This window comes from Sphingomonas melonis, from assembly GCF_013409985.1.
GTDB classification, from domain to species: Bacteria; Pseudomonadota; Alphaproteobacteria; order Sphingomonadales; family Sphingomonadaceae; genus Sphingomonas; species Sphingomonas melonis_A.
The window spans coordinates 167185-220635 of the sequence record NZ_JACCBY010000001.1; the positions used below are offsets into that span (position 1 = coordinate 167185).

The 53451-nt window shown below is 68.4% G+C and carries 61 protein-coding genes and 1 tRNA gene (2 of these 62 cut by a window edge); 31 read left to right on the top strand and 31 right to left on the bottom strand.

The genetic code is table 11. The features are described 5' to 3' along the window. Together crtY and HD841_RS00850 are read left to right on the top strand one after the other, a co-directional pair. Positions 1–985 carry the 3' portion of a lycopene beta-cyclase CrtY gene (gene crtY, locus HD841_RS00845; protein ID WP_179507005.1) on the top strand. It extends 182 nt beyond the left edge of the window, so the window shows 985 of its 1167 coding nt (coding positions 183–1167); its start codon lies off the left edge, out of view; its stop codon occupies positions 983–985. A gap of 25 nt (positions 986–1010) precedes the next feature. Continuing rightward, positions 1011–2486, top strand: a complete 1476-nt coding sequence (locus HD841_RS00850) for a phytoene desaturase (protein ID WP_179507006.1) — start codon at positions 1011–1013, stop codon at positions 2484–2486. 146 nt (positions 2487–2632) lie between these two features. On the opposite strand, the gene HD841_RS00855 is transcribed toward HD841_RS00850, so the two are convergent. The 6 genes from HD841_RS00855 to ftsE are packed head-to-tail and all read right to left on the bottom strand — an operon-like array spanning position 2633 to position 7159. Beyond that, entirely contained in the window at positions 2633–3091 is a 459-nt protein-coding gene (locus tag HD841_RS00855; RefSeq protein WP_179507007.1) for an acyl-CoA thioesterase, read from the bottom strand. After that, positions 3091–4299 (bottom strand): LL-diaminopimelate aminotransferase, encoded by a 1209-nt coding sequence (locus HD841_RS00860; RefSeq protein WP_179507008.1) that lies wholly within the window; start codon positions 4297–4299, stop codon positions 3091–3093. The genes HD841_RS00855 and HD841_RS00860 overlap by 1 nt, the downstream gene beginning before the upstream one ends. Positions 4300–4327: 28 nt before the next feature. Then, positions 4328–5053, bottom strand: coding sequence for a lysophospholipid acyltransferase family protein (locus tag HD841_RS00865; protein WP_179507009.1), 726 nt, complete (start codon positions 5051–5053; stop codon positions 4328–4330). Further along, positions 5050–5586, bottom strand: coding sequence for a YdcF family protein (locus tag HD841_RS00870; RefSeq protein WP_179507010.1), 537 nt, complete (start codon positions 5584–5586; stop codon positions 5050–5052). The genes HD841_RS00865 and HD841_RS00870 overlap by 4 nt, the downstream gene beginning before the upstream one ends. Further along, complete coding sequence (locus HD841_RS00875; RefSeq protein ID WP_179507011.1) at positions 5583–6452, bottom strand: cell division protein FtsX; 870 nt, start codon at positions 6450–6452, stop codon at positions 5583–5585. The genes HD841_RS00870 and HD841_RS00875 overlap by 4 nt, the downstream gene beginning before the upstream one ends. Continuing rightward, positions 6449–7159 carry a cell division ATP-binding protein FtsE gene (ftsE, locus tag HD841_RS00880; protein ID WP_179507012.1) on the bottom strand — a complete coding sequence of 237 codons (711 nt, stop codon included), beginning with the start codon at positions 7157–7159 and terminating at the stop codon, positions 6449–6451. Before ftsE ends, HD841_RS00875 begins: the two co-directional genes overlap by 4 nt. A gap of 172 nt (positions 7160–7331) precedes the next feature. On the opposite strand from ftsE, the gene HD841_RS00885 reads away from it, so the two are divergent. Next, complete coding sequence (locus HD841_RS00885; RefSeq protein ID WP_179507013.1) at positions 7332–8096, top strand: MJ0042-type zinc finger domain-containing protein; 765 nt, start codon at positions 7332–7334, stop codon at positions 8094–8096. Here HD841_RS00885 and HD841_RS00890 read toward each other — a convergent pair. Continuing rightward, positions 8068–9435: an MATE family efflux transporter gene (locus HD841_RS00890; protein WP_179507014.1), complete on the bottom strand. Its 1368-nt coding sequence runs from the start codon at positions 9433–9435 to the stop codon at positions 8068–8070. The two genes, HD841_RS00885 and HD841_RS00890, sit on opposite strands and share 29 nt — an antisense overlap. Before the next feature lie 130 nt (positions 9436–9565). On the opposite strand from HD841_RS00890, the gene HD841_RS00895 reads away from it, so the two are divergent. From HD841_RS00895 to HD841_RS00905, 3 genes are all read left to right on the top strand, one after another. Beyond that, positions 9566–9652: transfer RNA gene (locus HD841_RS00895), tRNA-Leu, on the top strand. A 145-nt stretch (positions 9653–9797) separates the two neighbouring features. Further along, positions 9798–10685 (top strand): hypothetical protein, encoded by an 888-nt coding sequence (locus HD841_RS00900; protein ID WP_179507015.1) that lies wholly within the window; start codon positions 9798–9800, stop codon positions 10683–10685. Further along, on the top strand, positions 10682–10963 hold the full coding sequence (locus HD841_RS00905; protein ID WP_179507016.1) for a hypothetical protein: 282 nt from the start codon (positions 10682–10684) through the stop codon (positions 10961–10963). The genes HD841_RS00900 and HD841_RS00905 overlap by 4 nt, the downstream gene beginning before the upstream one ends. 94 nt (positions 10964–11057) lie before the next feature. Here HD841_RS00905 and HD841_RS00910 read toward each other — a convergent pair whose 3' ends face one another. After that, entirely contained in the window at positions 11058–11534 is a 477-nt protein-coding gene (locus HD841_RS00910; protein WP_179507017.1) for a hypothetical protein, read from the bottom strand. A 205-nt stretch (positions 11535–11739) separates the two neighbouring features. Between HD841_RS00910 and HD841_RS00915 the strand changes: the two genes are divergently transcribed. The 5 genes from HD841_RS00915 to HD841_RS00935 all read left to right on the top strand — a co-directional run bounded on the left by HD841_RS00915 (position 11740) and on the right by HD841_RS00935 (position 17396). Then, on the top strand, positions 11740–12801 hold the full coding sequence (locus HD841_RS00915) for a type III polyketide synthase (protein ID WP_373562907.1): 1062 nt from the start codon (positions 11740–11742) through the stop codon (positions 12799–12801). Further along, the gene (locus HD841_RS00920; RefSeq protein WP_179507018.1) at positions 12798–13487 is read left to right on the top strand and encodes a methyltransferase domain-containing protein; all 690 of its coding nucleotides are present in this window, start codon (positions 12798–12800) and stop codon (positions 13485–13487) included. Before HD841_RS00915 ends, HD841_RS00920 begins: the two co-directional genes overlap by 4 nt. Next, on the top strand, positions 13466–14548 hold the full coding sequence (locus tag HD841_RS00925) for an NAD(P)/FAD-dependent oxidoreductase (RefSeq protein ID WP_179507019.1): 1083 nt from the start codon (positions 13466–13468) through the stop codon (positions 14546–14548). Before HD841_RS00920 ends, HD841_RS00925 begins: the two co-directional genes overlap by 22 nt. A 39-nt stretch (positions 14549–14587) precedes the next feature. Next, a complete protein-coding gene (gene msrB / locus HD841_RS00930) occupies positions 14588–14989 on the top strand; it encodes a peptide-methionine (R)-S-oxide reductase MsrB (protein WP_179507020.1) in 402 nt (133 codons plus the stop codon). Between the two features lie 247 nt (positions 14990–15236). Beyond that, positions 15237–17396, top strand: coding sequence for a transglycosylase domain-containing protein (locus HD841_RS00935; protein WP_179507021.1), 2160 nt, complete (start codon positions 15237–15239; stop codon positions 17394–17396). Here HD841_RS00935 and HD841_RS00940 read toward each other — a convergent pair. Genes HD841_RS00940 through HD841_RS00950 form a run of 3 tightly spaced genes read right to left on the bottom strand, consistent with a single transcriptional unit; the run spans position 17372 to position 19049 of the window. Next, a complete protein-coding gene (locus HD841_RS00940) occupies positions 17372–18046 on the bottom strand; it encodes a M48 family metallopeptidase (protein ID WP_179507022.1) in 675 nt (224 codons plus the stop codon). The two genes, HD841_RS00935 and HD841_RS00940, sit on opposite strands and share 25 nt — an antisense overlap. After that, on the bottom strand, positions 18043–18471 hold the full coding sequence (locus HD841_RS00945) for a YcgN family cysteine cluster protein (protein ID WP_179507023.1): 429 nt from the start codon (positions 18469–18471) through the stop codon (positions 18043–18045). Before HD841_RS00945 ends, HD841_RS00940 begins: the two co-directional genes overlap by 4 nt. Further along, positions 18468–19049 (bottom strand): SCO family protein, encoded by a 582-nt coding sequence (locus HD841_RS00950; protein ID WP_179507024.1) that lies wholly within the window; start codon positions 19047–19049, stop codon positions 18468–18470. The genes HD841_RS00945 and HD841_RS00950 overlap by 4 nt, the downstream gene beginning before the upstream one ends. A 62-nt stretch (positions 19050–19111) precedes the next feature. On the opposite strand from HD841_RS00950, the gene HD841_RS00955 reads away from it, so the two are divergent. Next, positions 19112–19708 carry an ankyrin repeat domain-containing protein gene (locus HD841_RS00955; protein WP_179507025.1) on the top strand — a complete coding sequence of 199 codons (597 nt, stop codon included), beginning with the start codon at positions 19112–19114 and terminating at the stop codon, positions 19706–19708. Between the two features lie 132 nt (positions 19709–19840). On the opposite strand, the gene HD841_RS00960 is transcribed toward HD841_RS00955, so the two are convergent. Both HD841_RS00960 and HD841_RS00965 read right to left on the bottom strand, forming a co-directional pair. Further along, positions 19841–20521, bottom strand: coding sequence for an HAD family hydrolase (locus tag HD841_RS00960; protein WP_179507026.1), 681 nt, complete (start codon positions 20519–20521; stop codon positions 19841–19843). Then, on the bottom strand, positions 20518–21189 hold the full coding sequence (locus HD841_RS00965) for a YggS family pyridoxal phosphate-dependent enzyme (RefSeq protein WP_179507027.1): 672 nt from the start codon (positions 21187–21189) through the stop codon (positions 20518–20520). The genes HD841_RS00960 and HD841_RS00965 overlap by 4 nt, the downstream gene beginning before the upstream one ends. Before the next feature lie 20 nt (positions 21190–21209). On the opposite strand from HD841_RS00965, the gene HD841_RS00970 reads away from it, so the two are divergent. Next, positions 21210–21728 carry a thiamine phosphate synthase gene (locus HD841_RS00970; protein WP_373562908.1) on the top strand — a complete coding sequence of 173 codons (519 nt, stop codon included), beginning with the start codon at positions 21210–21212 and terminating at the stop codon, positions 21726–21728. A 146-nt stretch (positions 21729–21874) separates the two neighbouring features. On the opposite strand, the gene HD841_RS00975 is transcribed toward HD841_RS00970, so the two are convergent. After that, positions 21875–22555 (bottom strand): hypothetical protein, encoded by a 681-nt coding sequence (locus HD841_RS00975; protein WP_257015168.1) that lies wholly within the window; start codon positions 22553–22555, stop codon positions 21875–21877. A gap of 253 nt (positions 22556–22808) precedes the next feature. Here HD841_RS00975 and HD841_RS00980 point away from each other — a divergent pair, with 253 nt between their 5' ends. Genes HD841_RS00980 through holA form a run of 4 tightly spaced genes read left to right on the top strand, consistent with a single transcriptional unit; the run spans position 22809 to position 27275 of the window. Then, complete coding sequence (locus HD841_RS00980) at positions 22809–23252, top strand: DUF3576 domain-containing protein (RefSeq protein WP_179507029.1); 444 nt, start codon at positions 22809–22811, stop codon at positions 23250–23252. Between the two features lie 8 nt (positions 23253–23260). Next, positions 23261–25771, top strand: a complete 2511-nt coding sequence (leuS, locus tag HD841_RS00985; RefSeq protein WP_179507030.1) for a leucine--tRNA ligase — start codon at positions 23261–23263, stop codon at positions 25769–25771. Continuing rightward, entirely contained in the window at positions 25768–26259 is a 492-nt protein-coding gene (lptE, locus tag HD841_RS00990) for an LPS assembly lipoprotein LptE (RefSeq protein ID WP_179507031.1), read from the top strand. The genes leuS and lptE overlap by 4 nt, the downstream gene beginning before the upstream one ends. Next, the gene (gene holA / locus HD841_RS00995) at positions 26256–27275 is read left to right on the top strand and encodes a DNA polymerase III subunit delta (protein WP_179507032.1); all 1020 of its coding nucleotides are present in this window, start codon (positions 26256–26258) and stop codon (positions 27273–27275) included. Before lptE ends, holA begins: the two co-directional genes overlap by 4 nt. Positions 27276–27290: 15 nt before the next feature. Here the strand turns inward: holA and HD841_RS01000 are convergent, their stop codons facing one another. The 7 genes from HD841_RS01000 to HD841_RS01030 form a co-directional block, all read right to left on the bottom strand. Then, positions 27291–28034, bottom strand: coding sequence for a dienelactone hydrolase family protein (locus HD841_RS01000; RefSeq protein WP_179507033.1), 744 nt, complete (start codon positions 28032–28034; stop codon positions 27291–27293). Then, on the bottom strand, positions 28034–28936 hold the full coding sequence (locus HD841_RS01005; protein ID WP_179507034.1) for a ParB/RepB/Spo0J family partition protein: 903 nt from the start codon (positions 28934–28936) through the stop codon (positions 28034–28036). Before HD841_RS01005 ends, HD841_RS01000 begins: the two co-directional genes overlap by 1 nt. Beyond that, positions 28933–29721: a ParA family protein gene (locus tag HD841_RS01010; protein WP_179507035.1), complete on the bottom strand. Its 789-nt coding sequence runs from the start codon at positions 29719–29721 to the stop codon at positions 28933–28935. Before HD841_RS01010 ends, HD841_RS01005 begins: the two co-directional genes overlap by 4 nt. Then, the gene (rsmG, locus tag HD841_RS01015) at positions 29718–30335 is read right to left on the bottom strand and encodes a 16S rRNA (guanine(527)-N(7))-methyltransferase RsmG (RefSeq protein ID WP_179507036.1); all 618 of its coding nucleotides are present in this window, start codon (positions 30333–30335) and stop codon (positions 29718–29720) included. Before rsmG ends, HD841_RS01010 begins: the two co-directional genes overlap by 4 nt. Beyond that, on the bottom strand, positions 30332–32167 hold the full coding sequence (mnmG, locus tag HD841_RS01020; RefSeq protein WP_179507037.1) for a tRNA uridine-5-carboxymethylaminomethyl(34) synthesis enzyme MnmG: 1836 nt from the start codon (positions 32165–32167) through the stop codon (positions 30332–30334). The genes rsmG and mnmG overlap by 4 nt, the downstream gene beginning before the upstream one ends. A gap of 93 nt (positions 32168–32260) precedes the next feature. Next, a complete protein-coding gene (mnmE, locus tag HD841_RS01025) occupies positions 32261–33532 on the bottom strand; it encodes a tRNA uridine-5-carboxymethylaminomethyl(34) synthesis GTPase MnmE (RefSeq protein ID WP_179507038.1) in 1272 nt (423 codons plus the stop codon). After that, positions 33529–33774: a DUF6489 family protein gene (locus tag HD841_RS01030; protein WP_179507039.1), complete on the bottom strand. Its 246-nt coding sequence runs from the start codon at positions 33772–33774 to the stop codon at positions 33529–33531. The genes mnmE and HD841_RS01030 overlap by 4 nt, the downstream gene beginning before the upstream one ends. Before the next feature lie 72 nt (positions 33775–33846). On the opposite strand from HD841_RS01030, the gene HD841_RS01035 reads away from it, so the two are divergent. Further along, positions 33847–34569, top strand: a complete 723-nt coding sequence (locus HD841_RS01035) for a dienelactone hydrolase family protein (protein ID WP_179507040.1) — start codon at positions 33847–33849, stop codon at positions 34567–34569. 33 nt (positions 34570–34602) lie between these two features. Here the strand turns inward: HD841_RS01035 and HD841_RS01040 are convergent, their stop codons facing one another. From HD841_RS01040 to hemE, 6 genes are all read right to left on the bottom strand, one after another. Further along, complete coding sequence (locus tag HD841_RS01040) at positions 34603–35307, bottom strand: TerC family protein (RefSeq protein ID WP_179508042.1); 705 nt, start codon at positions 35305–35307, stop codon at positions 34603–34605. 202 nt (positions 35308–35509) lie between these two features. Beyond that, on the bottom strand, positions 35510–36766 hold the full coding sequence (gene rho, locus HD841_RS01045) for a transcription termination factor Rho (protein ID WP_037535927.1): 1257 nt from the start codon (positions 36764–36766) through the stop codon (positions 35510–35512). A gap of 149 nt (positions 36767–36915) precedes the next feature. After that, a complete protein-coding gene (locus tag HD841_RS01050; protein ID WP_179507041.1) occupies positions 36916–37203 on the bottom strand; it encodes a type II toxin-antitoxin system RelE/ParE family toxin in 288 nt (95 codons plus the stop codon). Further along, entirely contained in the window at positions 37200–37475 is a 276-nt protein-coding gene (locus tag HD841_RS01055) for a type II toxin-antitoxin system ParD family antitoxin (protein WP_373562909.1), read from the bottom strand. The genes HD841_RS01050 and HD841_RS01055 overlap by 4 nt, the downstream gene beginning before the upstream one ends. A 21-nt stretch (positions 37476–37496) precedes the next feature. Beyond that, entirely contained in the window at positions 37497–37943 is a 447-nt protein-coding gene (locus tag HD841_RS01060; protein ID WP_179507042.1) for a CopD family protein, read from the bottom strand. Then, entirely contained in the window at positions 37943–38962 is a 1020-nt protein-coding gene (gene hemE, locus HD841_RS01065; RefSeq protein WP_179507043.1) for a uroporphyrinogen decarboxylase, read from the bottom strand. Before hemE ends, HD841_RS01060 begins: the two co-directional genes overlap by 1 nt. Before the next feature lie 313 nt (positions 38963–39275). On the opposite strand from hemE, the gene HD841_RS01070 reads away from it, so the two are divergent. The 11 genes from HD841_RS01070 to HD841_RS01120 all read left to right on the top strand — a co-directional run bounded on the left by HD841_RS01070 (position 39276) and on the right by HD841_RS01120 (position 46318). Next, the gene (locus HD841_RS01070) at positions 39276–40094 is read left to right on the top strand and encodes a pyruvate, water dikinase regulatory protein (RefSeq protein ID WP_179507044.1); all 819 of its coding nucleotides are present in this window, start codon (positions 39276–39278) and stop codon (positions 40092–40094) included. A 189-nt stretch (positions 40095–40283) separates the two neighbouring features. Then, positions 40284–40874 carry a Maf family protein gene (locus HD841_RS01075; protein ID WP_179507045.1) on the top strand — a complete coding sequence of 197 codons (591 nt, stop codon included), beginning with the start codon at positions 40284–40286 and terminating at the stop codon, positions 40872–40874. Continuing rightward, the gene (gene aroE / locus HD841_RS01080; RefSeq protein WP_179507046.1) at positions 40871–41713 is read left to right on the top strand and encodes a shikimate dehydrogenase; all 843 of its coding nucleotides are present in this window, start codon (positions 40871–40873) and stop codon (positions 41711–41713) included. Before HD841_RS01075 ends, aroE begins: the two co-directional genes overlap by 4 nt. Beyond that, complete coding sequence (coaE, locus tag HD841_RS01085; RefSeq protein WP_179507047.1) at positions 41710–42300, top strand: dephospho-CoA kinase; 591 nt, start codon at positions 41710–41712, stop codon at positions 42298–42300. Before aroE ends, coaE begins: the two co-directional genes overlap by 4 nt. Positions 42301–42310: 10 nt before the next feature. Next, on the top strand, positions 42311–43003 hold the full coding sequence (gene dnaQ, locus HD841_RS01090; RefSeq protein WP_179507048.1) for a DNA polymerase III subunit epsilon: 693 nt from the start codon (positions 42311–42313) through the stop codon (positions 43001–43003). A gap of 50 nt (positions 43004–43053) precedes the next feature. Next, positions 43054–43662, top strand: coding sequence for a ribosome hibernation-promoting factor, HPF/YfiA family (hpf, locus tag HD841_RS01095; protein ID WP_179507049.1), 609 nt, complete (start codon positions 43054–43056; stop codon positions 43660–43662). A gap of 67 nt (positions 43663–43729) precedes the next feature. After that, positions 43730–44194, top strand: coding sequence for a PTS sugar transporter subunit IIA (locus HD841_RS01100; RefSeq protein WP_179507050.1), 465 nt, complete (start codon positions 43730–43732; stop codon positions 44192–44194). Beyond that, entirely contained in the window at positions 44184–44639 is a 456-nt protein-coding gene (locus tag HD841_RS01105) for a PaaI family thioesterase (RefSeq protein WP_179507051.1), read from the top strand. The genes HD841_RS01100 and HD841_RS01105 overlap by 11 nt, the downstream gene beginning before the upstream one ends. Further along, on the top strand, positions 44636–44962 hold the full coding sequence (locus HD841_RS01110) for a DUF1491 family protein (protein ID WP_179507052.1): 327 nt from the start codon (positions 44636–44638) through the stop codon (positions 44960–44962). The genes HD841_RS01105 and HD841_RS01110 overlap by 4 nt, the downstream gene beginning before the upstream one ends. Before the next feature lie 154 nt (positions 44963–45116). Further along, complete coding sequence (locus HD841_RS01115; RefSeq protein WP_179507053.1) at positions 45117–45776, top strand: cell wall hydrolase; 660 nt, start codon at positions 45117–45119, stop codon at positions 45774–45776. 50 nt (positions 45777–45826) lie between these two features. Further along, positions 45827–46318 (top strand): MmcB family DNA repair protein, encoded by a 492-nt coding sequence (locus HD841_RS01120; protein ID WP_179507054.1) that lies wholly within the window; start codon positions 45827–45829, stop codon positions 46316–46318. Positions 46319–46349: 31 nt separating this feature from the next. On the opposite strand, the gene ribA is transcribed toward HD841_RS01120, so the two are convergent. The 4 genes from ribA to HD841_RS01140 form a co-directional block, all read right to left on the bottom strand. Further along, positions 46350–47411, bottom strand: a complete 1062-nt coding sequence (ribA, locus tag HD841_RS01125; RefSeq protein ID WP_179507055.1) for a GTP cyclohydrolase II — start codon at positions 47409–47411, stop codon at positions 46350–46352. After that, positions 47408–48199 carry an exodeoxyribonuclease III gene (locus HD841_RS01130; RefSeq protein ID WP_179508044.1) on the bottom strand — a complete coding sequence of 264 codons (792 nt, stop codon included), beginning with the start codon at positions 48197–48199 and terminating at the stop codon, positions 47408–47410. The genes ribA and HD841_RS01130 overlap by 4 nt, the downstream gene beginning before the upstream one ends. Before the next feature lie 257 nt (positions 48200–48456). Next, positions 48457–49062, bottom strand: a complete 606-nt coding sequence (locus HD841_RS01135; RefSeq protein ID WP_179507056.1) for a LolA family protein — start codon at positions 49060–49062, stop codon at positions 48457–48459. A gap of 118 nt (positions 49063–49180) precedes the next feature. Next, a complete protein-coding gene (locus tag HD841_RS01140) occupies positions 49181–51502 on the bottom strand; it encodes a DNA translocase FtsK (RefSeq protein WP_179507057.1) in 2322 nt (773 codons plus the stop codon). Between the two features lie 257 nt (positions 51503–51759). Between HD841_RS01140 and HD841_RS01145 the strand changes: the two genes are divergently transcribed. Both HD841_RS01145 and HD841_RS01150 read left to right on the top strand, forming a co-directional pair. Next, a complete protein-coding gene (locus HD841_RS01145) occupies positions 51760–52974 on the top strand; it encodes a UbiH/UbiF/VisC/COQ6 family ubiquinone biosynthesis hydroxylase (RefSeq protein WP_179507058.1) in 1215 nt (404 codons plus the stop codon). Next, positions 52971–53451, top strand: the 5' portion of a protein-coding gene (locus HD841_RS01150) for an MAPEG family protein (RefSeq protein WP_179507059.1). It continues 41 nt past the right edge of the window; only the first 481 of its 522 coding nucleotides appear in the window; it begins with the start codon at positions 52971–52973; the stop codon falls past the right edge of the window. The genes HD841_RS01145 and HD841_RS01150 overlap by 4 nt, the downstream gene beginning before the upstream one ends.

Sequence of the window (53451 nt, forward strand, 5' to 3'; positions counted from 1 at the left end):
CTGGCTGGTCGCGCCGCTGACCGTGCATGACTGGCAGGGCTATGACGTCGCCTTTCCCAATCTGACGCGCCAGATCGACGCGACCTATCATTCGGTGACGAGCGAGCGGCTGCATGCGGTGATCCGCGCGACGCTGCCGCCGCAGACGGCGATGCTCGGCCGCAAGGTGCTCGCCGCCTCGGCGACCGCGGTGGTGCTCGCCGATGGCGACCGGATCGAAGCCAAAGGCGTGATCGACTGTCGCGGGCCGGGCGACCTGTCGCTGCTCGACCTCGGCTGGCAGAAGTTCGTCGGGCAGGAGCTGCTGCTGCACGCGCCGCACGGCGCCGCCGGACCGCGGGTGATGGACGCGACCGTCGCGCAGATCGACGGCTATCGCTTCGTCTATTGCCTGCCCTTCGCCGCAAACCGGATGTTCGTCGAGGACACCTATTACAGCGACACGCCGGACGTCGACCGCGCCGCGCTGGGGCTGCGCATCGCAGCCTATGCCGCGGGCCGTGGCTGGCACGTCGACAGCGTGCTGCGCACCGAGGCGGGGGTGCTGCCGATCACCCTGGGCGGCGATTTCGAAGCCTATTGGCGGTCGAGCGGCGTGCATGTCGCCAAGGCGGGGATGCGCGCGGGGCTGTTCCAGCCGACCACCGGCTATTCGCTCCCCGATGCGGTGCGGCTGGCGGTGCGGCTGGCCGAGCAGAGCGACCTGTCGGGCAAGGCGCTGGCGGCGTTCACCCATGATTACGCCCGCGCCACCTGGCGGCACGGCGCCTTCTATCGCATGCTGAGCGCGATGATGTTCCGTGCGGGCGATCCGGCGGAACGTTGGCGCATCATCGAGCGCTTCTACCGTCTCGACCCGACGCTGATCACCCGCTTCTATGCGGGGCGATCCAGTCTCAAGGACAAGATACGGATTTTGACGGGCAAACCACCGGTGCCGGTGGGCAGTGCGATCAGGGTCCTGCGAACGACGGCATGGCGGTAACCCGCACAGAGGAATGGAAACGAACATGAAGTCGGCGATCGTCATCGGAGCGGGATTCGGCGGGCTGGCGCTCGCGATCCGCCTGCAATCGGCCGGAATCGCGACGACCATCGTCGAGTCGCGCGACAAGCCCGGCGGCCGGGCCTATTATTGGGAGCGCGACGGCTTCACCTTCGACGCCGGCCCGACCGTCATCACCGATCCCGCCTGCCTGCAGGAATTGTGGGCGCTGACGGGGCGCGACATGGCCGAGGACGTGACGCTGGAGCCGGTGACGCCCTTCTACCGGCTCAACTGGGTCGACGGCACCAATTTCGATTACACCAACGACGAGGCGCTGCTGCAGCGCGAGATCGGCAAGCTCAACCCGGCCGACATCGCCGGCTATCACAAGTTCCTCGAATATGCCGAGGGCGTCTATCGCGAGGGCTATGAGAAGCTCGGCCATGTCGCGTTCCTCGACTTCGCGTCGATGATCAAGGCGGCGCCGGCGCTCGCCAAATATCAGGCGTGGCGCTCGGTCTATTCGATCGTGTCGAAATACGTGCAGAACGAGAAGCTGCGCGAGGCGCTGAGCTTCCATACGCTGCTGGTCGGCGGCAATCCGATGACGACGAGCGCGATCTATGCGCTGATCCACAAATTGGAGCGCGATGGCGGCGTGTGGTTCGCACGCGGCGGCACCAACCGGCTGATCGCCGGGCTGGTCGCGCATTTCCAGCGGATCGGCGGCACGCTGCGGCTGGGCGACCCCGTCGCCTCGATCGAGACATTGGGCGACCGCGCCACCGGCGTGCGCTGCGCCAGCGGCTGGGAGGCGCAGGCCGACGCGATCGCGGCGAACAGCGACATCATGCACACCTATCGCGACCTGCTGAGCGGCTCACGCAGTGCGCAGCGCACCAAGGCGCGGCTGGAGCGCAAGAGTTATTCGCCGTCGCTGTTCGTCGTGCATTTCGGGATCAAGGGCACCTGGCCCGGCATCCCGCACCACATGATCCTGTTCGGGCCGCGCTATAAGGAGCTGCTCGCCGACATCTACGATCACGGCGTGCTGGCGCAGGATTTCTCGCTGTATCTGCACCACCCGACCGTGACGGACCCGAGCCTCGCGCCGGAGGGGCATTCGACCTTCTATGCCCTCGCGCCGGTGCCGCACATGGGCAAGTTCCCGGTCGACTGGAACGAGGTCGGCCCGATCCTGGAGAAGCGCATCCTCGACGAGGTCGGCCGGCGGCTGATCCCCGACATCCACGAGCGGATCGTCACCAAGTTCAGCTATGCGCCGAACGATTTCGCCACCGACCTGAAGGCGCATCTCGGCAGCGCCTTCAGCCTTGAGCCGGTGCTGACGCAAAGCGCTTATTTCCGCGTCCACAATCGCGACGACCATATCCCCAATCTGTATTTCGTCGGGGCGGGCACGCATCCGGGCGCCGGTATTCCGGGCGTGGTCGGGAGCGCCAAGGCGACCGCGGCGCTGATGATGGCGGCGCGATAAGGCCATTCCTCCCCGGCACGGGGAGGGGGACCGCGCCGCGCAGCGGCGTGGTGGAGGGGGCCCTCCTCAAGAGAGGGCGGCTGTGGAAGCCCCCCTCCACCAGCTTCGCTGGTCCCCCTCCCCATTCGGGGGAGGAATGGGGTTTCCTACACCGCCTCCAGAAACGCCCGCACCGGCTCTGGAATCGCGGCAGGCCGCCCGGTCGGCAGATGGACGTTGACCATGACCAGCGACACCGTCGCATGCAGGTCGCCGGTCGTACCGTGCGCCAGATCCATCGCGATCGTCATGCTGGTGCCGCCGAGCCGCGCGATCCGGACATAAGCGGCGACGGTGTCGCCCCAGACGAACGGGCGGAGATAATCGACCTCCGCCTTGCGGACGTGGAATTCGAGCTGCTGCCACACCGGGCCGAGCGCCGCGCCGATGCCGGTCCAGTCCCAGAATTCGGTCGCAGCGACATCGGCATATTCGAGGTAGCGCGAGTTGAAGACGACCTTCTGCCCGTCGATCTCGGCATAGCGGACGCGGAAGCGCGTCGCGAAGGCGAAGCCCTCACGCGCGCCGCCGGTCGCCGTGCCGGCGGCGCGGTCGTGCAGCAGCATCAGCCCGCGGTCCGGCTCGGCGTGTTGACGCCCATCGACTGGAGGTAGCGCTTCACGTTGCGCGCCGCCTGACGCAGCCGCTGCTCGTTCTCGACCAGCGCGATGCGGACGAAGCCCTCGCCGTTCTCGCCATAGCCGACGCCCGGCGCCACCGCGACCTGCGCATGGGTGAGCAATTGCTTGGAGAATTCGAGACTGCCGAGATGCGCGACCGCGGGCGGCAGCGGCGCCCAGGCGAACATCGACGCGCGCGGCGGCGGGATGTCCCACCCTGCCCGGCCGAAGCTCTCGACCAGCACGTCGCGGCGCTTGTGGTAGAGCTGACGGTTCTTCTCGACGATGTCCTGCGGGCCGTTGAGCGCGGCGCAGGCCGCCGCCTGGATCGGGGTGAACGCGCCGTAATCGAGATACGATTTCACCCGCGTCATCGCGGCGATCAGCCGGGCATTGCCGACCGCGAAGCCGATCCGCCAGCCGGCCATGCTGTAGGTCTTGGACAGCGAGGTGAATTCGACCGCGACGTCCTTGGCGCCCTTGACCTGGAGGATCGAGGGGGTCGGATTGCCGTCGTAATACAGTTCCGAATAGGCGAGGTCGGAGATGATCCAGACCTGGTTCTCCTTCGCCCAGGCCACCAGCCGCTCGTAGAAGGCGAGGTCGACCGCCTCGGCGGTGGGGTTGGACGGATAGTTCACCACCAGCACCGACGGCCGCGGCACGGTGAACGCCATCGCGCGCTCCAGGCTCTCGAAATAGGCTTCGTCGGGCGTCGTCGGCACCGCGCGGATCGTCGCCCCGGCGATGATGAAGCCGAAGGTATGGATCGGATAGGACGGATTGGGCGCGAGCACGACGTCACCCGGCGCGGTGATCGCGGTGGCGAGGCTGGCCAGCCCCTCCTTCGACCCCATCGTCACCACCACCTCGGTCTCGGGATCGAGGTCGACGCCGAAGCGGCGGCCGTAATAATTGGCCTGGGCGCGGCGCAGGCCGGGAATGCCCTTGGACTGCGAATAGCCATGCGCGTCGGGCTTGCGCGTCACCTCGATCAGCTTGTCGAGGACGTGGGCGGGCGGCGGCAGATCGGGATTGCCCATGCCGAGATCGATGATGTCCTCGCCCGCCGCGCGCGCCGCGGCCCGCATGCCGTTGACTTCGGCGATGACATAGGGCGGCAGGCGCTTGATGCGGTAGAAATCGTCGGACATGGGTCACCTTATAGTTGACCCGGCTATCCTACGCCGCGGGCGGCACTTTCACCACTTCCAATTCCGCGCGCCCGCGGTCGAGCACGTTGATCGCGGCATGGACCCGCGCCTCGATCTCCTCGCGCGGCAGGCCGGGCGGGATCACCTCGCCGATCCGGATGGTGACGATGCCGGGGCGCTTGGCGCCGTGTCTGGGCCAGACCAGACCGGTGTCGAGCGCGATCGGCACCACCGGCAGGCCGAGCGCGCGATAGAGGCCGGCGAAGCCCGATTGCAGCGGCGGCTGCTCGCCGGGCGCGACCCGCGTGCCCTCCGGATAGATCAGGATCGACCGCCCCTCCGCCTTGAGCGCCTTGGCGGCGCGCATCATCGAGCGCAGCGCGCTGGCCGACGCCTCGCGATCGGCGATGATCCCGCCATATCGCATCGCCGCCCAGCCCCAGAACGGGATGCGGCTGAGTTCACGCTTGATCACCATCGCCGGCCCGCCGAGCAGCAATTGCAGCTCCAGCGTCTCGAACATCGCCTGATGCTTGGCGGCAAAGAAATAGGTGCCGGGCGGCACCTGCCCCTCGACGCGGACGCGGATGCCCATGATCGTGCGGTAGAGCAGCCGGTGCATCGCCGCCCAGACATGCGCATGGCGGATCACCGCGCGCCGGCCGAACAGCGCGGACACCGGCACGCTCAGCACGATCGGCACCGACAGCGCGTAGAAGACCATCTCGAACAGGATCGTACGCAGCCGGTTCATGCCCCTACCCCCAGCCACAGCGCCACGCGCCGCAGGATCAGTTTGTTGTATTCGTTCACCAGGGTGCCGAGCCGCGGCGTGCTGGGCACGCCGTCGCCGAGCACCTGCACCTGCCGCCCCATCGCCGCCGCCAGCTCCATGCGCGCACGCGGCACGTGCCAGTCGGAGGTGACGAGGCGGACGGTGCGATAGCCATGCGTCTTGACCCAGGCGGCGGTCTCCTCGGCGTTCGAGCGGGTGTCGACCGCATCGGCGCCGAGATCGATGCAGCAGTCGAACAGCGCGACCGGCACCTTGTATTCGCGGGCGAGATCGATCGGCCGCACGCCCGGCGCCACGCCGGTGACGAGCATCCGCCGCGCCTGCCGTGCCTGGAGCAAGGCAATACCGCGGTCGATCCGCCCCGCGCCGCCGGTCGGCACGACGATCGCATCGGTGGTGTTGGGGGCGAGCGGCTTGGGCAGCAGCAGCATGAATGCCGCGAAGCCGAGGCACCAGGCGAGCGCCGCCAGACCGAACAGCCGCACGATCACAGCGACCGCCTCAGCGCCGCGACGACGGTGATCCGCGCCGCCAGCGTGGCCAATGCGACGAAGCCGACCGGCACCAGCACCAGCAGCCCCCAGTCGCCCGCATCGAGGGTGATGCCGCCGAGCAGCTCCGACCCCAGCGCCGCCAGCCGCGTGCCGAGGAACAGGAGCACCGCGAGCGCCGCCGCACCGCCGGCGACCCCGCCGAGCGCCGCGTCGAGCGCGATCCGCCGCTGGAACAGCCGCGCGACCTGGACATCGGTCGAGCCGAGCATGTGCATCACCTCGATCGTCGCGCGATGCGTCTCCAGTCCCGCGCGCGCGGCGAGCACGACGACCGCGCCGGTCGCGGCGAGCATCAGCAGCACGAGCCCAAAGGCCAGCCAGGTCAGCGTATCGAGGAAGCCGCTGACCGGCGACATCCAGCGCTGATGCCGGTCGACGCGGCTCGCCGCGCTGATCCGCTTGGCCGCCGCGATCACCGCGTCCGGCGCGGCGCCGGGAGTGAGATCGACGTCGATCATCGCCGGCACCGGCAGGTCGGCGTCGTCGCCGACGTCGCCCAGCCAGGGGGCGAGCGTGCGGGTCAGTTCGGCGCGGTCGACCAGCGTCGCGCGGCGCACCTGCGGCAGCGTGCGCAGCGCGGCGAGCGTGCGCCGGGCCAGCGCGTCGCGGGTGGCGGGGCTGCCCTCGACCACCTGCACGGTGAGACGGCCGGCGAGCTGGCGTTCGAGCGCCTGCGCCGACTGGCGGGTGCCGAGCCCGAGCGCGGCGGCGAGCAGCGTGAGGAACAGCATGATCGCCATCACCCAGGTCATCGCGCGCAGCCCGCCCGCCTCGTCGAACACGCGCCGGTCCGCGCCGCTCATTCCAGCCTCCGCCGGGGCGGGGGGTAGCGGAGCATGCCGGTCGGATCGAGCAGTCGGCCCTTGTCGAGCCGCATCATCTGCGCGCTCGGCACGCGGCCGAGCAGCTGGACGTCGTGGGTCGCGACGACCACCGTCGTGCCGAGCGTGTTGAGCGATTCGAACAGGTGGATCAGCCGGTCGGCCATTTCCGCGTCGACGTTGCCGGTCGGCTCGTCGGCGACCAGCACCTCGGGCCGGCCGATCACCGCGCGCGCGATGGCGACGCGCTGCTGCTCGCCGCCCGACAGCGTCGCCGGCCGCGCCTCGGCACGCGCGCCGAGCCCGACCCAGCCGAGCATCTCGCGCACCGGCTGCTCGATATCGTCCTCGGACACGCCGGCGACGCGCAGCGGCAGCGCGATATTGTCCCATGCCGACAGATGCGGGACGAGGCGGAAATCCTGGAACACGACGCCGATCCGGCGGCGGAATCCGGGCAGGCGGTCGCGCGGCATCGTCACCGCATCCTCGCCGAACAGGCGGATGATGCCGCGGCTCGGCCGCTGCGCCAGATAGAGCAGGCGCAACAGCGAGGTCTTGCCCGCGCCGCTGGCGCCGGTGAGAAAGTAGAAGGCGCCGCTGCCCAGCGTGAAGCTGATGTCGGACAGGGTTTCCTCCCCGGCCCCATATCGCAGCCCAACATTTTCGAACTGCACGATATTTGCCATGCGCCTGGCCGCAACCGCTCCGTCTGAGGTGTCTCGGGCCGTCGGTGGGCCGCGTGCGCAGCCTTCGCATGGGCGGCGCGCGGCTTCAAGCTTGCCACGCGGGCGGCTCACGTGCTTAGAATCGCACGCAGTCCCGGTCATGGTTCCGGCACCCGTCCGTAAAGCGTTGCGCATGATCCTCGAATGTCCCGAATGCAGCACCCGCTATCTGGTGCCCGACAGCGCGATCGGCACCGAAGGCCGGACCGTGCGCTGCGCCAATTGCCGGCACAGCTGGTTCCAGGATCCGCCACCGCCCGAGCCTGAACCGGCCCCGCCCCCGGCCCCGCCGGTGGCAGAGCCAGCCGTCGAATCGGCGCCACCGACGACGATCGACGACGAGACGGACCGGCCCGCCTTCCTCGAACCGGCGGCGATTCCGTCGCCGCGCGCCGCCGCCATGCCCGAATCGGTGCTGCCCGCGCCCGATTACGACGCCTTCGCGCATCGCCCGCCGCACCGCCCGCGACGCAATACGTCGAAACGCTGGACGGTGATCGCGGTGCTCGCCGGGCTGCTTATGATCGTCGGCGTCGCCGCGATCGTCTTCCTCGGTGCGCCGGGGCTGCTCGCCAAGATCGGGCTGCCGATCGGCGCGCAGGAATCGCCGCTGCGGCTCAAGGACAATCCGATCGAGCGGCGCGAGCTGGACAATGGCTCGGAACTGTTCGCGGTGAGCGGCCAGGTGAGCAATCCGTCGAGCGAGCGCCAGCGCGTCCCCGATATCCGCGCCGAACTGCGCGATGCGCAGGGTCGCATCGTCTACAGCTGGACGATCACGCCGCAGCAGCGCACGCTCAACCCCGGCGGCACGATCGACTTCAACTCGGCCAAGCTCGACGTGCCGAAGAATTCGAAGCGGCTCGAACTCAGCTTTGCCGGCGAAGCCGCGAACTGACCTGCGCGAACCGGCCGCCGTGCAGCAGCGCGGCGGCGAGCATCCCGATCCCCGATGCCCAGGCGAGCGCCAGCGCGCCGCCGTCATGGTGGACCAGCCACCAGCCGACGCCGCCGGTGACGACGAAATAGGCGAGGATGCTGTTGACGCCCGCGACGACCTGATCGCCGAGGCTGCGCAGCGCATAGACCAGCACGACCTGGATGCCGTCGAAGACGATGAACGGCGCCCAGCGCGGCAGCATCGCCGCGGCGATGCGATGCACCTCCACCGCCGCCGGGAACAGCGCGACCAGCGCCGGTGCCGCCGCCGCGAGGATCACGGCGCCGATCCCGAGCGCGAGCACCGACAGGCCGACCGCGATCAATGTACGCCGGATCGCCGCCGCCGGCTGCCCCTCGCCCACCGCATTGCCGGCGCGCACCCCCGCCGCCGATCCGAGGCCGAGCGCCACCGCAAAGGTCGCATTGTGCATCGCGAACACGATCTGGAAGGCATGCGCCGCGGCATCGCCCAGTTGTGTCGACAGCGCGATCAGGATCGAAAAGCCGGCGAGTTCGAGACCCGAGGCGACGGCCGGGACGATGCCGAACACCGCCAGCGCCCACGCCCCGCGCGGCACCGCGCGCCATGCGGCGCCATCGACGCGCAGCACGCCGCGTTCGCGGGCCCGCGGCAGGGTGAGCACGCTCGCCACCATGCCGATCGCGCCGAGCAGCGAGGCGACCGTCGTCGCCAGCGCCGCGCCGACCGCGCCCAGCGCCGGCAGGCCGAAATGCCCCGCCGACAGCGCCCAGGCGAGCAGCGCGTTGACCGGCAGCACCGACAGATTGACCACGGTGACGCGACGCGGCCGGCTGACCCCTTCGAGGAAGAAGGCGGCGGCGACGTTCACCAGCTGGAACGGATAGGCGATGGCGAAGGCGCGGACGACGCGCGCACTTTCGTCGACCCGGTCGGCGGCGACGCCGATCAGCGCGAGCAGCGGCTCGGCCGCGACGAGGAACAGGCCGCCGATCACCAGGCCGAGCAACAGCCCGAGCGCCAGCCCCTCGCGCAGCACCGCGCCGGTGCGCGGCAGGTCGCCGGCGCCGTCGGCCCGCGCCGCCATCACCAGCACGCCCGACAGCCAGGCGAGGGCGGTGACGATACCGACGAAGCCGAGCGCGCGGCTCGCCCCCAAGGCCGCCACCTCCTCGGTCGAGACGAGGCCGACGACCATCACGTCGGTGACCTGCAGCAGCGTCCAGTTGAGGCTGGTCAGCACCACCGGCCAGGCGAGCGCGAGCAGCATGCGCGTCTCGGCGCGGGTCGTCAGACGGGGCAAGGTACTGGCCATGGCGGGGCGCTACCGCGTCCGTGTGACAGCGAAAAGCGCACAATCTGAAAAAGGGGCGTTGCGGAGCCGACAAGCCTTTGCTAGGGGCCTGCGCCTGCCAGATGCCGGCTCAGCCCGGTGTTCTTCACGTGCGGCCGTGGCGGAATTGGTAGACGCGCAACGTTGAGGTCGTTGTGGGCGAAAGCCCGTGGAAGTTCGAGTCTTCTCGGCCGCACCACTCTTTAGCAGACAGAGATATGGCCCGCGCCCCATGGGGTTGCGGGTTTTCTCTTGTCTCGTTGGAAAATGTTGCTGATCTGTTCCCGTCGCAGCGGAACGGAGCGGCGATATGGATGTGTCGATCGAGGCGAAACGGCGGGCGTATGTCGGTTGGTTACGGACCGGGCGATGGCTCGTACCACGGGGTGCGGACGGACACGTCTCGACACTCAACAAGACGGAACACCCCCTCGCGATCACGCAACCAGCCGTCCAATCCGATAACCGATATTGTTGCGGGTCAACGGTCGGCCGCGAAGGCGCTACATACTGTCGCTAAAGCAGAATTCGATTTTGCCAGCGGCGTTAGCGACGGCGCCTATGACACGGCAAAAGGTTCGGCAAAGGCAGCTCTCGCTTTCGTTAAAAATCCAGTATCCGCCACTCAAAATAATAATTTCGCTCTGGCCGGCCTAATAGATCGCGCCATTGCCGCCGAAGATACGCCAGCCAGCATTCAACTAGCTCGTGCCGCAAATCGCATCAGGCATACCAACCCCCACGAGATTGGCTATGTCACCGGTAGCGTTACTGCCGGTGTTGCGATTGGCCGCGTCACCGGGATGGCGGCAAGTAAGATATCGGCTCTCCGGCAAGCCAGATTGCCGCAGCGGCTGCGGCCTGATTGTGCTCCCGTCAAATACAAATGGGTCAAAGAGAATCTTAAAGCGGGCCCGGCCAAAGACTACAACGATGCAGCGCCCAATGCGCGGCCTGGATACGCACCAGCGCCGCCAAGAACAATGCCGGTCGGCAAGCAACGACTGGTGAAATTCGATGGCTTCCAAGCGGATTGGCCAGTCGATCGGACGTTCGGCGTCACGTCGAAACCGCGCTCAGTGGCCCAAGTCCTGCGGCAATCGCAAGCCCTGCGGGAACATAAGCTTATCGGTTTGTGGGATTTTCCAAATGCCCGTCAGAAAAGTTTGGCCTTAAAGCTGCTAAAGAAAGCCGACGTTCACAACATCAAAGTTAGGAGCGTAAAATCATGATTTCACATCAAATAGCGCGCCTTATCGCAAACGTCATCTTGAATATCGACCCGTTAGGCGACCACCCCGACCTGGAAGATCGTATAGTCGAGATATTCGAACATATCTCGCACGATCTGCATGAAATAGACCCTTCGTTCCTGTCGGAACTGTCAAAGGCGTTCCGGGACATAGCTCCTGAATATCCGGAACATTTTCAGCAGGCCGTACGCGATATACCCGATGACTTTTACCTGAACATTCCCGATGACGCCGAAGAAGCAGAGCAACGCGAATAAGGCGTAAAGGCATCTACCAATGGAGAAACGCTTAGGCGTTGTAAGGCCATTCTGCGGTTTTGAAACGTCTCGTCAGCAAATACGCACTTGTCTCTTACCCCGCGCCCATCCGCCGCAGATAGGCGGTGATCGCGGCATAGCCGCCGTCGCTCAGTGAAATTTCCATCCTCCGCCGGTCGACCGGGTCGATCACCCGGTCGATCAGCTTGAGCTTGTGGAGATGATCGATCCAGCGTTGCGAGGTCGTCACCGGCGCGTGCGCACTGCCGACCAGCGTCTTGACGTTCATCGTCCGACGCTCCTCATGCGCCACGAACAGCGCGAGCAGCATGTCCCAGGCCGGCTCGTGGAACAGTTCGGCGGGGAAATGGTCGAACCGCGCCCGACGCTGCGCCAGCAGCTGCTTGGCCAGCTCGCGCGGGTCCAGCGTCGCGGTGCCGGCCTGCGCCTCGCTGGCGGCGGCGCTCGTCGCGTCGGCCAGGCGATCGGCACGCGTCCCGAACTCGACCGCGATCGCGGAGAGCTGCGTCGTCAGGTCCTTGACCAGTCCGGCGATGGACTCATGTGGCACGTCGCGTTCCCCGAACGATCGTTGGCGGATCGTCTGCCTAACATTCGTGAACAAAAAAACACAACTATTTACGGGAGATGACTGATGTCGCCGCGAGGTATTGCGGTTTGCGGCAGGCGCGGCGCCGTTCTGCGCCGCTGCATCCTTGTCGCGGAACCGTGCGTTGCTGCTGTCCCGACGCCGGGCGCGGGTGTAAAGGAATTCGGTGGCCGCTTACCTCAACGCCGTCGGCACCGCCGTGCCGCCCCATGACATCCATCATGCCTTCATCGACTGGGCCGGCGCACGGGTCGAGCCCCGCGCCCGCCCGCTGTTCGCGCGAATGGCGGCGCGCGCGGGGATCACGCATCGCTGGTCGGTGCTGCCCGGGGTGGACGGCGGCAGCGCGGTCGATGCCGGCGGCTTCTATGGCGCCGCCATGCCCGGCACTGCCGCGCGCATGGCGCTCTATGCCGGGGAGGCGCCGGCGCTGGCGCTCGCCGCGATCGCCGCGCTGACCGGCGACGCGGCGCCGCCGCCCGGCATCACCCATCTCGTCGTGGCGAGCTGTACCGGCTTCGTCGCGCCGGGGATCGACCAGATCATCGCGCGGCGTTTGGGCCTTGCGCCCTCGGTCGAGCGGCTGCTGATCGGCTTCATGGGCTGTTACGCGGCGATCGTCGCATTGCGCACCGCGCGCCATATCGTCCGCTCGCAGCCCGAGGCGCGGGTGCTGGTGGTGACGGTGGAGCTGTCGTCGCTGCATCTGCAGGACGAGACCGCGATCGAGCCGCTGCTCGCGATGCTGCAATTCGGCGATGGCGCCGCCGCCGGGATCGTCAGCGCCGATCCGCACGGCATCGAGCTCGGGCGGCCCTTCGCCGCGACGCTGGGCGACAGCGCCGAGCTGATCCGCTGGACGATCACCGACACCGGCTTTGCGATGCACCTCGACGGCGCGGTGCCGGGGCGGATCGGCGAGGCGCTCGGCGAGGCGGCGTTCGTCGCGACGGTGACCGGCGACGCGCCGCCCGCCGCGCTGTTCTGGGCGGTCCATGCCGGCGGCCGCTCGATCCTCGACGCGGTGCAGACCGCGCTCGCCCTGCCCGAACCGGCGCTGGCAGCCTCGCGCGGCGTGCTCGCAGATTTTGGCAACATGTCGTCGGCGACGCTGATGTTCGTGCTCGCGCGGCTGCTCGCGGCGCCGCCGGCGCAGGCGGAGGGGGTCGCGCTCGCCTTCGGCCCCGGTCTCGCCGCCGAGGGGCTGGCGCTGCGGTCGGTGGCATGAGCCTCGCCGTCCGCGCGCAGGCCGAGGAGCTGATGGACGCGGACGACCTGCCGGCAGAGACCTATGCCGCGGTCGTCGCCGATCTGGCGCGGGTCAACACGGTGACGCTGGCGGCGCGACCGACGCTCGCCTTCCTTGATCGTGCATTGTCTGGCGCCAGCACGCTGAAGCTGCTCGACGTCGGCTTCGGCGACGGCGACATGCTGCGTCGCATCGCGCGCTGGGCGGGCAAGCGCGGCATCGTCGCCGAGCTGGTCGGCGTCGATCTCAATCCACGCAGCGAGGCCGCGGCGCGCGCGCATACGCCCGCCGGCCTGCCGATCGCCTGGCGCACCGGCGATTACGCCGAGTGTGCCGGCGAAGGCTGGGACGTCGTCATCTCCAGCCTCGTCGCGCATCACATGACGCGCGACCAGCTCGTCGGCTTCCTGCGCTTCATGGAGGCCGAGGCGCGGCGTGGCTGGCTGGTCAACGACCTTCATCGCCATCGCTTCGCGCATGCCGGGTTTCCGCTGCTCGCCGCGCTGGCGCGCTGGCACCCGATCGTCCGCCATGACGGCACGCTGTCGATCGCGCGCTCCTATCGGCCGGGCGAATGGCCGCCGCTGCTCGATGCGGCGGGTGTCGCCGATGCGCGCGTGTTCCGCGCCTTCCCCTTCCGGTTATGCGTCGAACGGCTGCGCTGATCGTCGGCGGCGGCCCGGCGGGCGCGGCGGCGGCGATCCGCCTTGCCCGCGGCGGCACGCGCGCGCTGCTCGTCGAGCGCCATGCCGCGGCGGATGCGCTGTGCGGCGGCTTCGTCAGCTGGCGGACGATCGACCGGATCGCGGCGCTGGGCGTCGATCCCGATACGCTGAACCGCGACCGGCTGACGCGGGTGACGCTCTTCGCCGGCGACCGGTGTCGCGAGGCGGCGCTGCCGCGGCCGGCGATCGGCGTATCGCGGCGGCGGCTCGACACGGTGCTGCGCGAGGCCGCGCTGCGCGCCGGTGCGGCGGTCGAGACCGGCGTCACCATCCGCGCCATCGACGGGTGCATCGCGCATGTCGCGGACGGCGCGGACATCACCGCCGAGGCGCTGTTTCTCGCCACCGGCAAGCACGACCTGCGCGGTCTGGCGCGCCCGGCCGCGGCGCGCGGGCAGGACCCGACGCTGGGCATCCGCGTCCGCCTCGCCGCCGATCCGGCGCTGACCCGCGCGCTCGCCGGCCGGATCGAGCTGCACCTGTTCGATCGCGGCTATGCCGGCATCGCCTTGCAGGAAGATGGCAGCGCCAACGTCTGCATGGCGGTGCACCGGTCGCGGCTCCAGGCGGCGGGCAGCCCCGCGGCGCTGCTCGTGCAGCTGGGCGATGAGCTGCCGCGACTCGGCGAGCGGCTGGCGCGACTCGCGCCCGGTCAACTGATCGATGCGATCGCCAACGTCCCCTATGGCTGGCGCCAGCGCAGCGGCACCGCGGGCCTGTTCCGCCTCGGCGACCAGGCGGGCGTGATCCCCAGCCTTGCCGGCGAGGGCATGGGCATCGCGCTCGCCAGCGGGGTCGCCGCTGCCGAGGCCTATCTGCGCGGCGGACCGGCGGCGGCGGCAGCATGGCAGCGCGGCTTCGCCCGCCGGCTGGCGCGGCCGATGGCGGTCGCCGGAATGGTCCGCCGGCTCGCCGAGAGCCGCTGGTCGGGCGGCGCGCTGCGCTGGTTGCCGCCGGGACTGATTCAGGCCGTGGCGCATGCGACCAGAATGACCCCATGATGGTTGACGCCACGCCCCACCGCTACGAGATTGGATCGCATGGATCACCTGAACCTTTCGGAAGCCGAATGGCGTAAGCGCCTGACCCCGGCGCAATATCACGTCCTGCGCGAGGCAGGCACCGAACGCGCCTATGCCGGCGCGCTCACCGACAACAAGGCGGACGGCCTGTATCATTGCGCCGCCTGCCACCAGGCGTTGTTCGACAGCGCCGACAAATATGACAGCGGCTCGGGCTGGCCGAGCTTCACCCAGCCGATCGGCCCCGATTGCGTGTCCGATCACAGCGACACCAGCCACGGCATGACTCGGACCGAGACACGCTGCGCGCGCTGCGACAGCCATCTGGGGCATGTGTTCCCCGACGGCCCGCCGCCGACGGGCCTGCGCTATTGCATGAACTCGATCGCCTTGGAGTTTCGCGCCCGCAAGGCGGCGTGACGCTCTCGTCCCCGCAGGGCGGGGCTATGGCATGACGATGCGCGCGGCTTGATCGGTTTTCCCAACGGAAGCGACAGCCGCGCGTTTTCTTTCCTATGCGATGGCCCTGCCCTGAAGAGGCGAAATTGGCGTAGCGGGTAACCGACGGGACTCACTGGCTCTCCACGGCTCACCCCCGCGCGTTCGCGAATCATCGCCCGGTGGCGCTTGTCGGCACCGCGGTTAACCGGTAATCGCGCAAGTCTTCATGGCCCGTGCGCGTACCCCCCGCTCCGCTCCTGCCCGCCGCTCGCCATGGCGTCGGCGGCTCGTCCTGTCCGCCCAGATCGCGGTGGCGCTCGTCGTCCTTGCCTTCGGCGCGCTGGCGATCGCGGTCTATGTCGCGCGCTCGCAGCTGCCGAGCTTCGAGGAGCTGAAATCCTCGCCCAACGGCCAGATGATCCGTGTCCATGCCGCCGACGGCAGCGTCATCGTGTCGATGGGGCCGAGCTACGGCGAATGGCTGTCCTACGAGAGCATCCCGCGGGTGATGCGCGAGGCAACGATCGCGGTCGAGGATCGCCGCTTCTACAGCCATCCCGGCGTCGATCCGCTCGGCATCGCCCGTTCGGTGCTGATCCGCTACGAGCGTGGCCGCTGGATCCAGGGCGGCTCGACGATCACCCAGCAGCTCGCGCGAAACGTCTTCCTCAACAACCAGAAGAAGTTCGGCCGCAAGTTCCGCGAGGCGATCCTGGCGCTCGCACTGGAGCGCAAGTTCAGCAAGGAGCAGGTGCTCGAGCTGTACCTCAACAAGGTCTATTACGGCGGCGGCGCCTATGGCATCGACGCGGCGGCGCGCAAATTCTTCGGCCATGGTGCCAACACGCTCAACCTTGCCGAGGCGGCGGTGATCGCCGGGCTGGTCAAGGCGCCATCCAATTACTCGCCGACCGCCGACGCCCAGGCCGCGGTCGGCCGCGCCGGCGTGGTGCTCGACGCGATGGTCCGCGCCGGCGCGATCACCCGCGAACAGGCGAGCGAGGCCGATCCGCATGCGCTGCGCCTCGCCCCCGAACCCAAGCAGAACAGCGCGCGCTACTTCACCGACTGGGCGCTGCCGCAGCTCGACACGCTGATCGACGAGACGCAGGCGCCGCTCGACGTATGGACGACGCTCGACCTCGGCATGCAGCGCGAGGCGGATGCCGCGATCCGCGCCAACGCCCCCGACGGTGCGCAGGGCGCGCTGGTCAGCCTCGACCGCGATGGTGCGGTGAAGGCGATGGTCGGTGGCAAGGATTACGTGTCGTCGATCTACAATCGCGCGACGCAGGCGCAGCGCCAGCCGGGTTCGGCGTTCAAGCTGTTCGTCTATCTCGCCGCGCTCGAGGCGGGGCACAAGCCCGAGGATACCGTCGTCGACGAACCCGTGACGATCAACGGCTGGAGCCCGCGCAACGATTCGCGCCGCAATTCCGGGCCGGTGACGCTGCGCACCGCCTTCGCCTTCTCGCTCAACACCGTCGCGGCGAAGCTGGGTCAGGAGGTCGGCTTCACCACGATCGCCGACATGGCGCGCCGCTTCGGCATCACCACGCCGATCAACACCCATCCCTCGATGGTGCTCGGCACGTCCGACGTGCGGCTGATCGACATGACCCGCGCCTTCGCCAGCGTCGCCGCCAAGGGCGTTGCGGTGACCCCCTATGGCATCACCCGCGTCACCGCCAACGGCCAGACGATCTACACGCACGAGGTCGATCGCAGCCATGTGCTGGTCGCCCCCTATGTCGCGGCGGAGATGACCGACCTGTTGCAGACCGCGGTCAACACCGGCACCGGCCGCGCCGCGCAGATCGGCCGTCCGGTCGCGGGCAAGACCGGCACGACCAGCTCATCGAAGGACGGCTGGTTCCTCGGCTTCTCCAGCGGCCTCACCACCGGCGTGTGGATGGGCCGCGACGATGCACGGCCGATCGCCGGCCTGCACGGCGGCACCGCACCGGCGCGTGCCTTCGCCGCCTTCATGAAGCCGGCCACTGCCAATCGGCCGATCGAACAGTTCGAGACGCAGGTGACGCTGCCCGAATGGCAGCTGGAGCCCGACGAAGAGACCTATTTTGGCCAGCCGGACAATGGCGGCGCGATGGTCGACGAGAATGGCAACCCGCTGCCGACGGCGCCGCGCGAGGAGCAGCCGCTGCCGCAGGACGACGACAGTCCGCGCGGGACGCAGGAGAGCGCGCCGCAGCAGCTCGACGATCTGATCGACCGCGTCACGGGGCGCGACGCACCGCAACCGCGCGACGATCGGCCCGCCGCGCCGCAGCGCCAGCCGTTATCGCGCGACGATCGCCGCGACGGCGGCCCGGCGGGTCGCCAGCCGCTGCAACGCCCGCTTCAGGACGACCGCCCGACCCAGTGAAGCGCGGCGCCATGCTCACGCAGCCAGGCGCGGGCGGGCGTGGGATCCTCCCCGTACAGGCGCTCGACCAGCGCGTGGAACACCGGCGCATGGTTCATATGGACCCGATGCGCCACCTCATGCGCCACCGTGGCCCGGCGCACCCAGCCGGGCGCGAGGATCAACCGCCAGCTGTAGCGGATCGCGCCGTCGTGCGCGCAACTGCCCCAACGGCCGCGGGCGTCGCCGATCGCGACGCGGGTGACGGTGACACCGGCCTTGGCGGCATAGTCCGCCGTCTCGCGGGTGAGCAGGTCGAGCGCCTGCCGCTTGAGCCACGTCTCCACACGGCGCGGCAGCGTGTCCAGCGGCCCCGACAGCGACAGCGTATCGCCGGCCAGTTCGACGCGGCGGCGGCTGCCCGGCTCCCAGGCGATCGTCAGCACCTGGTCGGCCACGGTGAGCACCATGCCGGGTTCGAACGGGCGCGGCTGCGGCAGGCGCGCGCGCTGTTCGGCGATCCAGTCGGCCTTGCCCTGCGCCCAGGCGAGCGCCGGTTTCAGCGCCGCACGCTTGGGCAGAACCAGCCGCGCCCGCCCGCTCGCCGGATCGAGCGACAGGCGGATGCGCCGCGCGGTCGGATGCCGCACGACCTCGAACGGTTCGCTCACAGCTCGCGTTCGACGATATGGTTCTCCATATCGCCGACATCGTCCTCGCTCACCGTCCAGCCGCGCACCGAGATGCCGGCGGCATGGACCGACTCGCGGTCGCCGCTGATCAGATAATGCCATTCGCGCAGCGGCTCGCCCGCGGCGCGCAGGCGATAGGCGCAGGTCGACGGCAGCCAGTCGATATTGCGGACGTTGCCCGCGGTCAGCCGCACGCATTCGGGGACATAGGCGTGGCGATGCTTATAGTCCGAACAGAAGCCGCTGCGCCGGTCGAGCAGGCGGCAGGCGACGTTGGTCGGCACGATCTCGCCCGTCTCCTCGTCCTCCAGCTTGTGGATGCAGCATTTGCCGCAGCCGTCGCACAGGGCCTCCCATTGGCCGCGGTCGAGCTGCTCGATCGGCAGCTCCCAGAATTTGCTCATTTGGCCCAGCGCTTGATCTCGGCGGCCACGGCATGCGGCCCCTGCTCGGTCGGCAGCAGCGCAAGCGGCTTGCCGTCCGGGTCCATCAGATAGGTGGTGCGGCTGTGGTTCACCAGATAGCCGCCGCCGGGCTGCGTCGCGCCCTTGCCGGCGAACACGCCGAACGCCTTCGATACCGCGGCGATCTGCGCCGGCGTGCCGGTAAGCCCAACCATGCGCGGATGGAAGGCGGCGGTGAAGCCCTTGAGCACCCTGGGCGTGTCGCGCGCGGGATCGACGGTGACGAAGATCGGCACGATGCGGCGGGCGAGATCGGGATCGTCGCGGTCGAGCTCGGCGACCGCCTTGCCGATCGCCGCCGCATCGGTCGGGCAGACGTCGGGGCAGAAGGTGTAGCCGAAATACATGATCCGGTACCGGCCGGCGAAGTCGCGGTCGCCAACGGTGCGCCCGTCCTGATCGACCATCGTGAACGGCCCGCCGATCCTCGCCCCGGCGAGCGGCGGCGCCTCCTGCGGCGCGGCGTGACAGGCGACCAGCGCGACGGCGGCGAGCGGGGCGGAACGCAGAATGTTCATGACCTCGCCAGCTCTGATCTGTTACCGGCAGAGCCGCAAGCTTTCCTCGTCAGGATCCCGCCATGAACCGTTCGCGCCTTCTCCTCGCGCTCGCCCTCGCCGCCGCCGCCGCGCCCGTCGCGGCGCAGCAACAGTCGGAGAGCTACAAGTTCCTCTCGGCGATCGAGAAGGAGGACGGCAAGGAGGTCACGACGATGATCGAGACGCCGGGCAGCACGATCATCAACACCAAGGCGGTGACCACCGGCAAGGGCGCGCTGCATATCCTCGTCGGCCATTCGGGCAGCCTCTACATGCAGTATCTGCTGCAGCATAAGGCCGACCCCAATATCCGCGACGCCAAGGGCAATACGCCGCTGATGCTGGCGGCGCAGGCGGGGCGCGAGGATCTGATCGACCTGCTGCTCACCTACAACGCCAATATCAACCTCGCCAACAGCTCGGGGCAGACGCCGCTGATCCTCGCGGTCAACGCGCGCAACGAGCCGATCGCGCGCAAGCTGCTCGCCAAGGGCGCCGACCCCGACCAGACCGACAATCTCGCCGGCATGTCGGCGCGCGCCTATGCGCTGCGCGACTCGCGCAACCCGACGATGATCGCGCTGTTCAAGGATGCGCCCAAGAAGAGCCGGGCGCAGGTGGCTGGGCCGAAGTTCTGATCGGCCAGCGCCGTTTGCTCCGGGACCCGCGCTCGGCGTCGGGTGCCAGAGCCTTCGACGGGCTCAGGCAGAACGGGTGGGTGCGGATACGATCTTACCGTTCGTGCTGAGCTTGTCGAAGCACGGTGGGTCTTACCGCCCCAGGGCGTGCAGCCCGAGCAACCGCGCCACCTCGCCGAAATCGGACGCCACATCGTGCACCCCGAGCGCACGCAGCCGCGCATCGTGGCCGGGGGCGCAATGCGTGCCGGCGCACAGGCCGATGACATGGCCGCCCGACGCCACCGCCCCGGTCGCGCCGACCGGCGAATCCTCGAGGATCGCGCACTCCGCGATATCGACGCCGATCGCCTTGGCCCCGTACCAATAGAGGTCTGGCGCTGGCTTGCCCTTTTCGACATGCTCGCGGCCGCTGTAGATATGGTCGCCGAACGCATCCGACAGGCCGATATGGTCGAGGTGGCGGCGGATCCACGCGGTCGGGCTCGACGAGACCACCGCACGCGGCAGGTCGGCGGGCAGCGATCGTACGAACGCCACCGCACCGGCGACCGCATCGATCCCCTCGGCCATCGCGCGCGCATCTTCCGCCTGGCGCGCTTCGGTGAAGCTGGCGGGCAGCGGCCCGCCGATCCAGCCCTCGACCGCGGCGCGGAAGTCGGCGCCGGCCAGCCCCATGAAATTGGCCATCGACTGTTCGGGCGTGGTCGGATGCCCCGCCGCGCTCAGCCATTCGGCGATCTGCCGGTTGCCGGCATATTCGCTCTCGATCAGCACGCCGTCGAAGTCGAACAGCAGTCCCTTGACCTTCATGCCTTCTCTCCCCGCGCGCCGAACAAGGCGCTGCCGACCCGCACATGCGTCGCGCCGAGCGTCACCGCCGTCTCATAGTCCGACGACATGCCCATGCTGAGCCCATCGAGCCCGACCTCGCGCGCCAGCTTGGCGAGCAGCGCGAAATAGGGCGCGGGCTCGACATCGGCGGGGGGGATGCACATCAGCCCGACCACCGGCAGCCCGGCGGTCCGCGCCTGATCGAGCAATGCCGGCAGATCGGCGATGGCACAGCCGCCCTTCTGCTCTTCCGCGCCGATATTGACCTGGAGGAAGCACTCCGGTCGCCGCCCGGTCCTGGTCATCGCCTTGCCGAGCGCCTCGACCAGCGACGGCCGATCGACGGCATGGATCACGTCGAACAGCGCCACCGCCTCTTCGGCCTTGTTCGACTGGAGCTGGCCGATCAGGTGCAGCGCGACACCCGGATAGGCATCGCGCAGCGCCGGCCATTTCGCCGCCGCCTCCTGCACGCGATTCTCGCCGAACACGCGGTGACCGGCGTCGAGCAGCGGCCGGATCGTCTCGGCGTCGTGCGTCTTGGAGACGGCGATTAAGGTCACGTCGGCGGGTTCGCGGCCGGCGAGGCGCGCGGCATGCGCGATTCCGGCGGTGACGCGGTCGAGCGGGCTGGTGGCGGCAGTCATGCTTGCCCTATAGCGGCGCGGTGGCCAATCTGAACCGCAATATCGATCCGCGCCGTCACGCCTGGCTGATGACCGACGAGCGGATCGGCGACGCGCTGCTGCCGACGTTGCGGGCGCTGCCGCCGGGCGCGGGCGTGGTGTTCCGCCATTACCGACTGTCGCGCGGCGAGCGCCACCGGCTGTTCCTGCGCGTGCGGCGGCTGGCGCAGGCGCGTCGCCTGCGGATCAGCGCGGCGGGCGGGTTGCCGGGCGTATCAGGCCACGGCGGGCGACGTGCGACGACCCATGCGGTGCATGACCGACGAGAGGCGGTCGCGGCGGCACGCGCCGGGGCGGAGTGGCTGTTCGTGTCGCCGCTCTACGCGACGCGGTCGCATCCGGGTGCGCCGCCGTTGGGCGCTCGGCGGGCGCTGGAGATCACGCGGAATGCCGGCGGCCGGCGGATCGCGCTGGGTGGGATGACCGCGGCGCGCTGGCTCCGGCTGCGGCGATACGGCTTCGACGGCTGGGCGGCGATCGACGGATTGGTGTCCGGCTGATCCCGTCGCGGTGGCGCAGGGACGCCAGCGTCGCTGACGCGGAGCAACCGTTCAAGCGACTGCCTGCGCAGGAGCAGGTCTCGAGTGTCAGCAGAATGTCACCAACGCCGCAAATGCCGACCTATCAGACCGGCTGCCGCTTCAGGTTAGAAGCGGAATGCCGTCCCGACATAGACCGACTGGCTGTCGCGCCGGTCGTCGTCCAGCCGCGCCAGCCGCTCGCGGTCCGACCGATAGCGCATGCCCGCGGTCACATCGAGGTTGCGGGTCAGCGAATAGGAGCTGCTGACGTCGACCGAATAGCTCGGCAGTTCCTGCGTCAGCTTGGGCGTGTTCTCCAGCGGCCGGTCGGCGACGGCGACCAGGCGGCTGCTCGCGCGACCCGCGCGATAGCTGACCGCCACATCGGTCGATTCGCGGCTGCCCGGGATCGGCCCCAGATCGATGCGGTTGATCGCACCCGACACCGCGAAACGCTTCCAGCCCACCGACACGCCCAGGTTGTAGGCGATCGGCTGGATGCCGACGGTCGGCGGCGTCACCGCACCGGTGCGACCGACATCGGCGAAGGCGGTGCGGCTCGAACGGGCGCGGACCGCGACGGTCACCGCGCGCTTGTCCTGCTGCGCCTCGGCGGGCGTGAAGCGGAAATCCGATTCGTCGAGACCGCCGCGCGCGATCGCTGCGGCAAGCCGCGGATCGGCGGCCGCCGGGGTGAACGATCCAGCGAAGCGCGACGCGATCGCGCGCTTGGCCGGAGCGGGGCGCTCGCTGGCACCGAAGGCAGGCGCGACCATGATAGCGGTAACGCAGAGCGTCGCCGTCATCACTCCAGTCATCGCACGCCCTATGGCACGCTTCGCAAACACTAGCAGTCCCCTCGACTCCCGCTGCAACGCGCCTAACACGATTCAGGCCCACACCAATATGGAACCTTCATTGTCCCGTGCATCATTTCGGCCGACTGTTGCATTTGCCACACATATTGTGGGCCCCCAGCGCCACGACGCGTCGCTTGCGGCCCCCCCACTGCATCTATAGAGCGAAACGCGCCCTTTTTATCGCAGGACAGTTACGCCCATGATCCGCTCGTTGCGCACCGCCCTCATGGTCGCCGCCATTGCGCTGCCGCTCGCCGCCTGCGGCGGCCGCGGTGGCAACGCCGTCGCCAAGACCGATCTTGCCGCCTCGAAGGTGACGACGATCGGCGTCAACGCCTATCTGTGGCGCGCAAGCCTCGATACCCTGTCGTTCATGCCGCTGCTGCAGACCGATTCCAACGGCGGCGTCATCGTCACCGACTGGTACGTCAACCCGCAGGTGCCGACTGAGCGGATGAAGGTCACCGTGTCGATCCTCGACCAGGATCTGCGCGCCGACGCGGTCCGCGTCGCGGCGCTGCGCGAGGTCAACCGCAACGGCCAGTGGGTTTCCGCCCCGGTCGCCGCCGCGACGACGCAGAAGCTCGAAGACGTCATCCTCACCCGGGCCCGCGATCTGCGCCGCGCGTCCATCGCGGGCTAATCCAGACCATGGTTACGCGTTTCAACGCGCTGCAAGCGGACTCGACCTGGCAGAAGGTCTGGGACGACCGCCAGACCTTTGCCGCCCGCGACAACAGCGGCAAGCCGCAGAGCTACGTGCTCGAGATGTTCCCCTATCCCTCGGGGCGCATCCACATGGGCCATGTGCGCAACTACACGATGGGCGACGTGCTCGCGCGCTTCCGTCGCATGCGCGGCTATGAGGTGCTCCACCCGATGGGCTGGGACGCGTTCGGCATGCCCGCCGAGAATGCGGCGATGGAAAAGCAGGTCCATCCCGGCAGCTGGACGCGCGAGAACATCGCGACGATGAAGGCGCAGCTCAAGCGGCTCGGCTTCGCGCTCGACTGGTCGCGGGAACTCGCGACCTGCGAGCCCGACTATTACGGCCACGAACAGGCGCTGTTCCTCGACATGTTCGCCGCCGGCCTGGTCTATCGCAAGGAATCGGCGGTCAACTGGGATCCGGTCGACATGACCGTGCTCGCCAATGAACAGGTGATCGACGGCCGCGGCTGGCGCTCGGGCGCGCTGGTCGAGAAGCGCAAGCTCAGCCAGTGGTTCCTCAAGATCACCGACTTCGCCGACGAACTGATCGAGGGGCTCGGCAAGCTCGAACACTGGCCCGACAAGGTCAAGCTGATGCAGGAAAACTGGATCGGCAAGAGCCAGGGCCTGACCTTCGGCTTCACGGTGTCGGACGGTGGCACGGTCGAGGTGTTCTCGACGCGGCCGGATACGATCTTCGGGGCGAGCTTCGTTGCGGTCGCAGCGGATCACCCGATCGCGCAGGCGCTGGCCGAGCGGCCCGACGTTGCCGCGTTCATCGAGCGCTGCAAGCAGGGCGGCACGACCGCCGCCGAGCTGGAGACGCAGGAAAAGCTCGGCTTCGACACCGGCCTCACCGCGGCCCATCCCTTCGACGCAACCCGCCGGTTGCCGATCTTCATCGCCAATTTCGTGCTGATGGATTATGGCACCGGCGCCGTGATGGGCGTGCCGGCGCACGACCAGCGCGACCTCGATTTCGCGCGCAAATACGACCTTCCCGTGCAGCGCGTCGTCTCCGACGGTGAGACGACCGACCCGGTATTCACCGGCGACGAGGCCTATACCGGCCCCGGCGCCCTGGTGAATTCGCACTTCCTCGACGGCATGGACGTCGAGGATGCCAAGCGCGAGGTCATCCGCCGCGCCGAAGCGGGCGGCTGGGGCAAGGGCTCGACCGTCTATCGCCTGCGCGATTGGGGCGTCAGCCGTCAGCGTTATTGGGGCACGCCGATCCCGATCATCCATTGCGAGGCGTGCGGCGTGCAGCCGGTCCCCAAGGACCAATTGCCCGTCGTGCTGCCGGAGGATGTCTCCTTCGCGGTGCCCGGCAACCCGCTCGACCGTCATCCCACCTGGAAGCATGTCGACTGCCCGGCGTGCGGCAAGCCCGCGGTGCGCGAGACCGACACGCTCGACACCTTCGCCGATTCCTCCTGGTATTTCATCCGCTTCGCCAGCCAGCCCAAGGACAGGCCGTTCGATCGCGCAATCGCCGAAAGCTGGCTGCCGGTCGGCCAGTATATCGGCGGGGTCGAGCATGCGATCCTCCACCTGCTCTACGCGCGCTTCTGGACGCGGGCGTTGCGCCATATCGGCCAGCTCGACATCGCCGAGCCGTTCACCGGCCTGTTCACGCAGGGCATGGTGACGCACGAGACGTATAAGTCCGCGGACGGCCGCTGGCTGTCGCCCGACGATATCGAGATCGGCGAAGGCGCCCGTTTCGAGAAGGGCACCGGCAACCCCGTCACCGTCGGCCGCGTCGAGAAGATGTCGAAGTCGAAGAAGAACACCGTCGATCCCGAGCCGATCGTCGATCGTTACGGTGCCGATGCGACGCGCTGGTTCATGCTGTCCGACTCGCCGCCCGAACGCGACCTGCCATGGAGCGAATCGGGCATCGAGGGCGCGTGGCGTTTCATCCAGCGGCTGTGGCGGCTGTTCGACGGCGATGACGCGGCCCCCGGTGAGGGCGGCGATGTCGCGCTCGACCGCAAGCTGCACCAGACCATCCTCGGCATCGAACAGGATATCGAGGCGCTCGCCTTCAACAAGGCCGTCGCCAAGCTGTACGAGCTGTGCACCGCGATCGAGCGGGCAGCGCCGAGCCCGTCGCGCAGCAACGCGATCTACACGCTGATGCTGCTGGTCGCGCCGATGGTGCCGCATGTCGCGGAGGAAGCGTGGGCCGCCAGAGGCTTCGACGGCCTGATCGCCGATGCGTCCTGGCCCGAGGTCGATCCGAAGCTGCTCGTCGAGGACGAGGTGACGATCGCGGTGCAGGTCAACGGCAAGCTGCGCGATACGCTCACCCTGCCCAAGGACATGGCGCGCGATGCGATCGAGGCGGCGGCGCTCGCCTCCGACAAGATCGTCCGCCTGCTCGACGGCCAAACCCCGAAGAAGGTGATCGTCGTGCCCGGACGTCTCGTGAACATCGTCGCATGAAGCGCCTGCTGCTCCTCGCACCGCTCGCGCTGCTCGCCTCCGGCTGCGGCCTGCGTCCGCTCTACAGCGGCGGGTCGGGCGGCGCAGTCGCCGGTACGCTCGCGCATGTCGAGGTCGCGCCGATCGACGGCAAATCGGGCTGGCTGATGAGCAACGCGCTCCGCGACCGGCTCGCCCCGGACGGCACGCCGCAATACCGGCTCGACGTGCGGCTGGACGACAAGATCGCCGGCTTCGGCGTCCGTCGCGACGACAGCGTCACCCGCGAGCGCCGGACGTTGCGCGCGCGGTTCCAGCTGGTGAACCTCGCCGACGGCAGCGTGCTGCTCGACGACACCGCCGGGTCGGATGCCGGCATCGACGTCGTCCAGTCGGAATATGCGACGATCGCGGCGGAGAATACCGCGCTCGAACGGCTGGCCGGGATCGTCGCCGACCAGATCGTCGCGCGCGTCGCCATCTACGCCCGCGGCCGCCCGGCGCGATGAAGGCCAACGCGCGCGACATCCGGTCCGCGCTGGAACGCCCCTCGCCCGACATTCGCCTGTACCTGCTGCATGGGCCGGATGGCTCGGCCACCGCCGAACTCGCCGGCTTGCTCGCCAAGGCCATGGGGCCGGAGGCGGAACGCGTCGACCTCGACGGAGCGACGCTGCGATCCGATCCGGCACGGCTCGCCGATGAGGCCGCGTCGATGTCGCTGTTCGGCGGGGCGCGGCACATCCGCGTCTCCCCGGCTGGCGAGGAATGCCTTGAGGCCTTCACCGCGTTGCTCGAGGCGGAGCATGCCGGCAACCCGGTGGTTGCGCTTGCCCCGACGGTCAAGTCGACCGCCAAGATCGTCAAGCTGGCGATCGACTCCCGCCGCGCCATGGCGTTCGCCGCCTATGAGCCGAGCGCAGCCGATCTCGAACGGCTGGCGGCGGCGATGGCGCGCGACCAGGGCTTGCGCCCGACCAACACCGCCGCCGCGCGGCTCGCCGCGACCTGTGGCGGCGATCGCGCCGTGCTGGCGCGCGAGATCGAGAAGCTGGCGTTGTTCCTCGACGCCGCCCCCGATCGCCCGCACGACCTCGACGATGCCGCGCTCGACGCGATCGGCGCGGATCTCGGCGAGGCGGAGATGGGTCAGGTGGTCGAAGCCGTCGTAACCGGCCGTACGGCCATGCTGGGCGCGGAACTGGGCCGTCTGAGCGAGGCGGGCACCTCTCCCATCCCCTGGCTCCGCCTGCTCGCCCGCCGGCTGATGACGCTCGCCGAGATGAAGGCGGAGATCGACGCCGGCGCGACGCAGGACACGGTCTTCAAGCGCCACCGGATCTTCTTCAAGGAGGAAGCCGCCACCGCGCAGGCTCTGCGTCGCTGGACTCCCGCGATGCTTGGCACCGCGCTGACCCGCGTCCGCCATGCCGAGCGTGCGATCATGGCGAGTGGCAACGCCGGCAGCGTGCTGGCCGATCACGCGCTGACCGAATTGACGCGGGGCGTGGAACGGCGGGGCTGATCCGTCGGGCGGCGCCTAGCGCAGCACCCGCCCGAACAGCGCCAGCGCCCAGCCGGTCGCCGCGACGAACAGCGCCGGGTCGTACCGCGGCCCCTCGTCGCGCAGGAAGGCATGCTGCCCGTTCACCTCATGCCATTCATAGGTCGCGCCGACCTCTTCGAGCCGCGCACGGATCGCCTGGCGTCCCGCGAACGGCACATGCGGGTCCTGCCGACCGAAAACGAACAGCGTCTCCGCCCGCAGCTCGGCCATACGCGCGAGGCTGTCGTCCGACCGGCCCTCGCCCAGCGTCCCTGAGTGGATGTCGGTCGGGTAGAACAACGCCGCCGCACGCACCCGCGGATCGAGCGCCGCGCGATAGGCGAGATGCCCGCCGAGGCACACGCCAACCGTCCCCAGCCGCCCCGAACAGGCAGGATGCTGCGCCAGCGTGTCGAGGACCAGCGTGGCGTCGCGATCGAAGCCCGCCACCGGCTTGGTGACCTTGAGGTCATTGCCCCGCGCCGTGCCCTCGGCATCGTAGCGCAGCACCGTCCCCGGCGCCTCATAATCGTGATAGACTTCCGGGACCGCGACGACATAGCCATGGCCGGCGAAGAAGGCGGCAAGCCGGCGGATCGGATCGGTGACCTGGTAGATTTCCGAATAGAGCACGAGGCCGGGGAACCGCCCCTCCCCCGCCGGTCGGAACCAGTGCGTCCGCATCACCCCGCCGTCTGCGGTGGGCAGATCGTCATATTCGTCGCTGCGCAGGATCATCAGATCGAATCCCCGGTCAGCCGCTGGCACACCATGTCGAGCTGATCGAGCGTTGAATAGGTGAGCGTGATCGTCCCGCCCTTCTCGCTGTGCGCGATCCGCACGTGCAGCCCGAGCAGATCGGACAATTGCCGTTCGAGCGCAGCAATATCGGCATCGGGCGCCGGCGGCGGGGTGCGATCGCGTTGCCCCCCTGCCCGCTCCGGCTTGGCGCCCTTCGCCAGCTTCTCGGTCTCGCGCACGGAGAGGCCGCGCGCGACCACCTGTTCGGCCAGCATCTCGACGTCGCGCGACCCGAGCAACGCCCGCGCATGGCCCATCGACAGCGACCCGTCGGTCACCCGATCCTGCACGGCCTCGGGCAGTTCGAGCAGGCGTAGCAGGTTGGCGACGTGGCTGCGCGACTTGTGGACGATCTTGGCGAGCGCCTCCTGGGTATGGCCATATTCGCCGGCGAGCCGCTGATAGGCCTGCGCCTCTTCGATCGCGTTGAGATCCTGGCGCTGGATATTCTCGATCAGCGCGATCTCGAGCGTCTGCGCGTCATCGAAGTCGCGGACGACGACGGGCACTTCGTGCAGCCGCGCCCGCTGTGCCGCGCGCCAGCGCCGTTCACCCGCGACGATCTGATAATCATGGCCGTGCGGCCGCACGACGATCGGCTGGATCAGGCCGCGCGACGCGATCGACGCCGCCAGTTCGTCGAGCAAGGCATCGTCGAAATGGCGCCGTGGCTGGCCCGGATGCGGGGTCAGCGCGCTGACCGGCAGCATGCGGACGCCGGTCGGCACCTTGCCCTCGGCACCGGGACTGACCGGCGCCTCGCTTGCCATCTCGCCGAGCAGCGCGCTCAGCCCACGGCCGAGCCCCGCGGGTCGGCTGCGCTTCGCCGCGTCGCTCATGCCGCCGCCGCGGTGGGCGGAGTCTGCGGCAGTCGGGCGATCAATTCACGCGCGAGATCGATATAGGCCTGCGACCCCGAACAGCGATAATCGTAGATCAGCGCGGGCAGCCCATGGCTCGGCGCCTCCGACAGGCGGACGTTGCGCGGGATGACCGTGTCGAACACCACCTGCCCCAGAACGGCGCGGACGTCCGCCGAGACCTGTTCCGTGAGCCGGTTGCGGCGGTCGTACATGGTGAGCGCGACACCGAGGATGGCCAGACCCGGATTGAACCGTTCACGGATGCGCTCGACCGTGGTGAGCAATTGCGACAGGCCCTCGAGCGCAAAGAACTCGCATTGCAACGGCACGAGCAATTTGTCCGCGGCGACCATCGCGTTGATCGTCAACAGGCCGAGCGACGGCGGGCAGTCGATCAGCACGATATCCCAGCGGCTCTTCGCCTGCGCGAGCGCGCGGTCGAGGCGATGGGTACGATGGTCGAATTCGACCAGCTCGATTTCCGCGCCCGACAAGTCCTGCGTCGCCGGCACCAGATCGAGCCGCGGCACCTTGGTGGTGATGACGGTGTCGGCGATCTCCGCCTCGCCGATCAGCACATGATAGCTCGATCGTCCGCGTTGGGACTGGCTGATGCCGAGGCCGGTCGAGGCATTGCCCTGCGGATCGAGGTCGATCAGCAGCACGGTCTTGCCCGTCGCCGACAGCGCGGTCGCGAGGTTGATCGCACTGGTCGTCTTACCCACGCCGCCCTTTTGGTTGGCCACCGCAATACAGGTCATCGCGCGCGTCCTTGGTTGCGATCCACGATCAGGATCGAGGATTGAGGATCGGTCAAACTATGTTCCACGTGAAACACTCTGGTCCGGTCGCGCTGCAGGCGGGCCAATTCTTCGGCCTCGATCCGTCCGCGGGGGAGGATCCAGCGCGTCTCCGGTGTGGCGCAATGCTCGGCCGCTTGCAAAAGCTTTTCGACCGATGCGACCGCCCGCGCGGAAATTGTCGTGAAGCGGCCCTCGACTCCTTCCACTTTTGAGGCCGCGACCGTGGCATGGCGAAGGCCTAGGCGATCGACACACTCCTGCAGGAACGCCGCTCGCTTCTTGCGGGGCTCGACCATGGTGACCGGTTCATCGCGGAGGATCGCGACGATCATGCCCGGGAAGCCGCCACCGGTCCCGACGTCGAGCCACGCTCCGCCGGGTTGTTTCACGTGGAACAACAGCTGCGCAGAATCGATGCCGTGGCGGCTCCAGATCGTCTCGACACTGGCCGGCGAGATCAGGTTCTGGCGGCTATTCTCCTCCCGAACCATGTCCAGAAAGCGGGCAACATGGGCCGCCCTCTCCTCGCCAAATCGCGCGACGCACCAAGCGCGTGCCTCGTCTTCCGTCATGCGGCGCGCCTTTGTGCGTAGAGGTAGATGGCCGAAAGCGCCGCCGGGGTCACGCCGCGCACCCGTGCTGCCGCGCCAAGCGATGCCGGACGTGCCTTGCCGAGCCGATCGATCATCTCGTTGGAGAGCCCGGGGATCGCCGCATAGTCTAGGTCCGCCGCCAGTGGCACTGCCTCTTCACGCCGCATCCGGGCGACCTCTTCTGCCTGCCGTTGGATATACGGAGCATAGCGCGCATCCTCGATCACCTCGTCGACGATCGCCGCGGGCGCCATCTCCGGCACGTCCGGCGCCACGCGGCCAAGGTCGAGATCGCCCATGCGCAGCCATTCGAACAGGCTGCGGCGGCTGCCATCCTGCGCAACATGCACCCCGCATTGCGCGATCTGCGCAGCGGTGACCGATCGCGACAACGCATCGCGGACGCCCGCCCTCGCCTCCGCCCGACGATGCTGCGCGGCGAGCCGCTCCTCCCCCAAACAGCCCAAGGCTTCGGCGACGGGGCCAAGCCGGGTCTCGGCATTGTCCGCCCTAAGCGACAGCCGATATTCCGCCCGCGCCGTCAGCATCCGATAGGGCTCGGTCACCCCCTGCAACACCAGATCGTCGATCATCACCCCGGTATAGCTCGACGCACGATCGAGCACGCACGGGGCCACGTCACACGCCGCAGCAGCCGCATTGAGACCGGCGACGAGCCCCTGCCCCGCCGCCTCTTCATAGCCGGTCGTGCCGTTGAGCTGCCCGGCACAATAGACGCCGGGGATCGCCGCGAGCGCCAGCGTCGCGTCGAGCGCGCGCGGGTCGAGATAATCATATTCCACCGCATAGCCGGCCACGGTGATCCGCGCGCGCTCCAGCCCGGCGATGCTGCGGATCATCGCCTCCTGCACATCGGTCGGCAGCGAGGTGGACAGGCCGTTGGGATAGACCGTCGCGTCATCCAGACCCTCCGGTTCGAGGAACACCTGATGGCCATCCCGATCGCCGAAGCGATGCACCTTGTCTTCGATCGACGGGCAATAACGTGGCCCCTGCCCCTCGATGTCGCCGCCGAACAGGGGCGAGCGATCGAGACCGCCACGAATAAGATCGTGCGTAGCCGCCGTGGTGCGTGTCACCGCGCAGGCCACCTGAGGCAGCAGGCGTCGTCCGGTCATCGGCGACATCGTCCACGGGTCTGCGTCGGAGCGCTGCTTCTCCAGCCGCGCCCAATCGATCGTCCGGCCATCCAGCCGTGGCGGCGTTCCGGTCTTCAGCCGGCTGAGTGGCAGCGCCAACGCGCGGAGCTGCTCCGCAAGCTTCCGCGCCGGACGTTCACCGATGCGGCCGCCCTCGTGGCGTTCGTCCCCGCGGAACATGCGCCCGCCGAGAAAGGTGCCGGTCGCCAACACCACCGCGCGCCCCGCCACACGACTACCGTCGGCAAGCACGACGCCATCGACACGGCCACCGCTCAAGCTCAGCGCATCGACATCACCCTTGGCGAGCGTGAGCGTCGGCAAAGCGGCGAGCATCTGCTGGATCGCTGCCGCATAGCGGCGCCGGTCCGCCTGTACCCGCGGCCCCTGCACCGCCGCGCCCTTGCTGCGATTGAGCATGCGATAATGAATGGCCGCCGCGTCCGCCGCGCGTCCGATCAGGCCATCGAATGCGTCGACCTCGCGGACGATATGCCCCTTGCCGAGCCCCCCGATCGCGGGGTTGCACGACATTGCACCGATAAGGCACCGGTCATGGCTGAGAAGAAGGGTCCGGGCGCCGCGCCGCGCGGCAGCGGCAGCGGCTTCGGTCCCGGCGTGGCCACCGCCAACGACGATCACGTCATACATGCCAATCGCCTATGCGAGCTGATGGGGAAGGTCAAAACTGTTCCACGTGGAACAGCGCGATCCCCTCCCGTTTCCGATGTTCCACGTGGAACATCATTTCCCGATACAGAACCGCCCGAACAACGTGTCCAGCATCACCTCCGTGGCGTCGATGCCGAGTATTCCGCCCAAGGCCCGGATCGCGAGCCGCAGTTGCTCCGCCACGATCAACGCGTCCGCCTCATCCGGAGTGATCGCCGCGAGTGCCGCCCGACAGGCTTCCCGCTCGCTCTCCCGAAACGCGATCACGTCTCCCCGCGGCATCAGCCGCTCGGCACGCTCGGCGATCATCGTCCACAATCTTTCGATGCTCGCGGCGTCATCCTGCGCCACCGCAATGTCGGCCCCGACGACGGGCGACCGTCCCGCCGCATCGCTCCTCGCCTGCACCCACAGCGCGTCCGGCCGCGGCGGCGCATCATCGCCAAGCCACAGCAGGAGGTCGGCACGCGTGACCGAACGTTCCGCGCGTTCGACGCCGATCCGCTCGATCGGATCGTCCGTGGCGGTCAGCCCGGCGGTATCGGTCAGCACATAGACCAGCCCCGCCCGCGTCACCGTCGCCTCGATCCGGTCGCGCGTGGTCCCGGCGATCGAGGACACGATCGCCACCTCGCGCTGGCTGAGCAGATTGATCAGCGTCGACTTGCCGCTGTTCGGCGGTCCGGCGAGCACGACATGGATGCCATCCCGCAGCCGCTCGACCGGGGGATTGGCGAGGACCGCACGCAACTCCGCGGCAAGTTCGGCCCGCCCTGCCCGCACCGCGCCCATCTGGTCATCGCCGACATCATCCTCATCGGCAAAGTCGAGCTGAGCTTCGGTCAGCGCCGCCAGCATCGCCAGCCGATCGAGCCAGCCCCGCACGCGCTGGCTGACCACGCCCTCCACCGCCGCCAAGGCCGCGACGCGTTGCCGCTCTGTATCCGCAGACAGCAGGTCGGCGAGCCCCGCCGCCTCGGCCAGATCGATCCGGCCATTGCCGAGCGCCCGCCGGGTGAACTCCCCCGCTAACGCCGGTCGCAGCCCCGGCTGTTCGCCGAGCACCCGCAGCACCGCCGAGATGACCGCCCGGCCGCCATGGCAATGCAGTTCGGCAAGATCCTCGCCGGTCGCCGTCGCCGGCCCGGGGAATGCGAGCACCAGGGCGCGATCGAGCAACGCACCGTCGGCATCCCGCAAGGCGCGCAGCCGCGCCGTCCGCGCCGGCGGCACACTGCCGGCGATCCGCGCCACCGCGGCGAAGGCGTGCGGGCCACTGATCCGGATCACGCCGATCCCGGCCGGAGCCGCACCGCTCGACAGCGCGAAGATCGTGTCGCTCAACTGCCCGTCTTCCCCCCGCTGCCGGTCGCCTGATCGAACATCTGGCGCCACATCGTGAAGCCGGCGTCCCCCATCGGCGCCCAGTTCTTCATCATCGTTTCGAGCAATTCGGGGCGGACTTGGCCATTCATCGCTTCGAGCAGCGAGGCGACATACCGATCGTGCAGCGGCGTCAGGTCGGGCAGTCCCATTGCACGCCGCGCCTCCTCCGGGGTCAGATCCACATCCACGGTCACCTTCATGCGCGTCGCCCCTTGAGCAGCCCTCAGGCCCGCTGCATAGCTCAGCCTACTCCCACGCGCGAGAGGACCCCCATGACCAAGACCATCCAGATCGAGACACTCGACGACCGCGGCCGCTTCGACGTCTATGTCGCCGAACCCGTCGGCACGCCGCGCGCGGCGATCGTCGTCATCCAGGAGATCTTCGGCGTGAACGCCGGCATCCGTGCCAAGGCCGATGCGTTCGCCGCCGACGGCTATCTCGCCCTCGCCCCCGACCTGTTCTGGCAGATCGCACCGGGCATCCAGCTCGACCCCGATGTCCCCGACGAGATGCAGCAGGCGCTCGAGCTGATGGGCAAGTTCGACCAGGACGCCGGCATCCGCGATATCGAGGCGACGATCCGCACCGCACGAACGATGCTCAACGATGCGCAGGCCGGCACCGGCCTTGCCGCCAAGGTCGGCGCGGTCGGCTATTGCCTTGGCGGCCGCCTCGCGTTCATGACCGCGGCACGCACCGACGTTGACGCCTCGGTCGGCTATTATGGCGTCGGCATCGACGGGCTGCTCGGCGAGATGCATGCCATCGCCAATCCCGTCCTCCTCCACATTCCGCAGGAGGATCATTTCGTCGACAAGGACGCGCAGGCCCGCATGCATGCCGGCCTCGACGATCACCCCAAGGTGACGCTCTACGACTATCCCGGCGAGGACCACGGCTTTGCCGCGCAATTCGGCAAGCGCCGGTCGGATGCCGCCGCGCAACTGGCGGACGACCGCACCGCCGCTTTCTTCGCCGAACATCTCGGCTGATACGAAAAGGGGGGCCCGACGGCCCCCCTTCCCTTATCCGAACAGTTTGAGCACGCCGACCTGCGGGTCGACGACCCCTTCGTAGATCATCTTGCCCGCGACATAGAGGATCACCAGCAGCCCGACATAGGCGATCCAGCGGTAGCGCTCGATATATTTGGCGATCAGGTTCGCCGCGATTCCCATCATCGCCACCGACAGCAGCAGGCCGATGATCAGGATGCCGGGATGCTCGCGCGCGGCACCGGCCACCGCGAGGACGTTGTCGAGGCTCATCGACACGTCGGCGACCGCCACCGCCCAGGCCGCTGCGGCGAAGCTCTTGGCCGGCTTCAGTCCCGACGTCTCGTCGCCGTCCACTTCGGGCGAACCGGCATTGTGGTCCTCGCGCAGCTCGCGCCACATCTTCCACGCCACCCAGAGCAGCAGGATGCCGCCGGCGAAGATCAAGCCGATCACGCCGAGCAGCCAGCTGACCGCCAGCGCGAAGATGATGCGCAGCACCAGCGCCGCCATGATCCCGATCAGGATCACCTTCTTGCGCTGGTCGACCGGCAGACCGGCCGCGAGCGCACCGACGACGATCGCATTGTCGCCGGCCAGCACGACGTCGATCATCAGCACCTGGATGAAGGCGGCGAGCGCGGCAGGCGTGCCGATATTGGAAAAGTCGTTGACGATATGCTGCCAGATGTCGGCCGGAGACCCCGGCCCGCTGGCGGCGGCAGCGCTCAGCATGGCGATGATGGACACGTTTCAAACTCCCGGTTGATAATTAGGTCCATAACGCAGCAACGCGCGAAAGCCATGTGGCTTCCGCGCGTTGGACTGTCGGGCGATCCGCGGCGGGCTGGAGCTCCACCGCGTTGAACGTGCGCCTCGTGACGCCGGCCGACCGGCATGCGGGGCGGCCGATGCAGGCTGGCCGCCCCGCGCCAGCTTACTGGTTCATCGAGTCGAAGAAATCCTCGTTGGTCTTCGAATTCTTCATCTTGTCGAGCAGGAACTCCATCGCGTCGATCGTGCCCATCTGCATCAGGATGCGACGCAGCACCCACTGTTTGGACAGTTTGTCCTTGTCGACCAGCAGCTCTTCCTTGCGGGTGCCCGACTTGCCGACATCGAGCGCCGGGAAGACGCGCTTGTCCGCGACCTTGCGGTCGAGCACGATTTCCGAGTTACCGGTGCCCTTGAACTCTTCGAAGATCACCTCGTCCATGCGGCTGCCGGTATCGATCAGCGCGGTGGCGATGATCGACAGCGAGCCGCCCTCCTCGATGTTGCGCGCCGCGCCGAAGAAGCGCTTGGGGCGCTGCAACGCATTGGCGTCGACACCGCCGGTCAGCACCTTGCCCGACGACGGCACCACCGTGTTGTAGGCGCGGCCGAGGCGGGTGATGCTGTCGAGCAGGATCACGACGTCCTTCTTGTGCTCGACGAGGCGCTTGGCCTTTTCGATCACCATCTCGGCGACCTGGACGTGGCGCTGCGCCGGCTCGTCGAAGGTGGACGACACCACTTCGCCCTTCACGCTGCGCTGCATGTCGGTGACCTCTTCGGGCCGCTCGTCGATCAGCAGCACGATCAGGAACACCTCGGGATGGTTGTCCGAGATCGCGCGCGCGATGTTCTGGAGCATCACCGTCTTGCCGACGCGCGGCGGCGCGACGATCAGCGTACGCTGGCCCTTGCCCTGCGGCGAGACGATGTCGATGACGCGCGCCGACTTGTCCTTCTGCGTCGGATCGGCCGGGTCGAGCGTCAGCTTCGATTCCGGATAGAGCGGCGTGAGGTTGTCGAAGTTGACGCGGTGACGGACCGCATCGGGATCGTCGAAATTGACGCTGGTCAGCTTGGTCAGCGCGAAATAGCGCTCGCCGTCCTTGGGCGCGCGGATCTCGCCCTCGACGGTGTCGCCGGTGCGCAGCCCGTGCTTGCGCACCTGGTTGGGCGATACGTAGATGTCGTCCGGCCCGGCGAGGTAATTCGCCTCGGGCGAGCGCAGGAAGCCGAAGCCGTCCTGCAGGACCTCGATCGTGCCGAGGCCCATGATCTGGTCGCCGTTTTCGGCCTGCACCTTGAGGATCGCGAACAGCAGATCCTGCTTGCGCAATGTCGAGGCGCCCTCGACCCCCAGCTCTTCGGCCATGCTGACCAGCTCGGCGGGGGTCTTTTTCTTCAAGTCTCTAAGATGCATGGAATAATCCGAATGCGTAAGCGGGGGGAGTGGCTCAAATCGGCGAAGGACTCGCAGCGACGATAGCCCGGGAGGAACGCGGAACCACCGGACGGCAGCTCTACGCGTGTTCAGGAGGTAAGAGCGTGGAGGGGGTTCGTCAAGCGGACTTAGAGCAGCCTGCCATAATCACGCGCGCCGTGAACGATGTGGAGAATAACGACTGCGGCGTCATCGATACGATAGAGGATCACGTAATTGCCATGGACGCGACGGCGGACGCCTTCCGGTTCCTGGCCGGCGACCAGCGCAAACCGACGAGGAAAATAGGCCAGGTCCATGCACTTCGCTCTCAGCACACGGACATGTTCAACCGCCGACCAGGGGTCTTCGCGCGCGATATAGTCGCCGATATCCTCCAGGTCGTCCTCGGCTGAGATACTAAGCCGGACAATCATTCCTCGATCGGCAGCATCGCGCGGTATTTCGCCTCAAGCCGATCGAAGACGTCTTCCGCAGGCTTGGTCCGCCCCGCATCTGCATCCTGCAAGCCGCGCGCGATCCCCGCGTGCACGGCGGCAAGCCATGCTTCGCGCTCCTGGACGAGGCGCACGCCTTCCCGCAGCACCTCGCTCTTCGAGTTATACCGCCCGGTCTCGACGAGGTCGGCGACGAACGTCTCGAGCTGCTGCCCCAAATCCGCACTGATCATCACCGCCTCCAGCGACACCTTGGTCGTTATCAACTATTATCAAAACGGCTTCACGAACACCAGCACGACGATCACCGCGGCGGCCAGCGCCGGCACCTCGTTGATCATCCGCAGCCGCCGGCCGTCGAGCGTCATCACGCCGCGCGCCAGCTTCTTCGCATAGCCGACCGCCCAGCCATGATAGCCCGACAGCAGCAGCACGAAGAGCAATTTGGCGTGCAGCCAGCCCTCGCCCCAATGCTGCCCCACCGTCGCGAGCAGCAGCCCGAGCAGCCACACCGCGATCATCGCCGGGGTCAGGATGATCGCGCGCAGCTTGGTCTCGCGCTCGACCCACAAGGCCGCCTCCTCGGCGCGGCCGGCGACCAGCGCCTCCTGGTGATAGACCAGGTAGCGCGGCAGCATGAACATCCCCGCCATCCAGAAGATGACGAAGATCACATGCGCCGCGACGATCCACAGATAGGCGCCCGCCAGCCATTCCATCACGATCCCCTCACCCGTGCGACCAGATGCTCGACATGCGCGATCGGCGTGAACTGGCCGATGCCATGCCCAAGGTTGAAGACATGTGGCCGGTCGCGGAACGCCGCCACTATGCGGTCGATGCCGTCGTCCAATGCCGCCCCGCCGGCGAGCAGGGCCAGCGGATCGAGATTGCCCTGCACCGGCAGCCCTGCCGGCAACACCGCATCCGCCCAGACCGGGTCGACCGTCTCGTCCAGCCCGATCGCATCGACGCCCGTCTCGCGCGCATAGGCGGGCAGCTTGGCCCCCGCCCCCTTCGGGAAACCGATGATACAGGCATCCGGACAGCGCGCACGCAGCCCGGCGACGATCGCCGCATTGGGCGCGATCACCCAGCGTTCGAACTGCGCCGGCGAGAGCGACCCCGCCCAGCTGTCGAACAATTGCACCGCCTCGACGCCCGCCTCGATCTGCCGCGCCAGATATTCGATCGTCATCGTCACGATCGCATCGATGATCGCGCCGAACGCCGCCGGGTCGGCATAAGCGAAGCCGCGCGTCTCGCCCTGGTCCTTCGATCCCGCGCCGGCGACCATGTAGGTGGCGACCGTCCACGGCGACCCGGCAAAGCCCAGAAACGTCGTCTCAGGCGGCAAAAGGGCCGCCACCCGCTCGCAGGTGCCGTAGACCGGTTCGAGGCGCTCAGGCACCCGTTGCAGCGCGTCCAGCGCATGATCGACGAGCGGCGGTGTCAGTCGCGGCCCCTCGCCCGGCCCGAAGGTCAGATCCTGTCCCAGCGCCCAGGGCACCATCAGGATGTCGGAGAACAGGATCGCGCCGTCGAAGCCGAAGCGCCGGATCGGCTGCACCGTCACCTCCGCCGCCGCGTCGGGATCGGTGGCGAGCGCGAGGAAGCCGCCCTTCTCCGCCCGCAGCGCGCGATACTCGGGAAGGTAGCGCCCTGCCTGACGCATGAGCCACATCGGCGGCACCGACGGTTTCGCGCCCTTCAGCACGGCGAGCAGCGGCTTGTTCACAGGATCGGACAGGGCCTTCTTCCTATCTAAGAAGATTCTAGAAAAGATTGATGCAGTGGTTGGCACGTGGAACGCGGGATAAAGCGTTTCGTCCCGTAATCACCCACAGGTTGACCGGCAAGGATCGGCGATTCCGCCGGGATTCGGGGGCGGCCATCCACACCGTCCACAGGCTGTGGATAAATCCATGCTCTGTGTGCGCAATTGTGGATGAAATGCGGGTTGTCCACCGCCGCCGGGTCGCTTGGCGGGGGTGCCGACTTGCCCTATCCCTTATGCCCATGTTGTCCACAGGTCTGCCCCGAGGCACGCGATGATGCGCCTCCACCTCCACCTCCTCTCGGATTCGACGGGCGAGACGCTGGAGAACATCGCCAAGGCGGCGCTGGCCCAATATGACGACGTCGAGACCGTCCGCCATTTCTGGCCGATGGTGCGGACCGAGGCGCATCTCGAACGCATTCTGCAGGAGATCGCGCAGAATCCGGGGCTGGTGGTCTTCACGCTCGTCAACGTCGCGACGCGCCGCATCCTCGAACAGCGCTGCCTCGCGCTCGGGCTGCCCGCGGTGGCGCCGCTCGATCCGGTCAACGACGCGCTGTCCGGGCTGCTCGGCCAGCAGGCCAAGGCGCGCCCCGGCCGCCAGCATGCGCTCGACGCCGCCTATTTCGCGCGCGTCGATGCGATCCAGTGGACGATCGCGCACGACGACGGCATCGCTTCGGAGGATTGGGAGGAGGCGGACATCGTCCTCGCCGGCGTGTCGCGCTCGTCGAAGACGCCGACCTCGATCTACCTCGCCAATCGCGGGTGGAAGACCGCCAACATCCCGGTGGTGGTCGAAAGCCCGCCGCCGCGCATCCTGTTCACGCTCAAGAACCCGCTCGTCGTCGGCCTCACCACCAGCGCCGACCGGCTGATCCAGATCCGCCGCAACCGCCTGCTCTCGCTCAACCAGATGCCCGACACGCCCTATGTCGAGGAGGAAGCGGTCGCGCGCGAGATCGCTTACGCGCGCCGGATGTTCGCCGACAACGGCTGGCCGGTGATCGACGTCACCCGCCGCTCGATCGAGGAAACCGCCGCCGCGATCATCGCGCTCGCCAACGACCGCAAGGCGGCGCGGGCGTGAGGCTGTCGCCCTGTCCCGTTCGTGGTGTGCAGCCCTTCTCCTCTTCGTCATCCCGGCGAAAGCCGGGACCCATGGACACGGGCGACCGGCGTGGCACGCCACCACCAACCCCATCGCATCCATGGATCCCGGCCTGCGCCGGGATGACGAAAGATGGCGTGATATCGCCGCAATGACGAAAGCTACCGCATGACCCTCATCCTCGCCTCGCAGAGCGCCTCGCGTCGCGCGATGCTCACCGCCGCCGGCGTGCCGTTCGAGGCGACCGTCGCCGGCGTCGACGAGGACGCCGCCAAGGCCGGTCTCGCCGGCAGCAAGCCGCGTGACCTCGCCGACGCGCTCGCCGAACTGAAGGCCGTCAAGGTCAGCCTGCGCCATCCCGGCCGGCTCGTGCTCGGCAGCGACAGCGTCGTCGCGCTCGCCGACGGCAGCCTGCTCGACAAGCCCGAGAGCCGCGAACAGGCCGCCGATCATCTCGCCCGCATGTCCGGCGCGCGCCACGACCTGTGGAGCGCGGCGGTGGTCGCCGAGAACGGCCGCCCCGTCTGGCGCCATGTCGAAGCGGCGAAGATGCACGTCCGGCCGCTCTCGCCCAGCTTCATCCAATGGTATCTCGACCAGGAATGGCCGGCGATCGCCGGCTGCGTCGGCTGCTACCGGATCGAAGGCCCCGGCGCGCAACTGTTCAGCCGGATCGAGGGCAGCCAGTTCACCGTCCTCGGCCTGCCGCTGCTCAACGTCCTCGACTATCTCCGAACCCGCGAAGTGATCCCCGCATGACCCGTTCCGATGCACCCGCCGGCGAAGGCCGGCCCTATGCCGAAGTGATCGGCGATCCCATCGTCCAGTCCAAGTCGCCGATCATCCACCGTTTCTGGCTCGACCAGCTCGGTCTCGACGCCGATTATCGCAAGACGCAGGTCACGACGGAGGATCTGCCCGCCTTCTTCGCCGAACGGCGCGACGATCCCGACTGGCGCGGCTGCAACGTCACCATGCCGCACAAGCTTGCCGCGCTCGACCATGTCGACGATCGCGGCGACGTGCGCGGCGGCATCGGCGCGATCAACACCGTCTTCCGTGCCGAGGATGGCGTCGCGGTCGGCACCAACACCGATGCCGGCGGCTTCTATGCGCCGCTCGCCGGGTTCGACTTTACCGGCCGCGCGGTGACCGTGGTCGGCGCCGGCGGCGCGGCGCGCGCGATCCTGTTCGCGCTCGCCCGGATGGACGTCGGCCCGGTGACGATCCTCAATCGTAACGTATTGAAAGCAGGTGTTTTGCTTTCGGCCTTCGGGCTCAAGGGCCAGGCGCTGCCGCTGTCGGCCCCCCTGCCCCCGGACACCGCGCTGCTGGTCAACGCCAGCACGCTCGGCATGACCGGCCAGCCCCCGCTCGACCTCGATTTGCGTGAGCTTAGTGAAGACAGCGTCGTCTACGACATCGTCTATTCGCCGCTGGAGACGCCCTTGCTCGCCGCCGCGCGGGCGCGCGGGCTCGAGACGGTCGACGGGCTGGAGATGCTGATCGGGCAGGCGGCGCTCGCCTTCGAGCTGTTCTTCGGCGCCGCGCCGCCGCGCGACCGCGACGAGGCATTGCGCGAGGCGCTGCTGGCATGATGGTGCTGGGCCTCACCGGCTCGATCGGCATGGGCAAGTCGACCGTCGCGGCGATGTTCACCGCCGAGGGCGTGCCCGTCTTCGATGCCGATGCCGCGGTCCATCGGCTGCAAGGCCCCGGCGGCCGCCTGGTCGCCGCGATCGAGGCCGCCTTCCCCGGCACCATCGGCGCGGGCGGCGTCGACCGCCCCGCCCTCGCCGCCGCGGTGCTCGGCGACGATGCGGCGATGACGCGGCTCGAGGGGATCGTCCATCCCGCCGTCGCCGAGGAACGCGCCAGCTTCCTTGCCGCCCATGCCGGCGCGGCGCTGGTCGTCTTCGACGTGCCGTTGCTGTTCGAGACGGGTGGCGACCGCGGCGTCGATGCCGTCGCCGTGGTCTCCGCCGCTGCCGACGTCCAGCGCCGCCGCACCCTCGCCCGCCCCGGCATGACCGCGGCCAAGTTCGACGCGATCCTCGCCCGCCAGCTGCCCGATGCCGACAAGCGCGCGCGCGCCACCTATGTCATCGCCACCGACGTGCCGCTAGACCAGACGCGTGCCGTGGTCCGCCACGTCATCGCTTGCATGGCGGCGCGCGCAGGCTGATAAAGGTGGGATGCGCGAGATTGTCTTCGACACCGAAACCACCGGCCTGAGCTTCGCCGGCGGCGACCGGCTGGTGGAGATCGGCTGCGTCGAGATGATCAACCGCGTCGAGACCGGCCGCACCTTCCACGCTTATTATCATCCCGAACGCAATATGCCCGCCGAGGCGCAGGCGGTGCACGGCATCTCCGAGGCCTTCCTCAGCGACAAGCCGAAGTTCGCCGAAGCGGTGGATGCGCTGATCGAATTCCTCGGCGATGCGCCGCTGGTCGCGCACAATGCCGGCTTCGACTTCTCCTTCCTCAACGGCGAGCTCAACCGCTGCGGCAGGCCGATCATCCATATCAACCGGATGGTCGACACGCTGCAGATCGCGCGCAGCCGCCATCCCGGCGCCAAGCACACGCTCGACGCCTTGTGTTCGCGCTTCGGCGTAGACCGGTCGCATCGCGTCCTCCACGGCGCGCTGCTCGATGCGCAGTTGCTGGCGCAGGTCTATGTCGAACTGCTCGGCGGTCGCCAGATCGGCCTCGGCCTGGTCAGCGACGTGCCCATCGCCACCACGACCCAGGTCGCGGTACGCCGCCCCGTCACCGTCCGTCCGCCGCGCGTCTTCCGCCCGTCGGACGCGGAACTTGCAGCACACGCAGCATTTGTTTCGAAGTTACAGGATCCGCTTTGGGGGGTCGGGGCGTTGGAATGACGTCAACCGGGTAAAGGCCAACAGGCCAGCCCATAATGATGGAGAATATAATGGATATCCGGATTTCTGGTCATCAGGTCGCAACCGGCGACGCGCTCAAGGATCATGTGAGCGACCGACTTCAGGGTATCGCCACCAAGCATTTCGAACGCGCCATCTCGGCCGAGGTGACGTTCGGCAAGGGGCCGCACGACGTCGGCTTCAAATGCGATATCGTCGTCCATGTCATGAAGGGCCTGGTGCTCAAGGGCAGCCACCAGGCGCAGGAGGCCCACCCCGCCTTCGACGGCGCGGCCGCCAAGATCGAAACGCAGCTGCGCCGCTATATGCGCCGCCTGAAGGACCGTCACGCCAGCGAGGCTGCCGCGGTGCAGGAGGACATGGGCTATGACAATGCCGGCTACACGCTGTTCCAGGAGCCCGCGCAGACCGACGAGGACATCGGCGACGCACCGCTGATCATCGCCGAGACGCGGGTCGACATTCCCGACGCCAGCGTGTCCGATGCGGTGATGATGCTCGACCTGCGCAACACCGCCGCGCTGCTGTTCCGCAACGCGGGCACCGGCTCGTACAACATGGTCTATCGCCGCGGTGACGGCACGATCGGCTGGGTCGAGCCGCAGCGCGAACAGGCCGCGCAGCCCGCCGCACGCTGACCTTTCCCCGCCCCGCCGGTTTCGTTAGAGGGCCCGGCGGGGCCCTTTGCTTTTATTCGAGTGACGCATGCACGACTTCAGCGATCTGCTGCGCCCCGAGGCGGTCTATGAGGGCGTGGCCGTCGCGCACAAGAAGGCGCTGTTCGCCCAGCTCTGCACCGCTGCCGACGCGCTCGGCCTCGACGGCAAGTTGACCGCGGAGCGGCTCGCCGCGCGCGAGAAGATCGGCTCGACCGGCTTCGGCGGCGGCGTCGCCATCCCGCATGCGCGGCTGCCCCATCTGTCGGCCGTCACCGGCGTCTTCATGCGCCTCGCGCAGCCGATCGAGTTCGATGCGGTCGACGATCTGCCGGTCGATCTCGTCTTCATGCTGGTATCGCCGGTCGATGCGGGCGCCGAGCACCTCAAGGCGCTCGCCCGCGTCTCGCGCCGGCTGCGCGACCGCACCTTCCTCGCCAAGTTGCGCGGCGCGGGGTCGCGCGACGCTCTCTATGCCCTGTTCACCGCCGACGCGGCGCGCGATGCCGCCTGACGCCGGCGCGCTGGCGCATTATCGCGCGCTTGAATCGCTCTATGCCGCGGCGCCGATCAACCGCCTGTTCGAATCGCGGCTCGAGATCGTCGAGGCCGGCGTCGCGCGCATCCACTTCCGGCTGACCGAGGATCATTACCACGCCGCCGGCGCGGTCCACGGCACCAGCTATTTCAAGATGCTCGACGATGCCGCTTTCTATGCGGCGAACAGCCTGGTCACCGATCGCTTCCTGCTCACCACCGCGTTCAACCTGCTGCTCACCCGGCCACTCAAGGCCGGCCCGGTCGTCGCCGAGGGGCGCTGGATCAGCGGCAAGCGCCGCGTCTATGTCGCTGACGCGCGGCTGATCGATGCCGAGGGCGAGGAGGTCGCGCGCGGCACCGGCACCTTCATGCGCTCGCAGATCGCGCTGTCCGGCCTGCCGGGCTACCGCACCGCATGACCGACCGGCTGCCGACGCAACTGATCGTCGGCGCGTTGCTCAGGCGGGTCAACGACGCCGGCGGCATCGCGATGGTGCGCGCCAGGGGCGAGCCGCAGGGCGGCGCGATGCTGCTGCTGATCGAGGATCGCCACGGCCCCACCCGCGTCCTCGAACGGCGGATTGACTTCGATGGCACGGCAACTCTGGCCGAATCGGTCCCGACCGACGGTGCCGAAGCCTATTGGCGGCGGCGGCGCGAATACGATCCGGATTTGTGGGTAATCGAACTGGACATCGCGGAAGCCGAACGGTTCGCCGCTGAAACGATCACGTCGAATTGACTCATGCCAGCCATGTGACGAATGCCGCGCGCACAGTGAAAGCGCGTTGTGCTGTGCCTGGGTGCGATCCGGGTCGGTGACGCAGTCGGGGGGATGCCCGGACGATCGGCCTGGCCGATCGGGTCCGTGGTCCAACCGCACATCGAATACGTAGATGACGATAATGCAACGCGCCGCGGCCATCGCGGCGATGACTTTCTCTCTGGCGGGCCTCATCAGCCACAGCTCGCCCGTCAAGGCCTCGGACATCGACCGTACGTCGATTCCCGCGCCGGCCTCGACCATTCAGATCATCAACACGGTCAGCCCCGTGTCGGTTCCCGTCCCCGCCGCCAGCGCCACGCCGCAGGCCGCCGCCACGGTCGAGCCGATCCCCGCCGAGCAGCAGGCCGAAGACGATCGTTTCAACAGCCTCGCCGAAGCCGTCGCCGCGCAGCGCGCCGAACAGGTCGATCCCGCGCAGCGCTGCCTCGCCGGCGCAATCTATTTCGAATCCAAGGGTGAGCCGCTCGCCGGCCAGCTCGCGGTCGCCAACGTGATCATCAACCGTTCCAAGTCAGGCCGCTTCCCCAGCGACATCTGCTCGGTGGTCAAGCAGCGCGGCCAGTTCAGCTTCGTGCGTGGCGGCGAGATCCCGTCGATCGATGAAGGCCGTGCCGCCTATCGTACCGCGCTCGCCGTCGCCAAGATCGCGCTCGCCGCGGCCTGGGAAAGCCCTGCCCCCAAGGCGCTGTTCTTCAACACGCCGAACCGCCGCCCGGCCGGCAACGTCACCAAGATCGCGATGATCGGCAACCACGTCTTCTATCGCTGATCGGTTCGAGCAGGCTTGTCCTGTTCGCGCAATGTTCCTAAGCGGGGGTCATGTTGGACATGGCCCCCGCTTCGTGTTTGGACGGCGGCGATCCCGCGATCTGTGCTGCGGATGTCGCCCGCGGCGTGACGCGGATGCTGCTGCGCCACGACATCACCACGATTCCCGAAGTGCCGCTGGAGGGCGGCCGCCGCGCCGATCTGATGGCGATCGATGCGCGCGGCCAATTGGTCGTGGTCGAGATCAAGGTATCGCGCGCCGACCTGCTCGGCGACGGGAAATGGCCCGATTATCTCGCGCATTGCGACCGCTATTATTGGGCGGTGCCGGCGGGGTTCGACACCACGCCGCTCGACGGCGCCGCATTCCTGCCAGAGCGTACGGGCGTGATCGTCGCCGACCGCTATGACGCCGCGATCGTGCGCGAGGCGCATACCGTGCCGCTGGCGGCGCATGTGCGCAAGCGCTGTACGCTGGCGTTCGCCCGCCGGGCGGCGCGGCGGCTGACGGGACTCGTCGATCCCGAGGCGTTCAGCGCCTAGCCAGGAGTTAGGGCAGGGTCGTAACGGCCCGCTACAGCTGATGCCCGGTGCGATCGCGCTTCGTCGCGAGATATCGTGCATTGTGCGGGTTGGGTGGCAGCTTGTGCGGCACCCGTTCCACCACATGCACCCCCGCCGCCTCCAGGCCCGCCACCTTGGCGGGATTGTTCGTCATCAACCGCACGCTGCGCTGCCCGAGCAGATCGAGCATGCGCGCCGCCACGCCGAAATCGCGCGCGTCGACCGCAAACCCCAACCGCACATTGGCGTCGACCGTATCGAACCCCTGGTCCTGCAAGGCATAGGCCCGCAGCTTGTTGACCAGACCGATCCCGCGTCCCTCCTGGCGCAGGTAGAGCAGGATGCCCCAGCCGTTCGCCTCGATCGCGGCGATCGCCGCACGCAACTGCGGCCCGCAGTCGCACTTCAGGCTGCCGAGCACGTCGCCGGTCAGGCATTCGCTGTGCAGGCGCACCAGCGGCGGCTCGCCATTGGGCTGGCCGATCAGCAGCGCGACATGTTCGTCGCTCGAATCGGGGGCGCGGAAGGCGACGATCTCGGCATCCTCGGCACCGTCGACGGGCAGGCGCGCGCGCGTGGCGAGCTGGAGCGCCCGCGCATCCTGATGCGCGTCGATCGCCTGGGTGGTGATCGTCACCTCGGGGTCGATGCCGTCGATGAAGAAGGCGGGGAGCAATCCCGCGATCCGTGCCAGCCGGATCGCCGCGAGGCTGGCGAGCGGGCGCCTCACGGGCTCGGTGCGGAACGGCCCCTTCAGCGGCGTCGCCAGATCGAATTGCGGGTCGGCGAGCGCGACTGCGGTGTTGAAGTCGAGCCAGGGGGCGGATTCGATCACCACCGGCGTATCGGGATCGGCGGCGGCCAATTGGTTGGTCAGTTTCAGCGTCGCCGCACGGCCGTTGGAGATCAGCAGCGCACCCGCGCCGTCGGCAGCGAAGGCCGCCGCGCCCGCCGGATCGGCGGTTTCCACCGCAAGCAACGGCAGGGGGGCCTCGCCGTCCGCGTGGATCGCGATCGGCCAGCCACGGCGCAGCGCATCGATCGCGCGCGCGACATCACGGGCGCCGCTCAAAAGGCGAACTCGGTCATGATCGGCACATGGTCCGACGGTTTCAGCCAGCTGCGGCAATCCTCGAACACGATATGGCGGCTGGCCATCGCGGCGACGTCCCCCGTCGCCCACATATGGTCGAGCCGCCGGCCGCGATCGTTCTTGGTGAAGTCGGGCGAGCGATAGCTCCACCAGGTATGCAGCCGCGCCGGGGCGGGATGGAAATGGCGGCCGAGGTCGACCCAGTCGTTCGACGCCTGCAACCGGTCGAGCGCCTCGACCTCGATCGGCGTATGGCTCACCGTCTTGAGCAGCGCCTTGTGGCTCCACACGTCGCTCGGCAGCGGTGCGATGTTGAAGTCGCCGGTGAGGATCGTCGGGCCGTCGAGCGTCGCCGACCAGGCGGTCATCCGCTCGACGAAATCGAGCTTCTGCCCGAACTTGGGGTTCACTTCGCGATCCGGCACGTCGCCGCCGGCGGGCACATAGACGTTTTCCAGCCGCACACCGTTGGGCAGGCGGACACCGACATGACGCGCCTCGCGATTGGCCTGCCAGTCGAAGCGGTCGTCCTCGGCGATCGGCACCCGGCTGAGGATCGCGACGCCATGGTGCATGCGTTGGCCATGGATGACGATATGGTTGTAGCCGAGGCTGCGGAACATCGCGAACGGGAAGTCCTCGTCGACCACCTTGGTTTCCTGCAGGCACAGGATGTCGGGTTCTGCCTCGCGCAGGAACTGCTCGACGATGGCGATCCGGAAGCGGACGGAATTGATATTCCAGGAGACGATCTTCACCGCCGCCATGTAGCGGCGAGCGGACGGGATCGCCAGAGCCGGAACATATTCCTCCCCGCGCGAGACGAGGAGTCGCGCCATAACGGAAAGGCCCCCGCTCCGGGGGCATGGAGCGAGGGCCGACCTAGCGTTCGTCACGCAGGCGGGAAGTGGGTTGGGTCATCCGGGCAACAGGGGGAAAAATCCCGAACGCCCCACATCCGCGAGGAAGCTTTTACGCCTGCAAACCTGTCGCGGTGATGAATGGGCCAGTTAATTCCCGTTCATTAACGCGTATTTGCCCTCCGCGGGTCGACCCATTTGAACGTTCCGTCGCTCACCGGCACGCCAAAGCGCTGGTTGTTGAATCGAATCGTCGTGCGGTTGTTCTGGCTGTCGAGCTGCACCCAGCCCTGCAACACGAGTCCTGCCGGCGCCGCGGCATCGCGCGCGAAGATCATCGTGATCCGGCCGATCTCGGGATGCTTGGGATCGTTCGCCTCGACCGAGACGACGCGATCGTTGCCGGTCGGGACGACCTTGGCATAGCGGGTGATGTCGCGGCTCGGGTCGAGCAGGACGACAAGCGGCGAATTCTTGATCGGCCAGCGCTGCACCTGACGGACCGAATAATCGATGAAGGTCAGCGCGCCGCCCTCCGCGACGATCAGGATCGGCACGCCCTTTTCGTACTGGAAGCGCAGCTTGCCCGGCGCCTTCAGCGCGAACGTGCCGGTGAGCACCTTGCCGGTGCGATCGGTCTGGGTGAAGTCCGCGGTCATCGTCGTGATCGCCTGAAGGTGGCGCTGCACCGCGGCGAGATCGCCGGTGGCCTGGGCAGGCAGGGCGGCGGGGGCCACGATCGCGGCGGCGGCTAAAGCATATCGGATCATGCGGGTCCTGTGGTCTTGGTGCATTGAATGACCGCTTAACCGCGCAACGGGCGGGGAGGGTCCTTCCGAACACGGGCTCGGGAGGCTGGAAGATCCAGCCCCATGGCAAGCTGGCCCCTCAGATCGCGTGGCCCTCGGTATCGCGCAGCACCTCGCGGCGGCCGACGTGGTCGGGGCGGCTGACGATACCGTCCTTCTCCATCTTCTCGATCAGCCGCGCCGCAGAATTGTAGCCGATGCGCAACTGGCGCTGCAGCCAGCTCGTCGACGCCTTCTGCGATTCGCACACCAGCTGGATCGCGGCGCGATATTGCTGATCCTCGGCCGAATCCTCGCCCTCCGGCGATCCTTCGAGCGTGAAGCCGTCCTCGGGCTCTTCGGTGACCGAGGTGATATAGTCGGGCTGGCCCTGGCTGCGCCAGTGATCGGCGATGCTGCGCACCTCGTCGTCGCTGACGAACGGGCCGTGGACGCGGACGATGCCCTTGCCGCCGGGCATGTAGAGCATGTCGCCCTTGCCGAGCAGCTGTTCGGCGCCCTGTTCGCCCAGGATGGTGCGCGAATCGATCTTGCTGGTGACGTGGAAGGAGATGCGCGTCGGCAAATTGGCCTTGATGACGCCGGTGATGACGTCGACCGATGGCCGCTGCGTCGCCATGATCAGGTGGATGCCCGCCGCGCGCGCCTTCTGCGCCAGCCGCTGGATCAGGAACTCGACCTCCTTGCCCGCGGTCATCATCAGGTCGGCGAGCTCGTCGACGATGACGACGATCTGCGGCAGCGGCTCATAGTCGAGCTGCTCTTCCTCATAGACCGGTTGGCCAGTCTCGGGATCATAGCCGGTCTGCACGCGGCGGCCGAGCCGCTGGCCCTTCGCCTTGGCGGCGCGGACCTTGTCGTTGAAGCCGGCAAGGCTGCGCACGCCGACCGACGACATCTGGCGGTAGCGGTCCTCCATCGTCTCGACCGCCCATTTGAGCGCGCGCACCGCCTTGGCCGGGTCGGTGACGACCGGCGACAGCAGATGCGGGATATCGTCGTACATGCTCAGTTCGAGCATCTTGGGATCGATCATGATCATCCGGCACTGTTCCGGCGTCAGCCGGTAGAGCAGCGACAGGATCATGCAGTTGAGCCCGACCGACTTGCCCGAGCCGGTGGTACCCGCGACGAGCAGATGCGGCATCGGCGCGAGATCGGCGATCACCGGATCACCGGCGATGTTCTTGCCGAGGATGATCGGCAGCTGCGCCGCCTGATCCTCGAACGTCTGGCTGCCGACCAGTTCGTGCAGGGACACCGATTCGCGCTTCTGGTTGGGCAGTTCGATGCCGATGACGTTGCGGCCGGGGATCACCGCGACGCGCGCCGACACCGCCGACATGTTGCGCGCGATATCGTCGGCGAGCGCGATGACGCGGCTCGCCTTGATGCCGGGGGCGGGTTCCAGCTCGTACATCGTCACGACCGGGCCGGGGCGGACCTCGTTGATGACGCCGTGCACCTTGAAGTCGTCGAGCACGTTCTCGAGCAATCGCGCGTTGCGCTCCAAAGCGGCCTTGTCGATCTGCCCCTTGGGCGCGGGCGGCGCGGGGGTGAGCAGGTCGAGCTGCGGCAGCGTATAGGTGTGGCCGAGGTCGAGGCTCTGCTGGCGCGGCTTCGGCTTGGCGGCGGACGGCGCGACCGCGCGGTCGGCGATGACCGGGGCAGGGCGCGTGTCGGGCTCGGCGACGGCGCGCGGCTCGATCACCTTGCGCGCGAGCTGCAGCGGCTCTTCGTCCTCGTCGTCGTAGCTTTCGTCATAGCCGTCGAGCAGGTCGTCCCCCTCGACCGTCGCGCGGGCGCGGCGCAGGCGGAAGCGGCGCTCGCCGAGGTCGATCTCGAGGCTCTTCGCCCAGATGATGATGCCCGCGACGCCGGCGATCAGGCCGATGCCCCGCGCCACCCAGCGTTCGGCACCGGGCTGGCCGAGGAAGCTCAGCCCCCATTGCACGAGATGCGCGACCGACAGGCCGATCACGCCGCCCCAGCCGGCGGGCAGCGCGAGCACCGACGAATCGGACACGAAGGCGAGCGCCGCGGCGATCAGCGCGACGCCGATCGCCGCGTTGCGCAGCATCGCCAGCCACCGGCCCGGCGGCTGGTCGCGCCACAGCCGCACCGCGACGATGGGCGCGATCGGCAGCAGCAGTGCCACCGCCGGTCCGAACAGGGTGAGCGCGACGTCGGCGAACCACGCGCCCGGCGGCCCCGCCAGGTTGAGCACCGGCCCGCCCGACGCGGTGTTGAGGGCCGCGTCGCTGGCATGATAGCTGGCCAGCGCCAGCACCATCAGCGCGGTGACTAGGAACAGCGCGATCGCGGTGATCAAAGCCCCGCCGCGCACCGCCCCTGCCTTCACCGTCTCACGCAACAGCCCTGGCTGCGCACGGCTCGCCATCGCCCGATTCCTTCAATGTGCGAAAATCACCGGAATCATCGGGCCAGGCGGGCGTCACGTCAAGGCGCTTGGGATGAGCCGCGTCCTGCCGATGCCCCCGCCCGAACGTCGTTCCGGTGCCATTGCGCGGCGTGATGGGGCTACCGGAACAAGTACGGGGCGACGGCTCTTGTCGCGGCAACGGTCTGGCACGGCGACGAACCGTCGGAGCATGCGGACCGTTGGCACCTGCGCGCGGCAGGCGTAGGGGAGACGATATGGACACGGACGTCATCATCCTGGGCGGTGGCCTGGTCGGCGCGACCCTCGCGCTCGCGCTCGACGCGCATGGGCTCAGCGCCACCGTCATCGATCCGGCCGACCCGGCGGTGATCCTTGCCCCCGGCTTCGACGGGCGCGCCTCGGCGATCGCCAGCGCGAGCGGGCGGATGCTCGATGCGATCGGCATCGGTTCGGCGTTGGCGGGCCATGGCTGCGCGATCCGCCACATCCGGGTCAGCGACGGGCTCGAACCCGGCAAGCTCGATTTCCGCCCCGACGCGGGCGATGGCGCGCTCGGCACGATGTATGAGAACAAGCGGCTGCGCACCGCCTTGTTCGAGGCGGCGACGGCGGCGCGCCACGTCGATCTGCGCATGCAGACGCGCGCGACCGATGTGGTGCGCGGACCTGCCGGGGTGACCGCGACGCTCGACTCGGGCGCGACCGTCACCGCGCCGCTGCTGATCGCGGCGGAAGGACGCAACTCGCCGACGCGCGAGGCGGCGGGGATCGCGGTGGCGCGCTGGCAATATGATCATGCCGCGATCGTCGGCGCCTTCCACCACGAATATCCGCACGAGGATATCGCCTACGAGATCTTCTATCCCGCGGGGCCGTTCGCGCTGCTGCCGCTGCCCGATGACGAGGTCGGCCACCGCTCGGCGATCGTCTGGTCGGTGAAGGGGGAGGACGGCCCGGCGATGATGAAGCTGGGCGACCGCGCGTTCCTCGCCGAGGCGAGCAAGCGGATGGGCGGGTTCCTCGGCGACCTCACCGCACCCAGCCCGCGGGCGAGCTACCCGCTGGGCTTCCACCATGCGGCACGGATCACCTCCGAGCGGCTGGTGCTGGTCGGCGATGCCGCGCACGGCATCCATCCGATCGCGGGGCAGGGGCTCAACCTCGGCCTGCGCGACGTCGCGACGCTGGCCGAGGTGCTGGTCGAGGGCAAGCGGCTCGGCCTCGATCTCGGCGATCCCGCGCTGCTCGAACGCTATCAGCGCTGGCGTGGGCTCGACACCTTCATGGTCGCCGCCGCCACCGACACGCTGACCCGGCTGTTCGGCATTCCCGGCAAGACCGCGAGCGCGGTGCGCCGGTTCGGCATCAGCGCGGTCGACCGGTTGCCGCCGCTCAAGAACCGCTTCATGGCCGAGGCGCGCGGCGAAAGCGGCACCCTGCCCAAATTGCTGCAAGGATTGCTGGTGTGAGCGAACCCGTGCGGGCCCCCACGTTGCGCAAGGCGCAGAATGGCGTCGCGCGCGGGATCGGGATTGGACTGGGACTGACGATCGCCGCGGCGATCCTCGGCTATAGCCGTAGCACCACGGCGATCCTGGAGAGCCGGCTGACGACGCTCGGCATCGCCGCGCTCGTGCTCGGCCTGTGGCTGGCGGCGGCGATGGGCGATGTCGCGCGGCGACGGTTCACCTCCGCCGGCGCGATCGGCGGCAGCGACGGTGATCCGCGCGTCGATGTCGCCAATGCGATTCTGCGCAACACGGCGGAGCAGGCGCTGCTTGCCCTCGTCGCCTATAGCGCGCTGACGCTGGTCAGTGACTATGCGCGGGTGCCGGTCGCGCTGTTCGCCGCGTGCTTCACCGCCGGACGCCTGCTGTTCTGGACCGGCTATCGCGACGGGGCCGAGGCGCGCGCGCTCGGGTTCGCGCTGACCTTCTACCCCAGCG

Bases quoted from the DNA above. Each gene is read 5' to 3' on its own strand.
- HD841_RS00850 (WP_179507006.1), top strand. From the start codon at position 1,011: ATGAAGTCGGCGATCGTCATCGGAGCGGGATTCGGCGGGCTGGCGCTC.
- HD841_RS00855 (WP_179507007.1), bottom strand. From the start codon at position 3,091: ATGCTGCTGCACGACCGCGCCGCCGGCACGGCGACCGGCGGCGCGCGT.
- HD841_RS00860 (WP_179507008.1), bottom strand. From the start codon at position 4,299: ATGTCCGACGATTTCTACCGCATCAAGCGCCTGCCGCCCTATGTCATC.
- HD841_RS00865 (WP_179507009.1), bottom strand. From the start codon at position 5,053: ATGAACCGGCTGCGTACGATCCTGTTCGAGATGGTCTTCTACGCGCTG.
- HD841_RS00875 (WP_179507011.1), bottom strand. From the start codon at position 6,452: ATGAGCGGCGCGGACCGGCGCGTGTTCGACGAGGCGGGCGGGCTGCGC.
- ftsE (WP_179507012.1), bottom strand. From the start codon at position 7,159: ATGGCAAATATCGTGCAGTTCGAAAATGTTGGGCTGCGATATGGGGCC.
- HD841_RS00885 (WP_179507013.1), top strand. From the start codon at position 7,332: ATGATCCTCGAATGTCCCGAATGCAGCACCCGCTATCTGGTGCCCGAC.
- HD841_RS00890 (WP_179507014.1), bottom strand. From the start codon at position 9,435: ATGGCCAGTACCTTGCCCCGTCTGACGACCCGCGCCGAGACGCGCATG.
- HD841_RS00900 (WP_179507015.1), top strand. From the start codon at position 9,798: ATGTCGGTTGGTTACGGACCGGGCGATGGCTCGTACCACGGGGTGCGG.
- HD841_RS00905 (WP_179507016.1), top strand. From the start codon at position 10,682: ATGATTTCACATCAAATAGCGCGCCTTATCGCAAACGTCATCTTGAAT.
- HD841_RS00920 (WP_179507018.1), top strand. From the start codon at position 12,798: ATGAGCCTCGCCGTCCGCGCGCAGGCCGAGGAGCTGATGGACGCGGAC.
- HD841_RS00925 (WP_179507019.1), top strand. From the start codon at position 13,466: ATGCGTCGAACGGCTGCGCTGATCGTCGGCGGCGGCCCGGCGGGCGCG.
- msrB (WP_179507020.1), top strand. From the start codon at position 14,588: ATGGATCACCTGAACCTTTCGGAAGCCGAATGGCGTAAGCGCCTGACC.
- HD841_RS00935 (WP_179507021.1), top strand. From the start codon at position 15,237: ATGGCCCGTGCGCGTACCCCCCGCTCCGCTCCTGCCCGCCGCTCGCCA.
- HD841_RS00945 (WP_179507023.1), bottom strand. From the start codon at position 18,471: ATGAGCAAATTCTGGGAGCTGCCGATCGAGCAGCTCGACCGCGGCCAA.
- HD841_RS00950 (WP_179507024.1), bottom strand. From the start codon at position 19,049: ATGAACATTCTGCGTTCCGCCCCGCTCGCCGCCGTCGCGCTGGTCGCC.
- HD841_RS00955 (WP_179507025.1), top strand. From the start codon at position 19,112: ATGAACCGTTCGCGCCTTCTCCTCGCGCTCGCCCTCGCCGCCGCCGCC.
- HD841_RS00960 (WP_179507026.1), bottom strand. From the start codon at position 20,521: ATGAAGGTCAAGGGACTGCTGTTCGACTTCGACGGCGTGCTGATCGAG.
- HD841_RS00965 (WP_179507027.1), bottom strand. From the start codon at position 21,189: ATGACTGCCGCCACCAGCCCGCTCGACCGCGTCACCGCCGGAATCGCG.
- HD841_RS00975 (WP_257015168.1), bottom strand. From the start codon at position 22,555: ATGACGGCGACGCTCTGCGTTACCGCTATCATGGTCGCGCCTGCCTTC.
- HD841_RS00980 (WP_179507029.1), top strand. From the start codon at position 22,809: ATGATCCGCTCGTTGCGCACCGCCCTCATGGTCGCCGCCATTGCGCTG.
- leuS (WP_179507030.1), top strand. From the start codon at position 23,261: ATGGTTACGCGTTTCAACGCGCTGCAAGCGGACTCGACCTGGCAGAAG.
- lptE (WP_179507031.1), top strand. From the start codon at position 25,768: ATGAAGCGCCTGCTGCTCCTCGCACCGCTCGCGCTGCTCGCCTCCGGC.
- holA (WP_179507032.1), top strand. From the start codon at position 26,256: ATGAAGGCCAACGCGCGCGACATCCGGTCCGCGCTGGAACGCCCCTCG.
- HD841_RS01000 (WP_179507033.1), bottom strand. From the start codon at position 28,034: ATGATCCTGCGCAGCGACGAATATGACGATCTGCCCACCGCAGACGGC.
- HD841_RS01005 (WP_179507034.1), bottom strand. From the start codon at position 28,936: ATGAGCGACGCGGCGAAGCGCAGCCGACCCGCGGGGCTCGGCCGTGGG.
- HD841_RS01010 (WP_179507035.1), bottom strand. From the start codon at position 29,721: ATGACCTGTATTGCGGTGGCCAACCAAAAGGGCGGCGTGGGTAAGACG.
- rsmG (WP_179507036.1), bottom strand. From the start codon at position 30,335: ATGACGGAAGACGAGGCACGCGCTTGGTGCGTCGCGCGATTTGGCGAG.
- mnmG (WP_179507037.1), bottom strand. From the start codon at position 32,167: ATGTATGACGTGATCGTCGTTGGCGGTGGCCACGCCGGGACCGAAGCC.
- HD841_RS01030 (WP_179507039.1), bottom strand. From the start codon at position 33,774: ATGAAGGTGACCGTGGATGTGGATCTGACCCCGGAGGAGGCGCGGCGT.
- HD841_RS01035 (WP_179507040.1), top strand. From the start codon at position 33,847: ATGACCAAGACCATCCAGATCGAGACACTCGACGACCGCGGCCGCTTC.
- HD841_RS01040 (WP_179508042.1), bottom strand. From the start codon at position 35,307: ATGCTGAGCGCTGCCGCCGCCAGCGGGCCGGGGTCTCCGGCCGACATC.
- rho (WP_037535927.1), bottom strand. From the start codon at position 36,766: ATGCATCTTAGAGACTTGAAGAAAAAGACCCCCGCCGAGCTGGTCAGC.
- HD841_RS01050 (WP_179507041.1), bottom strand. From the start codon at position 37,203: ATGATTGTCCGGCTTAGTATCTCAGCCGAGGACGACCTGGAGGATATC.
- HD841_RS01060 (WP_179507042.1), bottom strand. From the start codon at position 37,943: ATGGAATGGCTGGCGGGCGCCTATCTGTGGATCGTCGCGGCGCATGTG.
- HD841_RS01070 (WP_179507044.1), top strand. From the start codon at position 39,276: ATGATGCGCCTCCACCTCCACCTCCTCTCGGATTCGACGGGCGAGACG.
- HD841_RS01075 (WP_179507045.1), top strand. From the start codon at position 40,284: ATGACCCTCATCCTCGCCTCGCAGAGCGCCTCGCGTCGCGCGATGCTC.
- aroE (WP_179507046.1), top strand. From the start codon at position 40,871: ATGACCCGTTCCGATGCACCCGCCGGCGAAGGCCGGCCCTATGCCGAA.
- coaE (WP_179507047.1), top strand. From the start codon at position 41,710: ATGATGGTGCTGGGCCTCACCGGCTCGATCGGCATGGGCAAGTCGACC.
- dnaQ (WP_179507048.1), top strand. From the start codon at position 42,311: ATGCGCGAGATTGTCTTCGACACCGAAACCACCGGCCTGAGCTTCGCC.
- hpf (WP_179507049.1), top strand. From the start codon at position 43,054: ATGGATATCCGGATTTCTGGTCATCAGGTCGCAACCGGCGACGCGCTC.
- HD841_RS01100 (WP_179507050.1), top strand. From the start codon at position 43,730: ATGCACGACTTCAGCGATCTGCTGCGCCCCGAGGCGGTCTATGAGGGC.
- HD841_RS01105 (WP_179507051.1), top strand. From the start codon at position 44,184: ATGCCGCCTGACGCCGGCGCGCTGGCGCATTATCGCGCGCTTGAATCG.
- HD841_RS01110 (WP_179507052.1), top strand. From the start codon at position 44,636: ATGACCGACCGGCTGCCGACGCAACTGATCGTCGGCGCGTTGCTCAGG.
- HD841_RS01115 (WP_179507053.1), top strand. From the start codon at position 45,117: ATGACGATAATGCAACGCGCCGCGGCCATCGCGGCGATGACTTTCTCT.
- HD841_RS01120 (WP_179507054.1), top strand. From the start codon at position 45,827: ATGTTGGACATGGCCCCCGCTTCGTGTTTGGACGGCGGCGATCCCGCG.
- HD841_RS01130 (WP_179508044.1), bottom strand. From the start codon at position 48,199: ATGGCGGCGGTGAAGATCGTCTCCTGGAATATCAATTCCGTCCGCTTC.
- HD841_RS01135 (WP_179507056.1), bottom strand. From the start codon at position 49,062: ATGATCCGATATGCTTTAGCCGCCGCCGCGATCGTGGCCCCCGCCGCC.
- HD841_RS01140 (WP_179507057.1), bottom strand. From the start codon at position 51,502: ATGGCGAGCCGTGCGCAGCCAGGGCTGTTGCGTGAGACGGTGAAGGCA.
- HD841_RS01145 (WP_179507058.1), top strand. From the start codon at position 51,760: ATGGACACGGACGTCATCATCCTGGGCGGTGGCCTGGTCGGCGCGACC.